This is a genomic window from Thiolinea disciformis DSM 14473, assembly GCF_000371925.1.
GTDB lineage: Bacteria > Pseudomonadota > Gammaproteobacteria > Thiotrichales > Thiotrichaceae > Thiolinea > Thiolinea disciformis.
This window is the reverse complement of the sequence record NZ_AQVE01000003.1, coordinates 1-55242: the sequence shown is the minus strand read 5'-3', so window position 1 is coordinate 55242 and position 55242 is coordinate 1. Positions and strand designations below refer to the sequence as shown.

The window sequence follows — 55242 nt, the reverse complement described above, 5'->3', positions numbered from 1 at the left end:
TTTGCTGTGCCGAAGGATGATACAAGCGATGTACATTTCTATTTTAGTTTGGGACCTGATCTGTGAACAAGTGGTTCAGGTATCTGATTGTTCACCCGCTGATTGCGCTAGTCGTGGTGTTCTTGCTATTGGCAGGGGGGATAGTCGTTTTATCTGTGACACAAACGGGCAGCGGTCTCATTGTGCGAACCGCTGAGCGTGTGGTGCCCGGCTTAACGGTTGAGGGCGTACAAGGTAGTTTGCTAGATTCCATTCAAGCGCAAGGCTTTGTTTGGGAAGATAAAGACAAGGGCATTAAAGTCGCGGCCAATCAGGTCAATGTTAAAGCCAATATTGAAAAACGCTGGCCTGCGCATTTTACGGTCAAAAATCTCGAAATCGAGCAATTAACGATCAATCTGCCCCAAGGTAATGATGGGCCTTTGGTTATTCCCGATATTCATATCCCTAACTTGGCGGTGCAACAAGCTAAGGTTAAGGAGCTGATTATTGTGAAGCAGGATTTGACCTTACATTTCAAAGATGTACTCCTTAATGCTGTTCATGAAAATGGGACATTAAAGCTGAGTGAACTGTCAGGTGAGCTTGTGGATACGGGCGGCAATCTGAAGTTATCCTTTAATGGCGAAATGAAGCTTACTCAGCCCCATCCTTTTAGTTTAAGTGGTAGTGCTAAATCTATTAATGCAGGTATTGGCACGGGGGCATTAGCCCTAAATGCCAATGGCGAGTTGCCTCATTATCAAGTTGAGGTAAAGGGCGATTGGCAGTATCCGACTTATCCGCTCTATCAAATTCAAGCGAAGGGTAAAGGTGACTTTGATAAAATTGCCTTGGATAGTGTTAATTTATTGGGTGCAGCCGGCAATATTGATGCTAGTGGCACTTTAGCGTGGACTCCTACACTTGCGTGGGATATTCAGGCTAAAGGCCAAAATCTTAAACCTGAAATTTTTAGTCCCGAAGCTATCGGCTTACTTAATACAGAGCTAATCACTCAAGGTCGTTTAGAACCTTCTGGTCCCGTCGTTCATCTCCACATTACCGATGTATCAGGCCAAGTACATGACCATCCGATTAAGGCTAGTTTTGAAGGTGATTTAGCCAATCAAGCCTTGGTGGTAAAAGCTTTGGATGCCTTGATCGGTTCGAATCGTTTAAAAGCGACTGGCTCGGTGGAGCAGGATTTAAGTGTTAACTGGGAATTGGATGCGCCCAAGCTTGCAGAGTTAGCACCAGAACTAAAAGGACAGTTGGCAGGCAGAGGTAAGCTATCGGGTAAGATTGATGGCTCACAGTTTGCGCTGTCTATTACTGAGCTAACAGGTAAAGTTCAGAACTATCCTGTTCTGGCGCAAGGTGGATTAAGCCTTAAAGACAACGTGCTAAGTACACAGGCTTTGCAAGTCAATGTGGGCGATAACCGTATTCAATTGGATGGTGTTGCGGATGAAAGCCAAGGGATTAATTGGGTTTTAGAGGCGAAAAATCTTAGCCAATTGGCGCCGGAATTAAAAGGTAATTTGAAAGGCGCGGGCAATGCACAGGGTTTAATGGATGGCTCACGCTTAGCCTTACAAATAAAAGAGCTACAAGGCGCAGTGCAAGGTTATCCTATCAAAGCAACAGGGCAAGTGCGTTTAGCGGATAAATTACTGTCCACACAAGACCTGCAGGTGGATATTGGCGATAACCGTATACAACTCAACGGCGTGGCGGATGAAAAGCAGGGTATCAACTGGCAGCTTGATGCGAAGAATTTAAGTCAATTGCAAGCAGGTTTAACAGGCCATCTCAAAGGCTCTGGAAATGCGCAAGGTTTGCTGGATGGTTCACGTGTTGCTCTCAAAATTGAGCAATTAGAGGGAAAATTTAAAGGTCAAGCACTTAGCGGTACCGGTGAAGTGCGCCTACGCGACAAAGTTATTTCTGCCAAGCAACTGCAATTAAGTTTGGGCGATAATCGTATTCAATTAGATGGCGTGGCCGATGAAGCTAAAGGTTTAGACTGGAAGCTAGATGCTCGTAATTTAAGCCAAGTCAATCCTCAAGTGCGTGGCAAATTAGTGGGCACTGGGAATGCACAATTATTGTTGGATGGCTCACGGGTTAATTTAAAAATCGCCGAATTAGCGGGTAGTTTGCAGGGACGCAGCTTGTCAGCTCAGGGTGAGCTACGTTTGCGCGATCAGGTTATTAGCGCTAAAGACCTAAAGCTTAATGTGGGGAGTAATTTCGTACAGCTTAACGGTGTAGCAGATGAGGCGAAGGGTGTTGATTGGGTCATAGATGCGAAAAATCTGAGTGAGCTTACCCCACAGCTAAAAGGTAGCTTAAAAGGCTCGGGTAATGCACAAGGTTTAGTTGATGGCTCGCGTGGCGCTTTAAGGATTGATACTTTAAGTGGCAGTTTGCAAGGTCATGCGCTGTCAGCACAAGGTGAGCTGCGCTTGCGTGATCAATTGCTGAGTGCGAAAAATCTATTAGTGAATTTTGGTAGCAATACCCTGCAATTGAATGGGGTTGCCGATGAGGCTAAAGGCATTGATTGGGTGATCGATGCGAAGAATTTGAGTGAAATTGACCCTCAATTGCAAGGCAGTGTGAAAGGTTCTGGTAATGCACAAGGTGTCTTGGATGGTTCACGTGTTGCGCTGCGCATTAATGACTTAGCTGGGCAGGTGCAAGGTTATCCACTGGCCGCTACAGGGCAAGTAAAATTACGTGATAAACAAATTTCAGCCCAGAATTTGATCGTTGATGTGGGCCAGAATCGCATTCGCTTGAATGGTAATGCCGGTCAAACGGTAGGTGTAGATTGGGATGTTGATGCGCGTAATTTCACTCAACTCTATCCCTCTCTACGTGGCAGCCTACAAGGTAATGGTCGCTTTAATGGCACGATTGATGGGAAAAATTTTGAACTGGCTATTGCGCGTATAAATGGACAAATTGAGGGGCGGCCACTTAGTGCAACAGGGACGATTCAAGTAGCGGGTCAAAAAATTAATGTGCAAAACTTGTCAGTCATGGCAGGGGATAATCGTCTTGAGGCCAGTGGGCAAGCAAGCGAGCCTTTTAATTTAACGTGGCGCATTAATGCCCCGAATTTAGCTCAAGCTTGGCCAGGACTGGCAGGGAGTTTACAAGGTGAGGGTGTGGTGCGCGGCATTTTATCGCAACCTGATGTGCAAGGGCATTTGCAGGGGGCGAATCTAGCATACCAAGACTTGCGCTTAGGGAAGTTAGATGTACAAGCACGGCAAAATGCAGGGCAATATGATTTGCGTGGCACCGCCTCCAATCTGCAACAGGGTAGTAATCTATTAAATGCGCTGGATTTTGTAGTGCAGGGCAGCTTGCAAAATCATAGTTTGAACTTAGGTTTGACCCACAAAGAAGGTAAAGCGGATTTGCGCGCCACGGGCAGTCTGCAAGGGCAATTATGGCGTGGCTCATTACAGTCTTTGTCCTTGCGGGATACTCCAGCCGGTAATTGGCAGCTGACTAATCCCATTACTCTTAGCCTCTCGCCTAATACTTTCAATAGTTCCGAAGCGTGTTTAGCTAATCAGCAAAATGCACGTCTCTGCGCTAAAACCGATTGGTCAGCTCAAGCTGGATTGCAAGCGAATGGTAGTTTGCAGCAAGTGCCGCTAAATATGGCTAAGCCGTTTATACCATCTAACGTACAAGTGGCAGGTGTGGTCAATGGGACCTATCAAGTCAGCCAGCGGGGTGGGCGTTTAAGTGGACGTGCTGATCTACAATTCCCTGATAGCACAGTAACCTTAGGCAGTAATGGTCGCCTTGAAGTGCTGAATTACACCAATGCGCGTGCCAATGTGCAGCTAAATGACCAGACTGCCGTATTAGATGCGCAATTGGATATTGTTGGGCGAGGGCAGTTGCGTGCTAATGGCCGTATGAACTTGGCGCAGGGTAATCAGCCTGCTCGTGTCGATGGGCAACTGACCTTAAATATTCCCGATATTAAGTGGCTAGAACAATTATCGCCGCAAGTCGATGATTTAAAAGGGCAGATCACGGCTGATGTGCGTGTGAATGGTACGCTCAATAATCCACAGATTATGGGTCAGGCGAACTTGAAGGATGCTTCGTTGTATTTGCCTGAAACCGGTGCGCGTTTTGAGGCGGTTAATTTAGCGGTCGTACCACAAGGCAAGCGTCTAAACCTAAAAGGCTCTTTGCGTGCGGGTGATGGCTTACTTAATGCCACAGGTTTTTTGGATTTAGCACAGTTACCCAATTGGCAGGCGGATGTACGTTTACAAGGTAATCATTTATTGCTAATGAATACCTACGAGGTGCAAGCGCAGGCTTCTCCCGATTTGCGTATTCTCGCAACGCCTAAAGTAGTCGATATTACAGGTACAGTCAAAATTCCTGAAGGCAGCATCAATTTGCGCCAATTGCCCACCAATGCCAAAAAACGCTCAGACGACATCGTTATTGTGCGCAAAGGCCAGCCTATCGATGGAGAAGCGAAAGGTAAACTGGGTACAGGTGGATTAAATAGTAAGGATTCAGGGATTGAAATTCGACCTGAGGTCATTGTCGAATTAGGAGAAAAAGTGCGTCTCAATGCCTTTGGCTTGGATGCGCGTTTAGCAGGACGTATGCGCTTATTAATGAATAAGCAGGATATTGTCGGCGAAGGCTCTTTGAACGTCGTCGAGGGCGTTTATAACTCCTATGGTCAAGATTTGAAAATTGAACGTGGGCGCGTAATCTTTAATGGGCCTTTGGATAATCCGGGTCTGGATGTGCGGGCTACGCGTAAAATTGAAGACGAAAACTTGACCGTCGGTTTAACATTGGGGGGGACGATTCAACAGCCTGAATCGGTGTTATTCTCCAATCCCTCACAAAGTCAAAGCGATACCTTAAGCTATCTGGTAACAGGGCGTGCTTTGTCGGGAGTTTCCTCCGGAAATCAATCTGAGTTATTGATGAAAGCCGTTACAGCACTTGGCGTATCGGGTGGTGAGACCTTGGCTCAGGGCATTGGCAGTAAATTAGGTCTTGATGATGTTAATATAAAAGCGAATAATGGCGACTATAAGCAAAGTGAGTTGGCTTTAGGCAAGCGCTTAGGTCCTAAACTTTACGTCAAATACATGGTGGGCTTATTTGATTCTTTGCAAAAAGCAGCAGTAACTTATGAATTCAATAAACGCTTACGGTTGGAAGCTGCCAGTGGTGCTGAAGACCAAAGCTTTGACTTGATCTATAAAATAGATAGTAATAAAGGTCCATTTGGGAAGTAGTTTTTCGTAAAAAATCTTGTTTAAACCGTTGACTTTAGGTGGCGCTTAAATCAAAATGCACGCCTTTCCAGTCGGAGGGGTTCCCGAGCGGTCAAAGGGGACAGACTGTAAATTTGTTGGCTCTGCCTTCGAAGGTTCGAATCCTTCCCCCTCCACCATTCCTTGAATCGTGGCGTGCGCATAGCGCTAATTGCCTGAGGTTTAAGCGGGTGTAGTTCAATGGTAGAACCTCAGCCTTCCAAGCTGATGGTGTGGGTTCGATTCCCATCACCCGCTCCACTCGTATATATAAAAGGCTGGGTTTATTTAAAAAGTTTAAGCCCATATAGCTCAGGTGGTAGAGCGCATCCTTGGTAAGGATGAGGTCGGCAGTTCGACTCTGCCTATGGGCACCAGTTACTAAGTTAAGTTGAAGCATTAACGGGGTGTTAATCCAATGGCAAAAAGCAAATTTGAGCGTAATAAGCCGCACGTAAACGTAGGTACTATCGGTCACGTTGATCACGGCAAAACGACGCTCACAGCAGCACTGACTGTAGTGCAATCTCGTAAATTTGGCGGTGAAGCAAAAGCTTACGACCAAATTGACGCGGCTCCAGAAGAGAAAGCGCGTGGTATTACTATTTCAACTGCACACGTAGAATACGAGTCAGAAGCTCGTCACTATGCGCACGTTGACTGCCCAGGTCATGCTGACTATGTCAAGAACATGATTACGGGTGCTGCACAGATGGACGGCGCTATTCTGGTTTGCTCAGCTGCCGACGGCCCGATGCCACAAACGCGTGAACACATTCTATTGTCTCGTCAAGTAGGTGTTCCTTACATCGTTGTATTCATGAACAAATGTGACATGGTTGACGATGAAGAGTTGTTAGAATTAGTTGAAATGGAAATTCGTGAGCTGTTGTCTAGCTATGAATTCCCAGGCGATGACACACCAATTATTAAAGGCTCTGCCTTAAAAGCATTAGAAGGTGACCAATCACCTATTGGCGAACCAGCCATTGGTGAGTTGATTAAAGCACTGGATACTTATATTCCTGAACCAGAGCGTGCGATTGATGGTGCATTCTTAATGCCCGTTGAAGACGTATTCTCTATCTCTGGTCGTGGAACCGTTGTAACCGGTCGTATCGAACGTGGTGTAATCAAGGTTGGTGAGACGGTTGAGATTGTTGGTATTCGTGATACCCAAAGCACTACAGTAACTGGCGTTGAAATGTTCCGTAAGTTATTGGATCAAGGTCAAGCAGGCGACAACGTGGGTTTATTGTTACGTGGTACTAAGCGTGACGACGTTGAGCGTGGTCAAGTACTGTGCAAGCCAGGTACCATTAAGCCACACAATAAATTTGAAGCAGAAGTTTACGTTTTGTCAAAAGAAGAAGGTGGTCGCCATACTCCATTCTTTAATGGTTATCGTCCACAGTTCTACTTCCGTACTACTGACGTAACTGGTGCTTGTGAATTACCATCTGGTGTTGAAATGGTAATGCCAGGTGACAACGTAAAAATGACTATTACCTTAATCAATCCAATTGCGATGGAAGAAGGTTTGCGTTTTGCGATTCGTGAAGGCGGTCGTACAGTTGGCGCGGGCGTTGTAGCTAAGATTGTTGCTTAATCTATAAGCAATCTGCTTGGGAGTGAAATTCACTCCCATGGCATCGTTTTACAGGGCAATAGCTCAATTGGTAGAGTTACGGTTTCCAAAACCGTCGGTTGGGGGTTCGAGTCCCTCTTGCCCTGCCATCTCTTTGAGATGGTTTTGCACAAAAGCTACTTCTTCATTAATTCATTTTGTGCAAAGTCATTTCGGCTATGCAGGTTGTATCCAAATATTATGTCTTCAAAAGTCGATCAGCAGCAAGCAACACCCTCATCTAGCTTAGATACTATTAAATTAGTCATTGCAGTACTATTATTACTCGGTGGTATCGTTGGCTTTTATTTCTTTGAAACGTGGCAGGGTGAGCCAGTCTCCGTCTTTTTCCGAGTGCTGGGGCTCTTGGCTGTGGTTGGAATTGCTGGATTTATTGCCCTGCAAACCGCTAAAGGTGTCCAGCTTCTTGGATTCTTAAAAGACTCTCGCAACGAAGTCCGCAAAATGGTTTGGCCTACGCGTGCTGAAACCTTGCAAACTACCTTAATGGTTATGGTAATTGTTACCATCCTATCTATTTTCCTCTGGCTAGTTGATATGCTACTAGGTTGGGGTATTAAGACATTACTAGGGAGCTAACATGGCCAAGCGTTGGTATGTAGTCCAGGCCTTCTCTGGTTTTGAAGGGCAGGTTCAGCGCTCCCTCAAAGAGCGCGTTAAGCGCTTCGGGATGGAAGACCAATTCGGTGACATTCTGGTTCCTACCGAAGAAGTCGTTGAAATGCGTGAAGGTCAGAAGCGTCGTAGTGAGCGGAAATTCTTCCCGGGTTATGTATTAGTCGAGATGGAAATGAACGACGATACTTGGCACATGGTGAAAGATACCAATCGCGTATTAGGCTTCATTGGTGGCTCTAACGATAAACCAGCACCCATTACTCAAAAAGAAGTGGATAATATTTTACGCCGCGTTGAAGAGGGTGTGGATAAGCCACGTCCTAAAGTGTTATTTGATGCAGGCGAAGTAGTACGCGTTAATGATGGGCCATTTAAAGATTTTAATGGTGTTGTTGAAGAAGTTAATTACGAAAAAAGTCGTTTATTAGTCGCGGTACAAATCTTCGGGCGTTCAACACCGGTTGAGTTGGAATTCTATCAAGTCGAAAAGACCTGATTCTTTCACACGGGGAGCCGTAAGGCGTTTGCACCCATATAGGTAGTTTATCATGGCAAAAAAAGTTACGGGTTATATCAAGCTGCAAGTCGCAGCGGGTAAAGCTAATCCAAGTCCACCAGTTGGTCCTGCATTAGGCCAAAAAGGTGTGAATATTATGGAGTTTTGCAAAGCTTTCAACGCTGCTACACAAAGCATGGAAGTGGGATTGCCAATTCCTGTTGTTATTACTGTGTATAGTGATAAAAGTTTTACCTTCATCACTAAAACACCACCAGCCTCAGTCTTGTTGAAAAAGGCTTTAGGTCTAAAATCAGGTAGTAAGCGTCCTAACACTGAAAAAGTGGGTAAGGTAACACGCCAACAATTAGAAGATATCGCTAAAGCAAAAGAGCCAGATTTGAGTGCAGCCAGTTTAGAAGCTGCTGTTCGTACTATCGCAGGTACTGCGCGTAGTATGGGCTTAGACGTGGAGGGCGTATAATGGCTAAATTAACTAAGCGCCAAAAAGCTGTCAGTGAAAAATTAGATAGCACTAAATCTTACGGTATCAGCGAAGCTTTTGATTTATTGAAATCTTTGCCTGCTGCTAAATTCGTCGAAAGTGTTGACGTCTCTATTAATTTAGGTGTTGACCCCCGTAAATCAGACCAAGTTGTGCGTGGTTCTACCGTATTGCCAAATGGTAATGGGAAAACTGTGCGTGTGGCTGTTTTCACCCAAGGCCCGAATGCGGAAGCTGCTAAGGCGGCTGGTGCGGATATCGTGGGTATGGACGATTTAGCAGCGCAAATTAAAGGCGGCTTCATGGATTTTGACCGCGTTATCGCAAGCCCAGATGCGATGCGTGTGGTCGGCCAATTAGGTCAAATCTTAGGCCCACGCGGTTTAATGCCTAACCCAAAAGTGGGCACTGTAACCCCTAACGTGGCTGAAGCCGTAAAGAATGCTAAATCAGGTCAAGCCGTTTATCGTACTGATAAAGCAGGCATTATTCATTGCTCTATCGGCAATGTCAGTTTTGGTACAGATGCATTAGTACAGAACTTAACTGCTGTATTGACCGATCTTGTTAAGATTAAGCCATCAACCGCTAAGGGTATCTACATGAAGAGCATCGCGGTTTCTACCACGATGGGCCCTGGCATCAAGGTTGATCAAAACAGCTTGTCTTATTAATCCTTTTGGGCTTAAGCCCGAATCTCAGCTCACAAGGATGTGAGTTGCCGCAAGGCACATAGATATACAAGGTTGTATGTCGTCAAAGACCGCAGGCGTCTTAAGAGACTTAATGGTTCTGCATGATTCATGTAGAGAACCTGCGCAGATGGCGTTTCCCGAGTCAGTAACTGGTTTGGGGCGCTGTTTCCTTCTTAAGTTAGCAAGCTAACTTGGGATTGATAAATGGTGGTTCATCCGCCAAACCAGGAGTAGATAACGTGGCATTAACACTAGAAGAGAAAAAAGAGATTGTCTCTGAAGTGGCCGCTGTTGCTGCAAGTGCTCATTCTGCGGTTGCTGCAGAGTACCGTGGATTGACAGTGGCACAACTCACCACACTGCGTAAAAACGCACGTAAAGGTGGGGTGTATCTGCGTGTAGTGAAGAATAATCTGGCACGTATTGCCGTTAAAGGTACTGCTTTCGAGTGTATCGAAGACGGTTTGACCGGTCCGTTAGTATTGGCGTTTTCGCAAGAAGACCCCGGTTCTGCGGCGCGCTTGATTAAAGACTTCCTTAAAGACAAAGCCAACGACAAGTTGGAAGTAAAGTTCGTTGCAATTGACGGAAAAATGCTTCCTGCTGCGGAATTGGATCGTCTGGCGAAATTGCCAACTCGCTCACAAGCAATCGCTACTTTGGCGGCTGCAATTCGTGCGCCTCTTGACAAATTCGCTCGCACACTTGCTGCAGTGCGTGACCAAAAAGCTGAAGCCGCTGGCGTTAGCGTAGAGTAATTACTGACTAAGGTTTTGGAGATTCAAATGGCCTGTACAAAAGATGATATGTTGGATGCAATTGCCAACATGACTGTAACTGAAATCGTTGATTTGATTTCAGCCATCGAAGAAAAATTTGGCGTCACTGCGGCGGTTGCAGTTGCTGCTGGTCCTGTGGGTGGTGGTGAAGCGGCTGCTCCTGTCGAAGAGCAAACTGAATTCAACGTCGTGATGACTAGCTTCGGTGAGAAGAAGATCGACGTTATTAAGGTTATCCGCGCTATTACAGGTCTTGGCTTGAAAGAAGCCAAAGACATGGTAGAAGGTGTACCTTCAGTCGTTAAAGAAGCGGCTTCTAAAGAAGATGCTGCGAAGATTAAGAAAGACTTGGAAGACGTGGGCGCGAAGGTCGAACTCAAGTAATCTTGGGATTAGGATGCGCTTAGTATACTTCTAAGAGTTGCAAAAGAATAAGGCTGGCAGTGTTTAGGCACTGTCGGCCTTTTGTCGCTTGTCAGACATTAAACGACAAAGCAGTTTTTGATTCCAGTTGAGGAAGCACAATGGGACTAAGTTACACTGAGAAAAAACGAATTCGCAAAGATTTTGGCAAACGCGAGCAAATTTTGGAAGTGCCCGATCTGTTAACCATCCAGCTGGAGTCCTACAGGCAATTCCTGCAATTGGAAAAGTTGGTGAAAGATCGTTCTGCAACTGGCCTACACGCAGCGTTTTCATCAGTTTTCCCTATTATTAGTTATAATAACTATGTTTCGCTAGAATATGTCGATTATCGGTTGGCTGATCCGGTATTCGATGTCTACGAATGTCAATTACGTGGATTGACCTATGCGGCTTCCTTACGCGTGAAATTACGTCTCGTGATTCATGATAAAGAAGCGCCAGTGGATGCAAAAGTCGTTAAGTCGATTAAAGAGCAAGATGTCTACCTCGGTGAACTGCCTTTAATGACCGACAAGGGTACCTTTATTATTAATGGTACTGAGCGTGTTATCGTTTCTCAGTTGCACCGTTCGCCGGGCGTATTCTTCGAGCACGATAAAGGCAAATCTAATACCGCAGGTAAGTTGCTACATAGCGCAAGAATTATTCCTTATCGTGGTTCATGGTTAGATTTTGAATTTGACCCGAAAGACAGCATTTATGTGCGTATCGACCGTCGTCGTAAATTGGCTTCGACGATTCTGTTACGCGCTTTAGGAATGGATAACGAACAAATTCTAGATTATTTCTTTGAAACCGTTCGTGTTTATCTGTTCGATAAAGGCGTTGAAATTGATTTAGTGCCTGAGCGTTTACGCGGCGAATTAGCCTCATTTGACATCCTGCTAGACGGCAAGCCTTTGGTAGAAATCGGGCGTCGTATTACCGCCAAGCATATTAAGCAACTGGAAAAAAGTGGCGTCAGTAAGTTGACCGTTCCAGAGGATTATATGTATGGCAAAGTGTTAGCGAAAAACATCATCGATACCGCTACCGGCGAAGTGATTGCTGAAGCGAATGCCGAATTGACGGAAGATTTAATCAATAAGCTACGCGATAATGGCGTTAAGCATTTTGATATTCTATATACCAACGAATTGGATCGCGGCCCATTCATTTCCAATACGCTAAATATTGATCCAACCCGTAGCAAGTTAGAAGCGCAAATCGAAATTTATCGCATGATGCGCCCCGGTGAGCCACCTACAAAAGAGTCCGCCGAAGGTTTGTTTAATAACCTATTTTTCACTGATGACCGTTATGATTTATCAGCCGTAGGTCGGATGAAGTTCAATCGTCGTTTAGGTCGTGAAGAGTCGACTGGTAGCGGTGTTTTGGATCAGGAAGATATTTTAGCGGTTCTGAAAAAGCTGATTGATATTCGTGATGGTCGTGACGATGTAGACGATATTGACCACTTGGGTAATCGTCGTATTCGTAGCGTGGGTGAAATGGCAGAAAATGCCTTCCGCGTCGGCTTAGTGCGGGTTGAACGTGCGGTTAAAGAACGTTTAACCATGGCGGAAAGCGAAGGCTTAATGCCACAAGAGTTGGTGAATTCAAAACCGGTATCCGCAGCGATCAAAGAATTCTTTGGTTCAAGTCAACTATCTCAGTTCATGGATCAAAATAATCCATTATCTGAAGTCACGCATAAGCGTCGTATTTCTGCCTTAGGCCCAGGTGGTTTGACGCGTGAACGTGCAGGCTTCGAGGTGCGCGACGTACATCCCACCCACTATGGTCGTGTGTGCCCGATTGAAACGCCGGAAGGTCCAAACATCGGTTTGATTAACTCTTTGTCGGTGTATGCGCGTACGAACGAATATGGTTTCTTGGAGACGCCTTATCGTCGTGTCGTTGATGGCAAAGTGACCCGTGAGATTGATTATTTATCAGCCATTGAGGAATCGCAGTTTGTTATCGCCCAGGCGAACGCTGATTTAGATGAAAATGGTGCATTCTTAGATGAATTCGTGAATTGTCGTTATCGTAATGAATTCACGACGATGACGTCTGATCGTATGCAATATATGGACGTTTCGCCGAAACAGATCGTATCGGTGGCGGCCTCTTTGATTCCATTCTTGGAGCACGATGACGCGAACCGTGCTTTGATGGGTTCAAACATGCAACGTCAGGCAGTGCCTTGTTTACGTGCCGAAACCCCACTATCAGGTACCGGTATGGAACGTGCGGTTGCGGTTGACTCAGGTTCAACGGTAGCAGCGCGTCGTGGTGGTGTCATTGATTCGGTGGATGCTGGTCGTATTGTGGTTCGTGTCAATGATGCAGAAGCGAATCAGCAACGCGGTGGTGTTGATATTTACAACTTGATCAAATACACGCGCTCCAACCAAAACACCTGTATAAACCAACGCCCGATCGTCAAAGTCGGCGATGTGGTAGCACGGGGTGACGTATTAGCCGATGGTTCTTCCACTGACTTAGGTGAATTGGCCTTAGGTCAGAATATGTTCATTGCCTTTATGCCATGGAATGGTTACAACTTCGAAGACTCGATTTTGTTATCCGAGCGCGTGGTCGATGAGGATCGTTATACCACGATTCACATTGAGGAAATGTCCTGTTTAGCACGTGATACGAAGTTAGGCCCTGAAGAAATCACCGCCGATATTCCAAACGTTAGTGAAAGTTTATTAGCCAAGCTAGACGAGTCCGGCATTATCCACGTCGGCGCCGAAGTAAAGCCCAATGACATTCTGGTTGGCAAGGTGACACCAAAAGGTGAGAGCCAATTAACACCAGAAGATAAATTATTGCGGGCGATTTTCGGTGAAAAAGCCTCTGACGTTAAAGACAGTTCCTTACGCGTACCAACAGGTATGACTGGCACAGTTATTAGCGTGCGAGTCTTCACGCGCGATGGTGTTGAGCGTGATGCGCGTGCCTTAGCGATTCAAGAAGAAGACCTGAAGCAAGTACGTAAAGACTTGTTGGATGAGTTGCGTATCTATGAATCAGACGTATTTGCACGTGTGGCCAAGTTAGTTGTGGGTCAAGTTGCCGATGGTGGATTGAGACTAAAAGCTGGCACGAAAGTGACGCAAGAGCACTTGGATGCGGCACAACGTCATGAGTGGTTGGGTTTACGCTTACAAGATGAGCAGTTAAATGCACAATTGGAAGCTTTAAGTACTCAGCTAACGGACAAGAAAAAGGAATACGAAATCCGCTTACAGAAACAGCGTGATAAGTTGACCGCGGGCGATGATTTGGCGCCGGGTGTGATGAAAATGGTCAAAGTGTATGTGGCCGTAAAACGCCGTATGCAGCCCGGTGATAAGATGGCAGGTCGTCACGGTAACAAGGGTGTGGTTTCACGCATTGTTCCGGTTGAAGATATGCCTTACTTAGAAAATGGCCAAACGGTTGACATCGTTCTGAATCCGTTAGGGGTTCCATCGCGGATGAACGTGGGTCAGGTACTTGAAACCCATCTCGGTTGGGCGGCCAAGGGGTTGGGTCAAAAAATTGGGCGCATGATCGATTCGAAAGCCAAAGTGGATGAGGTGCGTAAGTTTTTAACTGAAATTTACACCACGGGTGGAAACCCGCGCCAAGGCGATTTGTCCGAAATGAATGATCAAGAAATCATGGAAATGGCGGGCAATTTGCGTAAAGGCGTGCCCATGGCAACGCAAGTTTTCGATGGTGCGGATGAAGCCGAAATCAAGGCAATGTTGCGGTTAGCGGATCTGCCAGAAAGCGGTCAGACCATTCTATACGACGGTCGTACTGGTGATGCCTTCGAGCGTCCTGTGACGGTTGGCTACATGCATATGCTGAAATTGAACCACTTGGTCGATGACAAGATGCACGCGCGCTCAACCGGACCCTATAGCTTAGTCACCCAACAGCCTTTAGGTGGTAAAGCACAGTTTGGTGGTCAACGCTTCGGTGAGATGGAAGTCTGGGCACTAGAAGCTTATGGTGCTGCCTATACCTTGCAAGAAATGCTCACGGTGAAGTCTGACGATGTGAATGGTCGTAACAAGATGTATAAAAACATCGTGGATGGCGATCACACCATGGATGCCAGTATGCCAGAGTCGTTTAACGTCTTAATGAAGGAAATCCGTTCTTTAGGTTTGAACATTGAACTTGAAAGCGAATAACTTGACCGATTAGCAGGCGGAATAGATAGATGAAAGATTTACTTAACCTATACAAGCAGCAGCAGGAAAACAAAGAATTTGATGGTATTCGGATTGGCCTTGCCTCACCCGAAATCATCCGTTCTTGGTCCTACGGTGAAGTTAAAAAGCCTGAAACCATTAACTACCGCACCTTCAAACCAGAACGTGACGGCTTGTTCTGTGCCAAAATCTTTGGCCCCGTGAAAGACTATGAATGCTTATGCGGTAAATATAAGCGCTTAAAACATCGCGGCGTAGTCTGCGAAAAATGCGGTGTTGAAGTAACGCAAACTAAAGTGCGTCGTGAGCGTATGGGGCATATTGATTTAGCCAGCCCTGTGGCGCACATTTGGTTCTTGAAGTCATTACCTTCCCGTATCGGCTTAATGCTGGATATGACTTTGCGTGATATTGAGCGCATTCTGTACTTCGAAATCTTCGTGGTGACCGAGCCAGGCATGACCACACTGGAGCGCGGTACTTTATTGTCTGACGAAGCTTATTTGGAAGCGGTGGAAGAGTTCGGTGATGAATTCGAAGCCAAAATGGGCGCTGAAGCGATTCATGATTTATTAGCAGGCATCGACTTGAAAGAAGAAATCAAGAAGATGCGCGAAGAAATCGGTGAAACCGGTTCTGAGACTAAATTGAAGCGCTTAGGTAAGCGTTTGAAAGTTATGGAGTCCTTCACTACTTCCGGCAATAAACCAGAGTGGATGATCCTGAATGTTTTACCAGTATTACCACCGGATTTACGTCCTTTAGTGCCTTTGGATGGCGGTCGTTTTGCGACTTCAGATTTGAACGACTTGTATCGTCGCGTTATTAACCGTAATAACCGTTTGAAGCGCTTATTAGAGTTGAATGCGCCAGACATTATCGTGCGCAATGAAAAGCGTATGCTACAAGAAGCGGTTGACGCATTACTCGATAATGGTCGTCGTGGTCGTGCGATTACCGGTTCTAATAAACGTCCATTGAAATCTTTGTCCGATATGATCAAAGGGAAACAAGGTCGTTTCCGTCAGAACTTATTAGGTAAGCGTGTCGACTATTCTGGTCGTTCGGTGATTGTGGTCGGCCCTACACTGCGCTTACATCAGTGCGGTTTGCCTAAGAAAATGGCCTTGGAATTATTCAAACCCTTTATCTTCGGTAAGTTACAGCGTCGTGGTTTAGCCACCACGATCAAAGCTGCTAAGAAGTTAGTGGAACGCGAAACCGCCGAAGTGTGGGATATCCTCGCAGAGGTGATTCGTGAGCATCCGGTATTATTGAACCGCGCACCAACACTACACCGTTTGGGTATTCAAGCGTTTGAACCAGTATTGATCGAAGGTAAGGCGATTCAATTACATCCTCTGGTGTGTGCGGCATTCAATGCGGACTTCGACGGTGACCAGATGGCGGTACACGTACCGTTATCCTTGGAAGCACAGCTTGAAGCGCGCAGCCTCATGATGTCTACCAATAACGTGTTATCGCCTGCTAACGGTGATCCCATTATCGTACCGTCACAAGACATCGTCTTGGGTTTGTACTACATGAGCCGCGAGCTGATTGGTGCAAAAGGTGAGGGGATGGTTTTTGCCGATCCTCAAGAAGCACAACGTGCTTATGAGACTGGCAATGCTTCTTTGCATGCGAAAGTCAAAGTACGTATTACCGACTACATCAAAAATGATGACGGTAAAATGCAAAGCCGTACTCGCTTAATTGATACCACTGTGGGTCGTTCTATTTTAACGACGATTATGCCAAAGGGCTTGCCATTCGATATCTTCAATAATGTATTGAAGAAAAAAGCCATTTCGCGCCTCTTGGATGAGGCGTATCGTCATGTGGGTATGAAAGAAGCGGTTATCTTCGCCGACCAGTTGATGTATACCGGTTATCGCTATGCCACCCGTTCGGGTATGTCGTTCTGTGCGGATGACATGATTATTCCTGAGAAGAAAGCTGACTTGTTGGCAGAAGCGGATGCCGACGTTAAAGCGATTGAATACCAATTTGCTAGTGGTTTAGTGACTCAAGGCGAGCGCTATAACAAAGTGGTCGATATCTGGGCGCGTACCAATGAAAAAGTCGCGAAAGCGATGATGGAAAAAATTGGTAAGCAGGAAGTGACTGACGCTGAAGGCAAAAAGGTTATCCAAGACTCCTTCAACTCGATCTATATGATGGCCGACTCAGGGGCGCGGGGTTCTGCGGCTCAGATTCGTCAGTTAGCAGGTATGCGTGGTCTGATGGCAAAACCCGATGGTTCTATCATCGAAACCCCGATCACTTCTAACTTCCGTGAAGGTTTGACCGTATTACAATACTTCATCTCCACTCACGGTGCGCGTAAAGGTTTGGCGGATACCGCGCTCAAGACAGCGAACTCCGGTTACTTGACACGTCGTTTAGTCGACGTGGCGCAAGACATGGCGGTCATTATGGATGACTGTGGTACTGAGAAAGGCATGTTAATGCGTCCTATCATCGAAGGTGGTGACGTTGTTGAAGGTTTAGCAGAGCGCGTCTTAGGCCGTGTCGTAGCACAGGATGTCGTGCGTAATGACGAAGTGGTCTTGCCTGCAGGCACATTAATTGATGAAGCTTGGGTTGATGAAATTGATCGCCTTGGTATTGATGAGATTCTGGTGCGTTCAGCGATTACCTGTGAATCACGTTATGGGGTATGCCGTCAGTGTTATGGTCGTGATCTTGCACGCGGTATCCTTGTGGGTAAAGGTGAGTCAGTCGGTGTTATCGCAGCGCAATCTATCGGTGAACCTGGTACACAGTTAACCATGCGGACGTTCCACATCGGTGGTGCAGCGAGCCGAGCGGCAGCAGAAAGTGGTATTGCGGTTAAATCACCAGGTCGCGTGAACTTAATTAATATTAAGACTGTAACCAATAAGTCGGGTGAGCTGATTGCGGTTTCACGTTCTGGTGAAGTAGGTATCGTGGATGATACCGGTCGCGATAAAGAACGCTATAAACTGCCTTATGGTGCGACCTTGCGTGTGGCGAATGGTGATCGTGTTACAGCCGGTCAAGTGGTTGCACAATGGGATCCGCATACGCATCCTATTATTTCGGAAGTATCCGGTCGCGTCGAATTTATCGACTTCAATGATAACGGTACGGTGCAGACCAAGGTTGATGAAATCACTGGTCTTTCATCTGTCGAGGTTATGGATCCGAAGATGCGCCCTAGTGCAGGTCGCGACTTGCGCCCCACCTTGCGTTTATTAGATGAGCGTGGCGATAGTATTTACTTCGAAGGGACTAAAATTCCGGTGCAATACCCATTGCCCGCAGGTGCGATTGTTACCATTACCAATGGTGCAAACGTAGAAGTCGGCGAGGTGTTAGCACGCTTGCCACAAGCTTCTTCTAAGACCCGTGATATTACGGGTGGTTTGCCACGGGTTGCCGACTTATTCGAAGCGCGTCGTCCAAAAGATGGTGCAATTTTGGCTGAGAAGACCGGTACGATCTCCTTTGGTAAGGAAACGAAAGGTAAGCAACGGATTATCATCACCGATGAAGATGGCGATCAATACGAAGAGTTGATTCCAAAATGGCGTAGCCTTGACGTATTCGAGGGTGAAAAGGTGGCGCGTGGTGAGATCATCGCAGAAGGTGAACCAAATCCACATGACATTTTACGTTTACGGGGTGCAACCGCGTTGGCGGAGTACTTGGTAAAAGAAATCCAAGACGTTTACCGTCTACAAGGTGTTGGCATCAACGATAAGCATATTGAAGTTATCGTGCGTCAGATGATGCGTAAAGTCGATGTGATCGATCCAGGTGATAGCCAATTCCTGCGTGGCGAACAAACAGACTACTGGCGTGTCGTTGAGACGAATAAGAAGCTCATGGAAGAGGGTAAGTTACCGATTAAGTATGATCGTGTATTAATGGGTATTACCAAGGCCTCATTAGTGACTGATTCGTTTGTATCGGCTGCCTCGTTCCAAGAAACCACACGTGTCTTAACGGATGCAGCAGTGCGTGGTGCGCGTGATGAGTTACGGGGTCTGAAAGAAAACGTTATCGTTGGTCGTCTGATTCCAGCCGGTACTGGCTTGGCCTATCACGAAAGTCGTCGCCGCCAACGCGATCCGTTAGCGGAGGATGCGTTTTCCAGTGCGAATAGAACCATGAGTTCTAGCCTGAGTGATGCGGAAGACGAATACGAGATGGAAGACTAGAGCTACACAAGCTGTGATATATCGCAATATATCGCAGCTAACACAATGAAATTGGTAAACATTGCTTGACAGATACTAGGGTCTTCCCTAGAATCTTGCGACCTTAAGCAGACCGTTTGCACGGTCTGTTGTTTTTATGGGGTATCGCAAACTAAGCATATCCTCATGTGGTTAGGAGAAGTTTTTTTAATGGCAACGATTAATCAGTTGGTGCGCAAGCCGCGCAAAAGTAAAGTTGATAAAAGCAACGTGCCCGCACTTGAGGCTTGCCCCCAACGTCGTGGCGTGTGTACACGTGTTTATACAACAACCCCTAAGAAGCCTAACTCGGCTTTGCGTAAAGTAGCACGTGTGCGTTTAACCAATGGCTTTGAGGTCGCAAGCTATATCGGCGGCGAAGGTCATAACCTCCAAGAGCACTCCGTTGTTCTGATTCGTGGTGGTCGTGTTAAGGATTTGCCCGGTGTTCGTTATCATACCGTTCGCGGAAGCCTTGATACCCAAGGTGTAAAAGACCGTAAACAAGCTCGCTCCAAGTATGGCGCGAAGCGTCCGAAAAAGAAGTAATTGAGGCGAGATAAGTAGTATGCCACGCAGAAGAGAAGTTCCCAAACGCGAAGTCCTGCCAGATCCTAAGTTCGGAAGTGAGCTATTAAGTAAGTTCATGAACGCCGTTATGAAAGACGGCAAGAAAGCAGTCGCTGAAAAAATTATTTATGGCGCACTCGATGAAATCGCCCAGAAAAAGGGTGGCGATGGAATGAATGTATTGAGTGATGCATTAGATAATGCTCGTCCAGCCGTTGAAGTAAAAGCACGCCGTGTGGGCGGTGCCACTTACCAAGTGCCGGTTGAAGTTCGTGCCTCACGTCAAAATGCTTTGGCGATGCGCTGGTTGATTGATGCTGCACGTAAGCGCGGTGAGAAATCAATGGCGCGTAAGTTAGCTGGCGAATTAATGGATGCAGCTGAAAAGCGCGGCTCTGCGGTGAAAAAGCGTGAAGATACGCACCGTATGGCTGAAGCCAATAAAGCTTTCGCTCATTTCCGCTGGTAATTTCTAGCAGGATTATGCGCAATGGCTCGCAAAACACCTATCGAACGTTATCGCAATATCGGCATCATGGCGCACATCGATGCTGGCAAAACGACAACGACTGAGCGTGTTTTGTTTTACACCGGCATCTCGCACAAAATTGGCGAAGTGCATGACGGTGCCGCCACCATGGACTGGATGGAGCAAGAACAAGAGCGCGGTATTACGATTACTTCCGCAGCGACAACTTGCTTCTGGTCTGGGATGGATCAGCAATTTGAACAGCATCGTATCAATATTATCGATACGCCAGGGCATGTTGACTTCACGATTGAGGTTGAGCGTTCTTTACGTGTTTTAGACGGTGCAGTTGCAGTATTTTGTGCGGTCGGTGGGGTTGAGCCTCAATCTGAAACGGTTTGGCGTCAGGCTAATAAATATCATGTGCCGCGCGTTGCCTTCGTCAATAAGATGGATCGCTCGGGCGCAGATTTTTTGCGGGTAGTGGAGCAAATTGAGCAGCGTCTAGGCTCAAAAGCGGTTCCTGTGCAATTGCCTATTGGTGCTGAAGAGTCCTTTAAAGGATTGGTCGATTTGGTACGTATGCAGGCTTTGTATTGGAACGAAGCTGATCAAGGAATGACCTATACCGCTACAGACGTTCCCGCTGCAATGCAGGCGCAATGCCAAGAATGGCGTGAAAAAATGATTGAAGCTGCTGCTGAGGCAGATGATGCATTGATGACACGCTATTTGGAAGAGGGTGAGTTAAGCGCTGATGAAATATACAGTGGTTTGCGTACACGCTCTTTGGCAGGTGAGTTAGTGCCTGTGTTATGTGGCTCTGCTTTTAAGAATAAAGGCGTGCAAGCCATGTTAGACGCGGTTGTGCGTTATCTGCCCTCACCGGTGGATGTGCCTGCCATCAAAGGTGTCTTGCCGGGTGATGAAGAAAAAACTGCTGAGCGTCATGCGTCTGATATTGAGCCGTTTGCTGGCTTGGCTTTCAAAATTGCAACTGATCCTTTCGTGGGCTCATTAACCTTTTTCCGCGTGTATTCTGGCAAGCTAGAAACCGGTGATGTGGTTTTTAATCCCATTAAGGGTAAACGTGAGCGTATTGGGCGCATTATGCAAATGCACGCCAATTCACGCGAAGAGATTAAAGAAGTATTAGCAGGTGATATTGCTGCTGCGGTTGGTCTAAAAGAAGTCACCACTGGCGATACTTTATGTGATCAGCATCATCAAATTATCTTGGAAAAGATGGATTTTCCAGAGCCTGTGATTTCTGTGGCGGTTGAGCCAAAATCACAAGCTGATCAAGAGAAAATGGGGTTGGCTTTATCGCGCTTAGCACAAGAAGATCCATCCTTTAAGGTGCATACCGATCCGGATTCGGGGCAGACCATCATTTCAGGGATGGGCGAGCTGCATCTTGAAATTATCGTCGATCGGATGAAGCGCGAATTCAAGGTGGAGTGTAATGTGGGCGAGCCACAGGTAGCTTACCGTGAAACCATTCGTCAAATTGCTGAAGCTGAAGGTAAGTTTGTCCGTCAAACCGGTGGCAAGGGTCAGTATGGGCATGTGTGGATTCGTTTAGAACCACTGCCAGAAGGTTCTGGTTATCAGTTTGAAAATGCCATTCAAGGCGGCGTAATTCCAAAAGAATTTATTCCAGCTGTTGATAAAGGTATTCGCGAGCAACTGGGTAATGGTGTCTATTTAAATTACCCCTTGGTCGATTTGAAGGTAACCTTATTCGATGGCTCTTATCATGATGTAGATTCGAATGAGTTGGCGTTCAAGATTGCTGGCTCTATCGCTTTGCGTGAAGGTGTGTTGAAGGCTAGTCCGGCGTTATTAGAACCTATCATGCGTGTTGAGGTCTCCACACCCGAAGATTACATGGGTGACGTAGTGGGTGATTTGAATCGACGTCGCGGTGTGATTGAGGGGCTTAATGACTCCCATATGGGCAAGGTCATCAAAGCTGAAGTGCCTTTAAGCACTATGTTCGGATATGCCACTGCTTTGCGTTCAGCAACGCAAGGGCGGGCGTCTTATAGTATGGAGTTTGCGCACTATGCGGAGGCCCCTGCTCAAGTAACTCAGGCAGTTCTTAAGAAAGTTAAGGGCGAATGAGTTTCTAGCTGTTGATTGCTGCATGATACTAAAGCGACTGGAATAGGTCGTCCGTAGAGTTTTGATTGTGCGTTCGGGTGGCCATGATTCGCTGCCGGTGTTGTGTCTAAGATTTATTACTGAGTGAATAGTTATGTCAGATCAAAGAATTCGTATCCGTTTGAAAGCGTTTGACCATCGTCTAATCGACCGTTCGGCTATGGAGATTGTTGAAACTGCTAAGCGCACTGGCGCTCGTGTTAAAGGGCCTGTGCCTTTGCCAACACGTACTGAGCGTCATACGATTTTGATTTCGCCACATGCTGACAAAGATGCGCGTGATCAGTATGAGATTCGCACGCACAAGCGTTTGATGGATATTATTGATCCAACCGATAAAACAGTTGATGCCTTAATGAAGTTGGATTTAGCGGCAGGCGTCGATGTTCAGATAAAATTGAACTAAATTGCAATAAACACTTAACGTACGTTAATTTTCTGTTATAATGCGCGCCTTTCTTCGGCTCGACCTTTGTCGAGCTAATTTTTTCTAAAGATAAGAAGTGCGGATTTACTCGAAAAGAGTATTAAAGAGGTAAGCAAATGGCTATCAGTCTATTGGGTCGTAAAATAGGAATGACCCGCATTTTCGGTGAGTCCGGGGATGCAGTCCCAGTCACCGTTTTGGAGATTGCGCCAAACCGTGTGTCCCAAGTTAAAACCGCTGCAACTGACGGTTATGAAGCCATTCAGTTGTCAACTGGTGAACAAAAGGCTTCGCGTGTCACAAAAGCTGAGGCTGGCCATTTTGCTAAATCCGGCGTTCCTGCTGGTACACATGTTCGTGAATCACGTGTTGATTCAGCAGCTGAGTATTCAGTCGGTGGCGAATTAAGTGTGGCGTTCTTTGAAGCGGGTCAGTTCGTTGATGTGGCTGGCGTGAGCAAAGGTAAAGGTTACGCTGGTACGATCAAGCGTCACAACTTCGCTGGTAAAGATGCAACGCATGGTAACTCGGTTTCACATCGTACCCCAGGTTCTATCGGTCAAAACCAAACACCAGGCCGTGTGTTCCCTGGTAAAAAAATGTCAGGTCACTTAGGTAATGTGAACGTCACTGTGCAAAACCTCGAAGTGGTTCGTGTAGATGCAGAACGTAATTTGTTGCTGGTGAAAGGTGCCGTTCCTGGTGCGACTGGTGGCAAGATTTCCGTCAAGCACTCTGTAAAGGCGTAAGGAATCATTATGGAATTACAAGTAGCTAATGGCGGCGCTGTCACGGTAAATGACGAGATTTTTGGCCGCGATTTTAATGAAGGTTTAGTGCATCAAGCGATAGTTGCCTATATGGCAGGTGCTCGCGCTGGTACAAAAGCACAAAAAAATCGCTCTGATGTGAGTGGTGGCGGTCAAAAGCCTTTTAAACAGAAAGGTTCTGGTCGTGCTCGTGCAGGTACCACCCGTGGTCCCTTATGGCGTACCGGTGGTGTAACCTTTGCAGCGCGCCCACGCAGTTACGAGCAAAAATTAAATAAGAAAATGTATCGTGCTGCTATTCGCTCTATTCTTTCTGAGTTAGTGCGTCAAGAGCGCTTGGTGGTAGTGAGCTCTTTATCGTTAGCTGACTCCAAGACTAAGTCTATGGTTGCCAAGTTAAAAGACTTCGGCACTAACGATGTTTTATTGGTTTCTGATGTCGACGACGTCAATGTCTTATTAGCTTCACGCAATATTCCTTATTGCGAAGTGGCTAACACTACTGAGCTGAATCCAGTGAGCTTGGTAGGTCATGAAAAAGTAGTAATGACTCAGTCGGCCATTGCAAAAGTTCAGGAGTGGTTGGCATGAGCCAGAATATTTATCAAGTCTTGTTGGCTCCCCGCATGACAGAAAAAACTGTTGCTGCTTCTGAGTCTTCAAATCAATACGTTTTTAAGGTCGCTAAAACTGCTACTAAAAACGATATTAAAGCCGCAGTACAAGAGCTATTCGAAGTTAAAGTTGATCAAGTTCGTACTGTGAATGTGAAAGGCAAGCAAAAGAATTTTGGCCGTCGCGCGGGTAAACGTAGCGACTGGAAAAAGGCGTATATTCGTCTGGCTGAAGGTCAATCGCTTGATGCTGCTTCAGCTGAATAAGGTAAGGTGAGTTATGGCAGTCGTTAAGTCAAAACCAACATCTCCAGGGCGTCGTTTTCAAGTTCGTGTTACTACGCCAGATTTGCATAAAGGTGCTCCAGAAAAGAGCCTATTAGATCGCAAATCTAAAACCGGTGGTCGTAATAATACTGGTCGTATTACAACACGTCACGTGGGTGGTGGTCATCGTCAACATTATCGTTTAGTTGACTTTAAACGTCGTAAAGATGATATTCCAGCGCGCGTTGAACATATTGAATACGATCCTAATCGTAGTGCGCATATTGCATTATTAGTCTATGCAGATGGCGAACGTCGTTACATTATTGCGCCAAAGAATTTAAAAGCAGGTGATTCAGTTATTTCTGGTCAACATGCTCCTATCGCAACCGGTAACTCTTTGCCGATGCGAAATATCCCTATCGGTTCAGTGATCCACTGTTTAGAAATGCGTCCTGGTAAAGGTGCTCAATTGGCGCGTAGTGCAGGTGCAGCAGTTCAGTTGATCGCAAAAGAAGGGGCTTATGCTACCGTGCGTTTGCGTTCCGGTGAAATGCGTAAAGTGCCGGTTGATTGCCGCGCTACTATCGGTGAAGTCGGTAATAATGAACACGGTTTGACCAAGTTAGGTAAAGCGGGCGCAAAGCGCTGGCGTGGTGTTCGTCCTACGGTACGTGGTGTAGCTATGAACCCAGTTGATCACCCACATGGTGGTGGTGAAGGTCGTACATCAGGTGGTCGTCACCCTGTATCACCTTGGGGTACGCCAACTAAGGGTTATAAAACACGTAGCAACAAACGCACTGACAAGATGATTGTGCGTCGTCGCAATAAGTAAGAGGATTAGACAGTGCCACGCTCATTGAAAAAAGGTCCATTCATTGACCATCATTTAATGCATAAAGTTGAGGTTGCGGTTGCTAAAAATGACCGTCGCCCTATCAAAACTTGGTCACGTCGTTCGATGATCGTACCAGAAATGGTGGGTCTGACTCTTGCTGTGCATAACGGCAAGCAACACGTGCCTGTGTTAGTAAATGAAAACATGGTTGGCCACAAGTTAGGTGAGTTCTCGGCAACTCGTGCTTACCGTGGTCATGCCGCTGATAAAAAAGCGAAGAAATAAGGGGTAATGCAATGGAAGTAGCAGCTCGTTTGCGCTTTGCGCGTATTTCACCTCAAAAAGGTCGCTTAGTTGCAGATCAAATTCGTGGCTTACCTGTGGGTAAAGCCTTAGAAGTATTGTCCTTCAGCCCTAAGAAGGGCGCCGCCATCATGAAGAAAGTATTGGAATCAGCCATTGCAAACGCTGAGAACAATGAAGGCGCTGATGTGGATGATTTATCTGTGACAACCGTATTTGTCGACCAAGGGCCAACTATGAAGCGGATCATGCCGCGTGCCAAAGGTCGGGCAAACCGCATTTTAAAACGTACCAGTCATATCACTGTTGCGGTTGGTGATTAAAGGTCTGAGGTAAAACATGGGTCAAAAAGTACATCCAACTGGCATGCGTCTCGGTATCGCTACTGACTGGCGTTCTAAGTGGTATGCCGAAGGTAAAGACTACGCCGATTTCCTGTATAAGGATTTGGAAGTACGTTCTTTCCTGAAAAAGAAATTGAAAGAAGCTTCTGTTAGCCGTATTCAAATCGAACGCCCAGCAAAGTCCGCTTTTATTACCATTCATACTGCTCGTCCTGGAGTGGTTATTGGTAAAAAAGGTGAGGATATTGAACGTTTACGCGCCGATGTAGCTGGCATCATGGGTTTACACGTTAACAACGTGAAGCTGAATATCGAAGAGATTCGTAAGCCAGAATTGGATGCGCAATTGGTTGCTGAAGGTATTGCAAGCCAGTTAGAGCGTCGTATTATGTTCCGCCGTGCGATGAAGCGTGCCGTTAGTAATGCTATGCGCTTAGGTGCTTTAGGCATCAAGGTAAGCGTTGCTGGTCGTTTGAATGGTGCAGAGATCGCACGTACGGAGTGGTATCGTGAAGGTCGTGTGCCATTACATACACTGCGTGCTGATATCGATTACGCAACAGCCGAAGCTTTAACTACCTATGGTATCATTGGTGTCAAAGTTTGGATCTTCAAGGGTGAGGTCTTTGACCTTGAACAGAAACAATCTAACTCTGGGAATGCAAATAACCAGCAGGCTAGAAAGAAGAAGTGATAGAGGTTTGAGATGTTACAGCCTAAAAGAACCAAATTCCGCAAAATGCATAAAGGCCGCAACCGTGGTCTTGCACAAGCAGGTAATGAAGTAAGCTTCGGTGAGTATGGCCTGAAATCACTTGAGCGTGGTCGTATGACAGCGCGTCAAATTGAGTCAGCACGCCGTGCGATTAATCGTGAAGTACGTCGTGGTGGTAAGTTGTGGATTCGTGTATTCCCTGACAAGCCAATTAGTAAAAAACCTTTAGAAGTGCGGATGGGTAAAGGTAAAGGTAACGTTGAATATTGGGTAGCCTTAATTCAACCGGGTAAAGTCCTTTACGAAATCCAAGGCATCAGTGAAGAGTCAGCACGCCAAGCATTTAAGCTAGCTGCTGCTAAACTGCCCTTTAAAACCGCCTTTGTTTCCCGTCAGGTGATGTGATGAAAGCAGCCGATTTACGTAATAAGTCAGAAGCTGAATTAGCGACTGAATTGACTGAAAACTATAAGGAGCAGTTTAAGTTGCGTATGCAGCAAGCTGCTGGCCAGTTATCACGCCCTTCGGAAGTGAAACGTGTACGTCGCGAGATCGCACGTATTAAAACCGTGTTGTCTGAAAAGCAAGTCGCAGGTAAGTAAAGATGAGCGAAGAAGTTAAAGTCGAACGTAGTTTGATGGGACGCGTCGTCAGCGACAAAATGGACAAAACGGTTGTAGTTTTGTTAGAGCGTCAAGTGCAACATCCTGTCTATGGGAAGTTCATTAAGAGTTCTAAAAAATACCATGTGCATGACGAAAACAATGAAGGCAAGGTAGGCGATACCGTTACTTTCAAGGAATGTCGTCCTCTGTCCAAAAGCAAGCACTGGACATTGATTAAAGTTGTTGAGCGTGCAGCCAGCTAATCCTGGAGACGGAGACTGATTTATGATCCAGATGCAATCTGTTCTGCAAGTTGCAGATAATAGTGGTGCACGTAAAGTTATGTGTATCAAGGTTTTAGGCGGTTCGCACCGTCGTTATGCCAGTATTGGTGATGTCATTAAGGTAAGTATCCGTGATGCGATTCCTCGTGGCAAAGTTAAGAAAGGCGATGTTTATAACGCGGTAATCGTGCGTACTGCAAAAGGTATTCGTCGTGGTGATGGTTCTGTGATTCGTTTTGATACGAATGCTGCCGTATTGCTCAACAACAAGTTAGAGCCTATCGGTACACGTATCTTCGGGCCAGTAACTCGTGAACTGCGCGGCGATCGTTTTATGAAAATCATTTCTCTAGCACCTGAAGTGCTTTAAAACTTACAGCGATTAAAGTAGGTAAATAGCAATGCGTAAGATTCGTAAAAACGATGAAGTTGTCCTCATCACCGGTAAAGACAAAGGTCGTCGTGGCACGGTTATGCAGGTTCTAGCGAATGGAAAAGTTTTGGTTAAAGGTGTGAATGTTGTTAAGAAACACCAAAAGCCAAATCCAACAGCAGGGATTCAAGGTGGCGTGATTGAAAAAGAAATGCCATTAGATGTATCCAATGTAATGTTGGTCAACCGTACCACCGGCAAAGGTGATCGGGTTGGATTCAAGCTCCTGGAAGACGGCAAGAAGGTCCGTGTCTTTAAATCCAACGGTGAGCGCGTAGACGCTTAATAGGTATTATTATTCATGGCAAGGTTACAGAAATATTACCGTGAAACTGTTGTAAAAGAATTACAACAAAAGCTCGGTCTAAAAAATGTGATGGAAATCCCGCGCATCACAAAAATCACGCTAAACATGGGTTTAGGTGAAGCGGTTGGCGACAAAAAAATTATTGAGCACGCTGTCAATGATATGACCAAAATTGCAGGTCAGAAGCCAGTAGTGACGCTAAGCCGCAAATCGATTGCAGGCTTTAAAATTCGTGATAACTGGCCCATTGGTTGCATGGTAACCTTGCGTCGTGAACATATGTATGAGTTTTTGGATAAGTTAATTAACATCTCCATTCCTCGTATCCGTGACTTTCGCGGTTTAAATCCGAGAGCATTTGATGGTAGTGGTAACTACAACATGGGTGTTAAAGAGCAAATCATTTTCCCAGAAATTGATTATGACAAAATTGATACCTTACGCGGTATGAATATCACCATTACCACTACAGCTAAAACTGATGAAGAGGGACGTGCGCTTCTAGAAGCGTTTAAGTTCCCTTTCAGACAGTAACGAGGAATTTTTCATGGCAAAAACTTCCATGATCGCACGTGAAACTAAGCGTGCAGAAGCAGCAGAAAAGTATGCAGCAAAGCGTGCTGAGCTGAAAAAAATTATTGCTAGTCCAGCAAGTTCTTATGAGCAAGTGATGGCTGCAAGCACAGCATTACAAAAATTGCCACGTGATAGTAGTCCAGTGCGTAGACAACGTCGCTGCAATTTAACAGGCCGCCCACATGGCGTTTATCGCAAATTCGGTTTATCACGTAATAAGCTACGTGAAGCAGCAATGCGCGGTGACGTTCCGGGTTTAACGAAGTCTAGCTGGTAAAAAGGAAATTAAATCATGAGTATGAGTGATCCTATTGCCGATATGCTGACTCGTATCCGCAATGGCCAAAATGCAAGTAAAGCAAAAGTATCTTTTCCTGCCTCTAAGCAGAAGAAAGCTATTTTAGACGTACTGGCAGCGGAAGGTTTTATTCAAGGCTACGAAGTTGATGATAATGCTGGTAAACCAGTTATCAACGTAATCCTGAAATATTTCCAAGGCAAGCCAGTTATTAGCCGTATTTCACGCACGAGCCGTCCCGGTTTACGTGTATTCCGTGGCAAAGATGAGCTACCGAGTGTGATGGGTGGTTATGGTGTTGCTATCGTCTCGACTTCTGCGGGTGTCATGAGTGATCGTGCCGCGCGTGCAGCAGGTCAGGGCGGTGAAGTCCTCTGTACGGTCGAGTAAGGTAGGCGATTGTTATGTCACGTATTGCAAAAAAAGGCCTGCATCTCCCTAAGGGGGTTGAGGTAAAACTGGACGGTCAACAGTTGCAAGTTAAGGGTAGTAAAGGCTCACTAAGCTATACCCTAAACAAATCTGTTGAAGTCGCTCAAGAAGACAATGTTATCTACTTCCGTCCTGCTGAAAATGCAGAAGATGGTTGGGCGCAAGCCGGTACTACCCAAGCTACCTTGTTGAACATGGTAAAAGGGGTATCCGAAGGTTTCGAGAAAAAATTACAGCTAGTTGGTGTTGGTTATCGTGCGCAAGCACAAGGTGCCAAATTAAACCTATCGCTCGGTTTTTCTCACCCAGTCGTTTACGACGTGCCAGCCGGTATTACGGTAGAAACACCAAGCCAAACTGAAATTATTGTGCGTGGTGTTGATAAGCACCGTGTTGGTCAAGTTGCAGCAGACATCCGTTCTTATCGTCCGCCCGAGCCTTACAAAGGTAAGGGTGTGAAGTATTCGGATGAAACTATCCTGCGCAAAGAAGCCAAGAAGAAGTAAGGTGGCAGAAATGGACAAAAATACCAGTCGTCTTCGCCGTAGCACTCGCTCACGTGCTAAGATGCGCGAATTGAAAGTGACACGTCTGACTGTACATCGCACTCCACGTCATATGTATGCTCAGATTATATCTCCAGAAGGCAATACTGTTATTGCTTCAGCCTCTACGGTTGAGAAAGCAGTACGTGATAGCCTGAAATATTCAGGTAATGTTGAAGCGGCTGCTGCGATTGGCAAGTTAGTTGCCGAACGTGCTCGTGAAAAGGGTGTAGAAACAGTAGCATTTGATCGTTCTGGTTTTAAATATCATGGCCGTATCAAGGCGTTAGCTGATGCTGCGCGTGAAGCAGGCCTGCAATTCTAACGGTTAAGGTTTTAAGTAATGGCAAAAGCAGAAAATACATCAACACCTACCGATGGTATGCAGGAAAAGCTGGTTCATGTAAACCGCGTTTCTAAAGTCGTGAAAGGTGGCCGGATTTTTAGCTTTACCGCATTAACAGTGGTTGGTGATGGTAAAGGTAAAGTAGGTTTCGGTTATGGTAAGGCGCGCGAAGTCCCAGCGGCTATTCAAAAAGCTATGGAACAAGCCCGCAAAAGCATGGTGAAAATCGCCTTAGTCGATGGCACTTTGCAATACCCAATTCAGCACTCTACCGGTGCTGCACGTGTTTATATGCGTCCTGCTTCTGAAGGTACTGGTGTTATTGCAGGTGGTGCAATGCGTGCAGTATTAGAAGTAGCGGGTGTACGTAACGTTTTGTCTAAGTGCATTGGTACCCGTAACCCCGGCAACGTGGTTCGTGCAACTATTGAAGGTTTAGCAAAAATGCAAGATCCTGAGATGATTGCAGCTAAGCGCGGCAAGACGGTTGAAGAAATTAAGGGGTAATCCATGGCTGGCGCTAAACAAGTTAAACTGACCCTCGTGCGTAGTTTAAATGGTCGCTTAAGAGGTCATAAAGCATGTGCAAGTGGTCTCGGTATTCGTCGTATGCATAGCCCAGTAGTTGTGAACGACACACCTGAAAATCGTGGCATGATTAATAAGATTTCTTACATGCTGAAAGTAGAGGAAGCTTAATATGAAATTGAATACTCTACAGCCTGCGATTGGTAGTCGTAAAGCAGCAACTCGTGTTGGTCGTGGTATTGGCTCAGGCTTAGGCAAAACAGCAGGCCGTGGTCATAAAGGTCAACATTCACGCGCTGGCGGCTTCCATAAAGTGGGTTTCGAAGGCGGTCAGATGCCGATGCAACGTCGTTTGCCGAAAATGGGTTTTAGCTCACGTATCGGTCGTCGTACTGCAGAAGTGCGTTTAGATGAGTTAGCAAAAGTTGAAGGTACCATTACATTGGCTGCTTTAAAAGAAGCGGGTGTCATTGATGCTCGTACTTTACAAGCTAAAATTATTTTGTCTGGCAAAGTCAGCAAAGCTGTTACTGTTCAGGGCTTAGGCGTTACTAAAGGTGCGCGTGAAGCGATTGAAGCCGCTGGTGGCAAAATCGAGGCGTAATAATTAGCCATGGCAAAATCCCCTTCAGCCTCAGCATCATTTGGTAATTTCGGCAATATTGCCGAGATTCGGAATCGTTTGCTGTTTGTGCTATTAGCTTTGGTGGTCTATCGGGTTGGGAGTTATATTCCTGTTCCCGGGGTAAACCCAGTGGTTATGAATGAATTTTTCAAACAGAACACTGGAACCATATTAGGCGTTTTTAACATGTTTTCTGGTGGCGCTTTAGAGCGCTTCAGTGTGTTTGCGCTTGGCATCATGCCTTATATTTCGGCGTCGATTATTGTTCAGTTAATGACCACCATCGTTCCGGCTTTAGAGCAGTTAAAGAAAGATGGTGAGGCAGGTCGCCGTAAGATCACTCAATACACGCGTTATGGCACAGTGGCTTTGGCCATTTTTCAAGGGGTGGGTATTGCAGTTGCTTTGGGTAGCCAAAATTATGGTGGCCAGACAGTCGCATTACAACCCGGTTATGGCTTTGTACTAACCACGGTGATTACTTTGGTGACTGGCACATTATTCTTAATGTGGCTGGGTGAACAAATCACCGAGCGCGGTATCGGTAATGGTATTTCTGTTCTGATTTTTGCGGGTATTGTGGCTGGTTTGCCCGCAGCGATTGGTGGTACCTTAGAATTAGTCAATACAGGTGCTTTGTCACCGGCGATTGTGCTGCTGATTGCGGTGTTAATTTTTGCAGTGACGGCATTTGTTATCTTTGTCGAAAGAGGTCAACGCCGTATCACTGTTAATTATGCCAATCGGCAACAAGGCCGCAAAATGTATGCAGGGCAGTCTAGCCATTTGCCTTTGAAGCTCAATATGGCTGGTGTTATTCCGCCGATTTTTGCTTCCAGTATTATTATGTTCCCAGCGACTTTGGGGCACTGGTTCAGTGGCCAAGATAACTCTGGTGTTATTAAAAACTTTTTTAATATGCTACAACCCGGTCAGCCTGTGTATGTCATTTTATATACCATTGCGATTATTTTCTTCTGCTTTTTCTATACTGCTTTGGTGTTTAACTCGCGTGAGACAGCTGACAATTTGAAAAAAGCAGGTGCGTTTATCCCAGGCATTCGTCCAGGTGAACAAACAGGAAAATATATTGATGGTGTGATGACACGCCTGACCGCTGTTGGGGCGATCTACATCACTCTAGTATGTTTATTACCTGAGTTTTTAATTCTGGTATGGCATGTGCCTTTCGCATTTGGCGGTACTTCATTGCTGATTATTGTAGTTGTGGTAATGGATTTTCTAGCCCAATTACAAGCGCACATGATGTCGCATCAGTATGAAGGGCTTATGAAGAAAGCCAATTTCAAAACGTCTCGCTCTGATGCGACGCGTTGACCGATAAATTGAAGAGGTTGTCATGAAGGTTAGAGCTTCAGTTAAAAAATTATGCCGTCACTGCCGGGTTATCCGTCGTAATGGTATTGTTCGTGTTATCTGTACTGACCCACGTCATAAACAACGTCAGGGTTAATGCTAGAAAACAGATTGTTTCTTACTTGGTTAGGTAAGAGACCTTAAATAACCTCTGCATTGTCAGAGGTTATTTGTTGATAAATAAACGAAAGGTAGGCATAATCGCCGACTTTTCCGAGAATCTGGAGAAATTATTAATGGCTCGTATTGCGGGTATCAATCTTCCTGTAAACAAGCATGTGGTTATTGGCTTAACATCCATTTATGGTATTGGGCGCCCACGTTCTAGTGACATTTGCAAAGCGGCTGGTATTCAGCCCCAAACCAAAATTCGTGATCTATCTGAAGACGAAGTTGAGCGTATTCGCACAGAAGTCGCTAAGTTTTTAGTTGAAGGCGATTTGCGTCGTGAAGTTTCCATGAACATCAAGCGTTTGATGGATATGGGCTGCTATCGTGGTATCCGCCACAGACGTGGATTACCAGTGCGCGGTCAACGCAGTAAAACTAACGCTCGTACCCGTAAAGGTCCGCGTCGTCCAATTCGTAAATAATTCAGGTAGTTAATTTATGGCAAAGCAGCCTACGACTAAAAAAGGCGCCTCTGTTGTCCGTAAAAAAGTCAGAAAAACGGTTACTGACGGCGTTGCACACATCAATGCTTCTTTTAATAACACCATCGTCACCATCACGGATCGCCAAGGTAATGCTTTAGCATGGGCGACTTCAGGTGGCTCTGGTTTTCGCGGCTCTCGTAAAAGTACACCTTTTGCTGCGCAAGTAGCAGCAGAGCGTGCTGGCACCGCTGCGAAAGAATATGGTTTGAAGAACTTGGACGTGGAAGTAAAAGGTCCTGGTCCTGGTCGAGAATCTGCCATTCGTGCTTTGCACAATGCAGGTTATAAGATCACCAATATTACCGATGTGACGCCCATTCCACATAATGGTTGCCGTCCGCCGAAAAAGCGTCGTGTGTAGGAGCAGTTAATCATGGCAAGATATGTTGGACCTACCTGCAAACTAAGCAGACGTGAAGGTACAGACCTTTTTCTAAAGAGCCGCGGTCGCTCTATTGAGAAAAAATGTAAGTTAGATAAAAAACCCGGTCAGCATGGTGAAGGTCGTGGTCGTTTATCTGACTATGGCGTTCAGTTACGTGAAAAGCAAAAAGCACGCCGTATTTATGGTGTGTTAGAACGCCAATTCCGTAACTATTTCAAGAAAGCGGCACAAGCTAAAGGCTCAACCGGTGAGAACTTGTTGCGTTTATTGGAAAACCGTTTAGATAACGTTGTTTATCGTATGGGTTTTGCGGCAACGCGCGCGGAAGCACGTCAGCTCGTAAGCCATAAAGCGATTTTGGTCAACGGTCAAAGCGTTAATATTCCTTCTTATCAAGTGAAGGCTGGCGATTTGATTTCAGTACGTGAAAAAGCCAAGAAACAAGCGCGTATTCAAGATGCTATGGCGGTTGCCGAGCAAATGGGGCTGCCGTCTTGGGTATCGGTGGATTCTAAAAAGTTAGAAGGCACGTACAAAGCTGTACCAGACCGTTCTGATTTACCGGCTGAAATTAATGAATCGTTGATTGTGGAATTGTATTCTAAGTAATCATTGGTCTGATTCATAAACGATTACAGGGACGAGCATGACCTCAAAAATGAATGATTTATTGAAGCCTCGCAATGTGCAGGTGCAGGAGCTGGGATTAAATACATCTCGGATTACTCTTGAGCCACTTGAGCGCGGTTTCGGACATACGCTGGGTAATGCGTTGCGCCGTATTCTGTTGTCTTCTATTGCAGGCAGTGCCATCACTGAAGTTCAGATTGCTGGCGTTGTGCATGAGTACACTTCTATTGAAGGTGTACAAGAAGATGTAGTAGAAATTCTGCTGAATCTGAAAAAGTTAGCAGTGCGTTTAAATGCACGTGACGAAGCGACTGTAACCTTGAAGAAAAAAGGTAAGGGTGTTGTCACGGCGGCTGACATTGAATTGGATCATGATGTCGAAATCATTAATCCAAACTATGTTATCGCGCATCTAACCAAAGATGATGCTGAGTTAGAAATGAGCTTAACCATTACGAGTGGCCGTGGTTATCAACCAGCTGCTACTCGTCGTGGCCCTGATTCACCAGAGTTACCATTAGGTACTTTGGTATTAGATGCAAGCTATAGCCCTATCATTCGTGTTGCTTATAACGTAGACAGTGCGCGTGTTGAACAACGTACTGACATGGATAAGCTAATTGTTGAAATTGAAACGAATGGCTCGGTAGATGCTGAAAATGCTATTAGCATGGCAGCTCAGATTCTACAACAACAGCTCGCGGTATTCTTTGATCTGCGCATTGAAGAGCCGGTGAAATACGTTGATAACCAGCCTGAAGTTGATCCAGTGCTGCTGCGTCCGGTGGATGATTTAGAGTTGACGGTTCGTTCTGCTAACTGCTTGAAAGCTGAGAATTTATTCTATATTGGCGATCTGGTACAACGCACCGAAACCGAGCTTCTAAAAACCCCGAACCTAGGCAAGAAGTCTTTGACCGAGATCAAAGATGTACTGGCTTCTCATGGCTTGACACTTGGTACCAAGCTGGAAAACTGGCCGCCTGCCGGTCTCGATCATAAAGACAGTAAAGTAGGCTAACCTCTGGTTATCCTAGTTTGGAAGGATTTTTAACATGCGTCATCGTAATATTGGTCGTCAATTAAGTCGTAATAGCAGCCATCGTAAGGCGCTGTTGCAGAGTCTGACCAACTCACTACTCCGCTATGAAGCGATTAAAACCACTTTGCCAAAAGCAAAAGAGTTACGCCGTGTAGCTGAGCCATTAATTACTCGTGCTAAACAAGATTCTGTGCACAATCGCCGTATCGCTTTTGCTCGTTTACGTGACGATGAAGTGGTTGCGAAATTGTTCACCGATTTAGGTCCGCGCTATCAATCGCGTCCGGGCGGTTATTTGCGCATTATTAAGTGTGGATTCCGTGCAGGCGATAACGCGCCTATGGCCTATGTGTCATTGGTCGGCGGTAAAGGCGAACACCAAGAAGAAGCTCCAGCAGCTAAGTAATTCATTCTTGTCGTATTGCTTATTAAAAAAGCCGGTTTTAATCCGGCTTTTTTATTGTGGTATGATTTGATGAAACGCATTGACAGTCAGCGTTGTGCTATTAGACTGACAGGTTGTTTTTAACTGGGCAATCCTATGACCACGGAAGCTTCTTCGAATACCGGCGTTATTCCTGCAGCTAGCTCTCGCAAGGCCGCAAAAATCTTTTACTACGGCAATATTGCAGCGGTATTAATACCTTTTCCGCTATTTATTCTGTGGTTTGGTGCATCTATGTTTGTTTATGCTATGTTGCGCCATCACCCGAATGCAAGGGTGGGCTATTATACTCAAGTTGGTGCTTACCAGTATTATGCCTTAGCAGGCCTATTGATTCCGGTGTTGACCTTTGCGCCAGGGGACTTCTTCCTGAATCACTGGCTGGCGACTTGGATTGTTTGTGCCGTTTTTATTATTCCTTTCGCAGTCATGCAAATTTTGAAAGTGAATCGCGAAACCTGGCTCGATGTTGAACCCCACAAATGAGGTTGCCTGTGACTGAATTACGCCATGACTGGCAGGTATCTGAAATTAATACGCTGCTAGCTTTACCTTTTAACGATCTATTATTTCAAGCACAGCAAGTTCATCGCGCTAATTTTCCTGCTAACCAAGTCCAAATCAGTACCTTACTGAGTATTAAAACGGGCGCTTGCCCTGAGGACTGTGGCTATTGCTCACAAAGTTCGAAATATGATACCGCGCTAGAGCGTGAGCGTTTATTGCCCTTGTCAGAGGTGATAGAGGCCGCTAAAACGGCGCAAGGCCAAGGCGCGACCCGCTTTTGTATGGGGGCCGCATGGCGCAATCCTACCGATAAAAATTTAGACCGTGTCGTGGAAATGGTTCAAGCTGTCAAAGGTCTCGGCATGGAAACCTGTGTGACCTTAGGCATGTTAACCGACAAGCAGGCGGAACGTCTACGCGAAGCGGGTTTGGATTACTACAACCATAATTTGGATACCTCGCCTGAATTTTATGGCAATGTGATTAGCACGCGCACTTATCAAGATCGTTTAGATACCATTGAGCATGTCCGCAATGCAGGGATCAATGTTTGTTCCGGTGGCATTTTAGGTTTAGGCGAATCGCGTCAGGATCGTGCGCGGCTCTTACAACAACTTGCTAATATGAAGCATCACCCTGAATCTGTGCCCATTAATGATCTGGTGCGGATTGAGGGAACGCCTTTAGCCGGTACGGACAAACTGGATCCTTTAGAATTTGTGCGCACGGTCGCGGTTGCCCGTATTTTAATGCCTAAATCCTATGTGCGTTTATCAGCGGGACGTACCGAGATGAGCGATGAAATGCAGGCATTGTGTTTTTTCGCAGGTGCTAATTCGATGTTCTATGGTGATCGCTTATTGACTACCGATAATCCTAGCGAAAACCACGATATGCAATTATTTGCGCGTTTAGGCATTCAAGCTGAAGCTGCTAAACCCAGCGCATCAGTGCATTTCTAAGTCCTCAACCAAGCTGCTGTAATAATCTGTACGGCAGCTTAGGCAAAGCTGGTTAAATTTTAAATGCTTCACTAAGCGTGCTACACTTGCGCTTAGTTAGAATTGATACTAATAACAGTCTAATATGAAGCCAAAAACACACAACTGTCCGCAATGCGGTAACTTGCTTCCTGTCCATTTCCGTTTTAGCAAATTAACGGTTTGTGCACACTGCGGCTCTACGATTTTCCTCGAAGATGAAGCGGTACGCTTAGCGGGAAAGGCTTCTGTATTAGCGGATATGCCCAGCCTTTTGCAATTACGCACGCCTTTTACTTATCAAAAATTGACGTATACCCCTGTTGGTCAGGTGCGTTATACCTACAAAGGTGGCTTTTGGGATGAATGGTGGGTGATCGATAGCACAGGGATGGGGCGTTGGTTGAGTGTGGATGAAGGGGATTTTGCTTTTGAGTCGCCTATGGAGTGGATTGATCCTTTTCCTAATCTACGCGAAGTGCAAGTAGGACAAACGATTAAACAACGCCAGCAAGAATGGGAAATAACCGAAAAGAATATCGCGCGCTGTGAGGGGATTAAGGGCGAGTTGCCAGAAGCTATTTTTCCAGACGATAAAATGATTTATTTGCATTTGTCTGGCAATAACAGCGCCTTAGTGACACTTGAATATCCAATGGAAGGCAAACCTAGTGCTTATCAAGGCTCTTGGATTGATCCTTTTGAAATTAAGGCTGCTTTATGAGTGAAAAGCCTAAACTGCGCAGTATTCGTTGTACCGCTTGCGGTGCTCCTCTGCAATTGCATGGCGGCGGGCACAAAATTCTCACCCTAAATTGTCAGTACTGCGGCACAATTATGGATGTGCAGCAAGAATATGCCGTCTTGGCTCAATTTAAGAATCAACAAAAGCCGACTTGTCCTCTTGAGATCGGTATGCAAGGGCGACTGAAAGAGGTTGACTTTACTATTATTGGTATGGTCGGGCGCTTTGCGGAAACCTATTGGGTCGATTTACTATTGTTTTCGCCAACGCATGGTTATGCTTGGCTTACTTATGATCATGGTCATTTTACCTTTGCACGTCGGACCCGCGCTTATTTGCCGCATCAGTTACAAGCTAAATCGATCAAAGACTTGGTGCAGGGCAAGGATCAGCAAGTTTTTCGTATTTATGAATATTACGAAGCAACCATCACTTATGTGGCTGGCGAGCTGACGTGGAAGGCTAAAGTAGGTGATAAGAATCGTATAGCCGAAGCGATTGCACCCCCATTATTTCTGAGCGCAGAGTTTAGTGCGGAAGAAAGCGAGGTTTATGTGGGGGAGTATCTAGAGCCTGAGTTGGTCTATAAGAGTTTTAAACTCACGGATCAGACGATTGATCAACCTAGTGATATTCATCCGGCTCAGCCATTTCATGCACCTTGGCTACAAGCACTGAGTAAAGTCAGTACGCCGTTTGCACTCTTAGCATTGATGGTGGTGTTGGTCATTTGGCTTTTGTTTAGTGGGCGCGAGGTTTATCACGGTAGTTTTGATCTTGCTGAATTAAAAAATACGCCTCAAACCACAACCTTCACGATTAACAATGCTAATCGCTTGGTGGCGCTTAATCTAGATACCACTTTACGCAATGCGTGGATGTTCTTTGAAGTGACTTTGCTGAAAGGTAATACAGAGATTTATTCGATTGGTAAAGAAGTCTCGTATTACGAAGGCTATGAAGATGGCGAGAGCTGGTCAGAGGGCAGTCGCGAGGCAAGAGCTTTATTTAAAGTCCCGGAAGCAGGGCAATATACCCTAATAATCGAAGCTCCTGAGGGCGGTGTTAATGAGTCTAGCACGCGTCCTACCGGTGTAGTCAGTGTGAAAGTTTATGAAGGGTTTGTGGGCAAACGTTATTTCTTCGCCCTATTAATATTGGCTTTACTCGGTATCTTGCTTTACCCATGGCGTCGTTGGCGATTTGAGACAAAGCGCTGGAATGCTGTAATGGATGATTAATAAAAGGTCATAAGGCTAACTATAATGGCACGTTACATGGCTATATGCTTCACCATTCTCACGATAGGGGCGGCTTATTTAACCTATCGAAATGTCGGAATGCAGGACACGGAGTTTGAGCGTGCTAGTAGTGTTCGATCGGGCAGTAATGGTGGTAGTAGTAGCTCTGGTGGTTACAATTCAGGTAAATAATTTCAAGATTCATGAAGGAAAATAAAGATGGCAGATTTATCCATGAGCAGTATTGTTTCAAGCCTTGTGTATGGCGCAATTGGGATGGGATTATTTGTCTTTACCATTTTTTTATTGGAATGGATTCGTCCTTTTCCTTTAGAAAAGAAAATTGTTGAGGAAAATAATACCGCCGTCGCTATTGTAGTAGCAGCGGTTATAATTGCCTTAGGGATGATCTACTCCTCAGCGATTCGTTAGGTGCTATTGATTATTTATGTCTAGCCCTGTGGAAAGTGAAGGCGCGTCAGTAGGGAGTCGTCTACAACGCCAACAGCAATTAGCGTTATTAATGGCTGCTTTTGTTATTGCGATATGTGGCCTGATTTATGAGTTATTAGCCGGTACGCTATCAAGCTATTTGCTGGGTGATTCAGTTTATCAGTTTTCTTTAGTCATCGGTTTATTCATGAGCTCCATGGGCGTAGGTGCATGGTGGTCGCGTTTTTTTGAAAATGAATTGCCACGCTTATTTGTTACCTTGCAATTGCTGATTGCAGTATTGGGAGGTTTTTCTGCGCCAGTTTTATTTTTTGCCTTTGCTATTCTAGATAATTATTCACCCTTATTATTTGTTTTGGTTTTTCTACAAGGAGCTCTACTAGGTATTGAGATCCCCTTAATTATCCGTATTTTGCAAGAGCACTTTTCCCTAAAGCTGAATGTGTCGAATGTATTCACAGCCGATTATATCGGTGCGCTATTAGCCGCATTATTATTTCCTTTGGTGCTAGTGCCACAATTAGGATTGTTAGAAACTGGATTTTTTACGGCACTCTTGAATGTTGGTGTGGCCTTATTGGCTTTATATGTCTTTCGAGGTGAAATTCGCTCAGGGCAATGGCTCAGCCTAGGCGCCTTAGTGTTGACTGCATTATTGTTAGTAGGGATGGCTCAATCCTCACGCTTTACCTCGCAACTTGAGCATAAACTTTATCAAGATGAAATTATTTATGCTCAAGATACTCATTTTCATCAGCGTTTAATTCTCACACGCCGAGGAGAGCGTTTAAGGTTTTATATTAATGGTGCTTTGCAGTTTGATAGTTTTGATGAATATCGCTACCACGAAACTTTAATTCATCCTGTCATGGGCTTACTGCGTCAGCCAGAAAATATCTTAATTTTAGGGGGGGGTGATGGTTTGGCTGCTCGGGAGTTATTGCGCTACGCGAGTGTAAAGCAGATTACAATTGTTGACCTTGATCCTACGGTCACTGAGCTCTTTAAAAATAATGCTTTATTGCGACCTCTTAATCAAAATGCTCTCCGCAATCCACGGGTTCAGATTGTGAATCAAGATGCATGGAAGTTTTTGGAGACTAATAACCAGCTTTATGATGCCATTTTTATTGATTTGCCTGACCCCAATAATATTAGTTTGTCGCGCCTTTATAGCGTGCCATTTTATAGTCTGATCAAACAGCATTTATCGCAGCAAGGTATTATGGCGGCGCAAGCTACCTCACCTTTATATTCACGCGAAGCTTTCTGGTGTGTTGCCGCTACGATGCAGGCGGCTGGAAAAAATGACTCGATTCCTGAGTCTTGGTTTAGTGTGCCTTATCATGTGCATGTGCCAAGTTTTGGAGAGTGGGGTTTTGTGATGGCCTCACGCCAACAACTTAATACTAGCGCTATCCAACTAGCTGCTTTGGATTATCGCTTCTTGAATCAGGCTATGCTTCCACAATTATTTGATTTTCCATCAGATATGAGCGCAGTGCCCGTGAATATCAATCAATTGGCGACACATCCCATTTTGCAATATTACGAAAAAGGCTGGGAGCGTTGGTATAATTGAGTGAATTTTTTCTAAAAAAGTACTTGTCATTAGAATATTTAAACATAAATAGTCCTTAAGTTAATTCTATTTAAACAGATTCGGATATTTTTTCATCCATTGGATGAAGTTTTTTCTGGAAGATCATAATCCATTTCATTTGGACAATCTGCATTGATAAAAGCAAGTTGTTTTTGATAGCGGTAACGTTGTTGTCTAGTATCAAAAGACCACTTTTGTATTGCCGACCCACAAGCTAGAATAGGGTGAGGAGGAACTACGCTACTAAGGTAGTAGGTTATTTTAAGGTCTGGATAGGATTTTGATCCATTGATGTCCATTAAAATGCTTTCGCCTTCAGCTAAAATAATATAGTTATTTTTTTGTTTTTGTAATAGCCAAATATGTTGATTATTGTTAGTGGTAGAGTATTGCCCTGCAATGCAGCCTGTTACAGGTGAGATAATAAACCATTCTTGAGTTATTGGGTTTTTATCTATATCTAGACTTATTTGCCGATAAGGGCATTTGTCGCGATACTTCATATTTTTAATATTATAAAAGTCAGAGTAGATTTCTCTAAACGGATTTTTAGTATTTTTCGAAAAAATAATTTTCTTCAGCTTGGTTGAAATTGGAGGCATTAGAGTGCGGCTTAGTTGTTTATAATTATTCTTTTTATCCTCAGTAAAAGTTATTAAGAATGACTCATAATTTGGGGGTGGAGTGATAGGGTCTTTTTTGCTGAGAATCTCGGACATGTTATAAATGAGATGTGGTGATTGATTTGATATCCAATTTTTTCCTCATGCCATATTTTTTGAGATAATGCTGTTGTGTTAAAAAAGCACAATAAGGCTAAGATAATTGTTCGACTAATAAGAGAGTTTTTCATAAAAGCATCAAAAATAAGTTAATTTTAGAAGCATTAATAGAATACTACAGTTAAAGCGTTGAAACGCTATTTACTTGTTAATTTTCTAATCTCATTACACAAGCTTAGCAAACAGCGAAATATAGGTGGTTCACCTTATTTAAGGTACTACTCAACTCATCTAAAGCACGACCAAATCAAGTAATCGATGATTGACTACGTAACCAAGCTGCCAAATCTTGTTCATCACGTTTGCTTTGAGCAACCTCAATAATCCAATCCGCCGCTTGAATCACGTCAAATTCAGGTTCAATATCATTTAGCACTAAGCAAATATTCATGGTAGTAAATGCAGTGCGTTTATTACCATCATTGAATACATGTCCTGCCGTTAAAACCGTCGCGTAAGTAGCTGCTAGTTCGTACACATCTTTAATCAGACCATAAGTTAGACGGTTTTCAACCCGTGCCAAAACACTCACTAGCGATTTATCACCCGCGAAACCGACGAGTTCCCCCTCATACAAAACTTGCTGATGTAAATATTCAATATCTTCGGAACTGAGCAAGACAAAGGCCATTACTTATCCCGTAAATAGTGTAATGCGGGTGCAAGCCTGTGTTTTTGAGAACTAAAGGCTTGTTTGACTGCATCTAGACTAGCGGGGCGAGTTTGAACCGTTTCAACCGCGCTGATGGGGACAAAATAGCCTACCACTTGGTTGCGGTTTAAAATCGCAATCGGTGTATCACCTGCTTGGCTAAAGACTTTGGCAGGTTCGCGTAATTCAGTCATAGAGATAGTTTTAGTCGTGAGTAAGGTCTGCATAATGTATAGTTAACTATGTAATTAAATATGATCTTAGTGGTTTTTTACAAAAATTCATAGTGAGCCTAAAAGCATTCCATACTACAATACTCCACTTTTAAAATTTCTAAGCTTTTTCAAGCACGAGCGAATTTCATGCGTTACCCCCATTCTTATGATGTGATTGTCGTTGGCGGCGGTCACGCTGGTACGGAAGCGGCTTTAGCAGCCGCGCGTACTGGTTGTAAAACCTTATTGCTGACTCACAATATCGAAACGGTGGGGCAGATGAGTTGCAATCCGGCGATTGGTGGGATTGGTAAGGGGCATTTGGTCAAGGAAATCGATGCCTTGGGTGGTGCTATGGCGCATGCTGCCGACCGTGGTGGTATTCAGTTTCGCATTTTGAATTCCAGCAAGGGTGCTGCGGTACGTGCCACGCGAGCGCAAGCGGATCGGATTCGTTATAAAGCGGCGGTGCGAGCCATTGTCGAAGCCCAACCTAATTTAGATATCTTCCAACAAGCGGCGGATGATTTAGTGCTAGAAGGTGATCGGGTGGTAGGAGTCACCACACAAACCCAAATCACCTTCATGACCAAAACCGTGGTATTGACGGCGGGCACATTCTTGGCGGGTAAAATCCATGTTGGTCTAGAAAACTACGGTGGTGGGCGTATGGGCGATCCGCCTTCCATTGCCTTGGCGCAACGTTTACGCGAAATGCCATTGCGTGTGGGGCGCTTGAAAACCGGTACACCGCCGCGTGTTGATGCGCGTTCCGTCGATTTCACTAAGCTGGAAGAACAGGCAGGTGATATGCCAACGCCTGTCTTCTCTTTCTTAGGTTCAGCCGCTGAGCATCCGCGTCAAATCTCCTGCTACATTGCGCACACCAATCAGCAAACCCATGACATTATTCATAGTGGTATGGATCGTTCCCCACTGTATACAGGCAAAATCGAAGGCATAGGCCCGCGTTACTGCCCGTCGATTGAAGATAAGGTAGTGCGCTTTGCGGATAAGGAGCGCCATCAGATTTTCATAGAACCAGAAGGCTTAGACACCTACGAGCTTTACCCGAATGGGATTTCCACTAGTTTACCCTTTGATGTGCAATTGGCCTTAGTACGCTCGATGGAAGGCTTTGAAAATGCCTATATCACGCGCCCTGGCTATGCGATTGAGTATGATTTCTTTGATCCACGCGATCTGCGTCCGACCTTAGAAACCAAAGCGATTAATGGTTTGTTCTTTGCAGGCCAAATCAATGGCACCACAGGTTATGAAGAAGCAGCGGCACAAGGCTTATTAGCAGGTGTGAATGCCGCGCTGCAAGCACAGGATAAAGAAGGCTGGTGTCCACGGCGTGATCAAGCTTATATGGGTGTATTAGTCGATGATTTAATCACCAATGGCACAAAAGAACCCTATCGCATGTTCACCAGTCGTGCGGAACATCGCCTATTGCTGCGTGAAGATAATGCCGATTTACGTCTAACTGAAATCGGGCGCACATTAGGTTTAGTGGATGATGTGCGTTGGGCAGCGTTTTGCACCAAACGTGAAGCGATTGAGCGCGAAGTGCAGCGTATGCGCGATCTGTCTCTAAGCCCACAGCATGTCAGCGAAGCAGATACGCAGCGTGTGTTTGGTGATGTACTCAGTCGCGGTTATAAATTGGCAGAATTACTGCGCCGCCCTAATGTGACCTATGATTCCTTAACCAGTATTCCTGCTGTGGGTGGGCGTGTGGAGGATGATAGGGTTGCCGAGCAGGTCGAAATCCAATTCAAGTATGCAGGCTATATTGATCGCCAACAGGATGAAATTGAGCGTCAACGTCGCCACGAAGAAACGCTATTGCCGGAACAGTTGGACTATAACCAAGTGAGTGGTTTATCCAATGAAGTGCGCCAAAAGTTATTGGATCAACGACCAGTAAGTATTGGTCAAGCCGCTCGGATTCAAGGCGTTACGCCCGCTGCTATTTCGCTGCTCTTAGTGCATTTGAAAAAACAATCGTTAATGGCGCAAAGTTTGCGTAAACAAGCCTAATGCAAATTCCAATCCTGTGGCAATCCGCCTTAGCGGCGCTTGGGCTAAACTTGTCCGAGCGTCAATTACAGCAATTAGCACAGTATTTGCAATTATTGCAGCGTTGGAATCAGGTTTATAATCTGACAGCCGTACGCGATCCTACACAAATGCTGCCTGTGCATCTTTGGGATAGTTTGAGCGTTGCGCCATTTATTCAGCATGACCGTTGTTTGGATGTGGGTAGTGGTGCTGGATTGCCCGGTATTCCTTTAGCCATTGTCCAAGCGGATCATCAGTTTACTTTGTTGGATACCAATGGTAAAAAAACGCGCTTTATCCAACAGGCAGCCTTAGAGCTGGGTTTGAAAAATATCACAGTAGTGCAAGCTCGCGTAGAGCAATGGCGACCCGAACAAGCCTTTCCGGCTATTGTCAGTCGTGCCTTTGCTTCACTGGCTGATTTTGTTACTTTTACCGCACTTCATTTACAAGCAGATGGCGTGTTATATGCGATGAAAGGGCGTGTCCCTAACGATGAGTTAGCTGAGCTACCACCAGGCTGGCAGTTAACCCGAACTCACCGTTTGCATGTTCCCAGCTTGGATGCAGAGCGTCACTTACTCGAATTGCAGCGTATTGCTTAGCAATACATACACGGAATTGTTCATGACCAAGCTTATTGCAGTCGCTAATCAAAAGGGCGGCGTTGGTAAAACGACGACAACAGTGAATTTGGCAGCCTCCTTAGCGACAATGCGGCGTCATGTGCTTTTGGTTGATATGGATCCACAAGGCAATGCCACGACAGGGGTAGGTATTGATAAGCATCATCAAGCGATTTCACTGAATGATGTGCTCTTGGGAAATGCACAAGCCGAAGCAATTGTGCGTCTATTGCCCGATGGATTTTTGTCCGTAATGCCCGGAACGCCCGATTTGACGGTTGCCGAAGTGGCATTAATGCAGCAAGATCGGCGCGAATACCGTTTACGAGATGCTTTGCAAAGCATTCGCCAAAACTATGATTTTATCCTAGTGGATTGCCCGCCTTCCTTGAATATGCTCACCGTTAATGCCTTAGTCGCAGCAGATAGTGTATTGATTCCCATGCAGTGTGAATATTACGCCATGGAAGGCCTAAGTGCTTTGGTCAATACCATCGAAGAAATTGCCAGTAGCGCTAATGCCAGCCTGAAAATTGAAGGGATTGTGCGCACCATGTTTGACCCGCGTAGTAATTTAGCGCGCGAAGTCTCGGATCAATTGCAAAACTATTTCGGCAATAAGGTTTATCACACCGCTATTCCACGCAATGTGCGCCTTGCAGAAGCGCCTAGTCATGGCCAGCCGGTTTTAGGCTATGATAAAAGCTCGCGAGGTGCCTTAGCCTATCTTGCGCTAGCAGCGGAGATGCTGCGTCACGATTATCCTGATGAGCATGTGGAAACAATAGCATGGTAAAGAAACCCGGTTTAGGGCGCGGTTTAGATGTATTGCTCAGCTCAGCGAAGCTCGTCTCCCAAGCGAATACCGAAGAGACGACGCTAAAAAACCTGCCGATTGAACGTATTCAACCCGGTGTTTATCAACCCCGTAGCCACATGGATCCAGACGCCTTACAAGCTTTGGCAGACTCCATTAAAGCGCAAGGCTTGGTACAACCTATTGTGGTGCGTCGCTTGGCGGTCGGTGGGTATGAAATCATTGCCGGTGAGCGACGCTGGCGCGCTTCGCAGCTAGCGGGTTTAAGCACCATTCCTTGTGTCATTCGCAATATTCCCGATCAAGCTGCTGCGGCTATGGCCTTGATTGAAAATATTCAGCGTGAAGATTTAAATGCCTTGGAGCAGGCGCAAGCGCTAAAGCGTTTAATCACGGAATTTGGTCTCACGCATCAACAACTTGCGGAAGCGATTGGTCGTTCGCGTGCTTCGGTGACAAATGCCTTGCGTTTGCTGGAATTGACACCTGAAGTGAAGCATATGTTGGAGCAGCGCTTATTAGAAATGGGTCATGCACGCGCTTTGTTAGCACTCACTCAAAGTAAGCTGCAAATTGCAAGCGCCCAAAAAGTGATTGAACGCCAATTATCGGTGCGTGAAACCGAGCGTTTAGTCAAAACCTTGTTAGCAGGGCAGCCAGAAAAGCCGCTGATAAAAACGTCGCCCGATGTCTTAAAACTGCAGCAGCAATTGGGCGATCAATTGGGTGCACGGGTGGCGATTCGGCATAGTCCACAAGGGCGTGGTAAGCTCATTATTGAATACAATAGTCTGGATGAGCTGGATGGGATTTTGAAACATATTCAGTAAAACACTTATTTTGGTGACTTTTCACAATAAAAAGTTGAAGCGCCGAGTGAATATCTGCATAATACGCGCCTCAGTTTTAGATCGGTTTTGCGGAGAAACACTTTGCCTAATATAACCTCAGCGAAAAAGCGCGTTCGTCAATCCGAAAAGCGTCGTATGCATAATAAAAACCTGCGTTCACGCCTGCGCACGCAAATCAAAGGTGTATTGAAGGCGGTTGAAGCGAAAGACCGTGATGCTGCGGTTGCTGCCTATCAAACAGCGGTTTCTGTGATTGATTCGACAGCAGACAAAGGCATCATTCATAAGAATAAAGCAGCTCGCCATAAAAGCCGCTTAAATGCTCATATTCGCGCATTAGCACAAACTGCTTAATTCTAAGCATTAGTGGTATTGCTTTTTATTTAAGGCTGGTTTGGACTGCAAACCGGCCTTTTATTATTTCATTGATCATGTGCTCATGTTAAAAGTTGGCATTACGGGTGGCATTGGCTGCGGGAAAAGTCAGGCAGTTGCAGTATTTGCGCGGCTTGGTGTGCCCATTGTGGATGCGGATCGCATCGCCCGTGAAGTGGTCCTGCCCGGCCAACCTGCCTTGCAATATATTGCGCAAATGTTTGGCGATGAGGCCCTTAATCCTGATCAATCCTTAAATCGTGCTTGGATGCGCGCCCATATTTTTCAACATGCCGAGGCACGTGAACGCCTTGAGTCGATTCTGCATCCTGCCATTCGTCGTCGCATCACTATCGAAGTTGAACAGATAGCCAAAAATCATCCGCCTTATGTGATGGTGGATATTCCCTTGTTGGTAGAGAAGGGTTATCAGCCTTTGTTTGATCGGATTATTGTGGTGGATTGCTTGCCTGAACAGCAAATTCAGCGCGTTATGGCACGAGATGGTAGTGACGCTGAGCAGATAAAAGGTATAATCGCGGTGCAAGCTGAACGATCAGAGCGTTTACAATACGCCACTGATGTATTGGACAATACAACCTCAATGGAGCAGCTTGAGTCTCAAATCTTGTTATTACATGAAAAATTAGTCAGTCTAGCAACACCCTAACCTTACTCTAATAGGGTTGGTTTCTGTTTGCAGATTAGATTTTTCTTAACCCTACGAGTTTTTTTATGATCACATACGAACAACCGCTGAATGAAAAGATTAGGCTTTTCCTGCGGCTGGAGTTACTGGTCAGGCGCTTCAATTATCACACAAGTCAGCCCGATCAATCGGATACCTTGGCGGCCTTGCATGTCATTTTAGAGCTTTATAATCTTGCCGCCCGTATTGACCTGAAAGGCGATGTTATTAAAGAAATTGACCGCATCGTACAGTCAGCACGCCGTTCTATTGAAACTGAAGTCGAACAACAAAATACTCTAGACAATTTACAAAATCATTTGGATCGTCTTTATAAAATACGTGGTTCCCTTGGCCAACATTTGCACGCCAATATGCTATTTAGCCAGCTACGCCAGCGCACGACTCTGCCAGGTGGCTTAAATGGTTTTGATATTCCTTTGTTGAATCATTGGCTGGGACAAGAAGCAAGTATACGAACAGCCGATTTACTGAGCTGGGGCGAGCCTTTTGTCGTGACGGCTAATGGCGTGGGCTATATTCTAGAGCTAATTCGCACGTATTGCGAAGGTACTGATCAGGTCGCCAAAGCTGGTTTTTATCAAGCTTCTTTAAGCTCCACCAAAAACTATCAAATGCTACAAATTGAAATGGATAAGCCGACCAATGTTTATCCTGAAATTAGTGCTGGTAAACAGCGTTTTTCCTTGCGCTTTGTCGAGCTGGACTTGTTGTCAGAACGCGGCAAACAGTGGCAGGATAATGTAGACTTTCGTTTAAAGCTTTGTGCGTTTTAGGGGATAAATAATATGGACGAGCAAACTCAGTTAGCGATTGAAGCGGCGGCATGGCGTAAATTAGTGGAGCATTTCCAAAAGCGTACGGACGTACAAAATATCGATTTAATGAATATGGCGGGTTTTTGCCGTAATTGTATGTCGAAATGGTATCACGGTGCCGCACAAGCCCAAGGGCTAACGATGGATTATGAGCAAGCACGCGAAGTCATCTATGGTATGCCATATAACGCGTTTAAGGATAAATTTCAAAAGCCAGCCACGCCCGAGCAATTGGCTACTTATGATGCTATTCGCCCTGATCAGAAAACCGAATAGAGCAGTGCGGAGTGTTTAGAATTGGCTAAGAAAACCACTACCCCAACGCCAGCTCTTGATTTTGAAGCAGCACTTGCTGAATTAGAAGGCTTGGTACAGCGCATGGAGCGCGGTGAGTTAGCCTTGGACGAGTCTTTGAAGGAATTTGAGCGTGGTGTGCAGTTAACACGCCTTTGCCAAGAGATGTTAAAAAACGCTGAGCAACGCGTACGTTTGCTGAGTGCCGATGGAACTGAAACGGATTTCCCTGCTTTGGATGCATCCGTGGAATGAATTTAAGCGCTACTTTACAATCCTACCAACAGCGCATTGAAGTAGTTTTAGAGCGCATTTTACCTGCTGAAGCACTACTTCCTGAACGTTTACACCGTGCGATGCGTTATTCGATGTTAAATGGTGGCAAGCGTATGCGTCCTTTATTGGTTTATGCTACTGGTGAGGCCTTAGGTGTGTCTTTGGATTGTCTTGATATTCCTGCCGCCGCGCTTGAATGTATTCACGTTTATTCGTTGATCCATGATGATTTGCCCGCCATGGATGACGATACCTTGCGCCGTGGTAAACCCACTTGTCATTGTGCTTTTGACGAAGCAACTGCTATTTTGGCTGGCGATGCACTGCAAGCTTTAGCATTTCATCTCCTCGCAGCATCACCTGAGTTAACGACTGAGCCTGCACGACGTTTGCAAATGATTATGCAATTATCACGCGCAGCAGGTTCGCAGGGTATGGTCGGTGGACAAATGCTTGATTTACAAGCCGTTGGCCATATTTTATCTGAGCCTGAATTGGAAAATATGCACATCCATAAAACCGGCGCCTTAATTCGTGCTAGTGTTTTATTAGGTGCTTATTGTGCCCCTGCGATCAGCCCTGAGCAGTTGGAACGCTTGGATCATTATGCAAAATGCTTAGGTCTCGCTTTTCAAGTGCAAGACGATATTCTGGATGTGGAAAGTGAAACGCAGGTCTTAGGCAAAACCCGTGGCGCGGATGCGGCAGCGAATAAACCAACTTATCCATCGATTATTGGTATGAAAGCAGCCAAAGAAAAATTGCAAATGCTACACCAAGAAGCACTTTCTGCTTTACAGGATCTCGCTTTACCGACGCAAGAATTACGGGAAATAGCAGATTTTACCGTCAAGCGTATCTTTTAACTGTAAACAGTCATGTAGCCCAATGGATGGCGCATAACATTAGACAAAAGGCAACAATATAGAGGTTGACGCTTATGCTCGAAACGATCCAATCCCCCGCTGATTTGCGTCAATTACCTCCTGAAGCCCTAGCTGAATTATGCACTGAGATTCGTGATTTTTTGCTTAAAAGCGTCTCCAAAGGTGGTGGCCATTTTTCTTCGAATTTGGGGACTGTCGAGCTGACGGTGGCCTTGCATTATGTCTTCGATACGCCGAAAGATCGTTTAGTATGGGATGTGGGGCATCAAGCCTATGCGCATAAAATTCTTACTGGCCGCCGTGACGAAATGCACACGATTCGTCAGCAGGATGGTTTAGCCGGATTCCCCAAGCGTTGTGAAAGTCCTTACGACACCTTTGGCGTGGGGCATTCAAGTACTTCGATTGGCGCTGCTTTAGGCATGGCGCTGGCAGCACGCCAAAAGCAAGAAGATTATCAAGCCATTGCTGTCATCGGGGATGGGGCCTTAACGGCTGGCATGGCTTATGAAGCTTTAAATCATGCGGGTGATTTGGATGCTGATTTGCTTGTGGTATTAAATGATAATGAAATGTCGATTTCGCCCAATGTCGGCGCACTGCATAAATATTTGACCCGCTTATTATCAGGCCGCATGTATTCGACGATGCGTGAAAGTGGCAAAAAAGTACTGTCGAGTAGTCGTTCTCTATCCAAACTTGCCAAACTTACCGAAGAACACATGAAGGGCATGGTTCTGCCGGGCACTTTATTTGAGGAAATGGGTTTTCATTACTACGGGCCGATTGATGGTCATGATGTGAATGAAATGGTGAATGTCCTAAGTAATTTGCGCCAGATGAAAGGCCCACGTTTACTGCATGTAGTCACGCAAAAAGGTAAAGGCTACGAGCCAGCCGAAGAAGATCCTTGCATGTATCACGGAGTCAGTCCTTTTGATTTGCAAAAAGGCGTCGTAGCAGCCGTTCGTAAATCTTCTCCTACTTATACCGAAGTCTTCAGCGATTGGCTTTGCGATATGGCAGCCCAAGATCAGCGTTTGATTGGTATCACGCCAGCGATGCGTGAAGGTTCTGGTTTAGTGAAGTTTTCGGAACAATTTCCTGAACGTTATTTTGACGTGGCGATTGCTGAGCAACATGCGGTTACGCTAGCGGCTGGTTTTGCCTGTGAGGGTTTGAAACCCGTAGTAGCCATTTATTCCACGTTCTTGCAACGTGCCTATGATCAACTGATTCACGATGTGGCGATTCAGAATTTACCGGTGTTATTTGCCATTGATCGGGCTGGTTTAGTAGGTTCCGATGGCCCAACGCATTCGGGGAATTATGATTTGTCGTATCTACGTTGTATTCCCAATATGGTCGTCATGGCGCCAGCCCATGAGGATGAGTGCCGCCAAATGCTTTATACCGGCTTTTTACATGATGGTCCTGCGGCAGTGCGTTACCCACGCGGTAAAGGCATTGGCACCCTCCCTGAAACGGCCATGCGTGCGTTAGAGATTGGCAAAGCTCAAGTATTGCGTCATGGTAAGACGGGTATTGCTATTTTGTTATTTGGATCGCTATTAGAGTCCGCCCAGAAAGCTGCTGATGTATTAGATGCTAGCTTGATCAATATGCGTTTTGTAAAACCCTTGGATGAAACCTTGCTCTGTACACTCAGCAAAGACCACGAACTGTTTGTGACCTTAGAAGACAATGCCGTACAAGGTGGTGCGGGCAGTGCAGTCAATGAATTTTTTCACGCTGAATCCTTAGAGGTTTCTGTCTTAAATATCGGTATCCCCGACACTTATATCGAACACGCCCTACGCGAACAACAACTGATTATGTGTGGACTAGATGCGGATTCGGTCATTCAACAAATTCGTAGCCATGCGTTTTTGAAAACAAAGGCTTATACCCGTCCTGCCTTAGTGTCTTCCGCGTAATCAGCGCACTTTCGCGTTAAATATTGATACAGGTAACGGACACCTCTCCGTACAGCGTATATAATTCCTTCTACTGAATACGTATGGATTGCGTGTTTTTCTGTTTTATAACGCTTTTACCCCGATAATTTTAGGAGTTGTCATGAAATTTTTGCTCGGGTTCTTTAGCCTGCAGTGGATGCGGGTTTTTGATTTCTTAGCACCACTTGCCATTCGTTTATTTCTTGCCCCCATTTTTTGGGTGTCTGGTGTCAAACATTTAGGCTTGTTTTCGGCGGCGAATTTCGTTTGGTATAACCCTATGACCTGGATTGATCCGGTCACTTTTCAAGCCAGCGTCGATGCGCTCAGTAATTCATTCGTGTTCGGCATGGGTGCACAAACCATCGTTTTGACCATTGGCTTGATTGAAGTGATTGGTGCTACCTTATTAATCTTTGGTTTTGCGGTACGTTGGGCTGTCTTAGCCATGCTATTTGGCATGGTGGTCACCGCCATGCTATCACTAGGCGGCGTACCCTTAGTTGATACTGCTAAGCAATTTGTGATGCAGCATGGCTATCCTTCCCTGCAGGGGACGCCAGTTGAATTATATGTGACTTATTTTGTGCTGTTATTATCGCTATTTTTTATGGGGGCAGGGCGTTGGTTTAGTTTGGACTGGTATATTTATCGTCACTTTGCACGCAGTATTGAACAAGCAGAGTTGGGGCAGGATGATCCTTTTGAAATTGACGCTACCGACCAACCAGGCATTCGTAAAGCAGTTCGCTAATTAGAAATAGAAATACATTCGAGCTATAAAAAGGCTGCTAATGCGGCCTTTTTTTATGGAATTTACCCGTTGTTAGCGGAACAAACAGAGTCTGAAGCTTTTAAAGCAGATCAAGTTTTAGCTGGCTTGGGCGACTTCATTGGCAATTTTTGCTACTTTAGCTCGATGCTCAGCAGCGACTAAGCTATGTTCAGCTAATTCTAAGGCGGTACTAGACATCGCTTTAGCTGCTGCGGTTAATTCAGGGCTGCCCAAACGAGTCAGTGCTTGTAGTACTTTTTGCAAGCGAATTCCAACCTCCACAATACCCGCTCCATCTCGTGCAATTGGATTAAAGCAGTCACTGACTAAATCAGCAGCACTTAAGGTAGGTAAGCTCAAGCGATCATAGTGAACCTCATAGCAGTCTTGTTGGTAATAGACTCTAGCCCACTGAATAAGCAAACTCATTTGAATATTCATAATGTGAATAGCTGTTCCCGGGTCATTAATACCAGGTGAGAGTGCACGATCAGCGGTTTCTGTTAGGTTCAGCAAATTATGCCGTATATCACGTAGTGGTTGGCGCCGAGTATCTGTTGCAATCGCTTCCTGAATAGCCTGTTCTAAGTTCTCATCAGCATGCTCCGCAGGGGTGATATAGGCAATAGGTGAGGTAATTTCTACAATTTCTCCGGGGCGGGTATTAATAATTAACTGTGTATTAGTCCGCTCAGCTTGTTTTTGTAAACGTGGCATATCCAAATCAGTGACATAGCCAAACTGTTGTGGATAAAGCGCTACGCTATTTGCAGGTACATCACCTTGCCAACGTTGCGCACCAAAGGTACCAATAACCGCAGGATCGATGCTAGCTACTGTGGCTTCCGTTAGTTTATTGACAATAGTGGATTGTCGACCTAAGCGTATAGCATGATCAATCCAGTTGATCAGCGCGATCAGCACTAATACAACAATGAAAATTAACCCAAGAAATAAGACAAAGCGCCCTGCTGAGCCATAGTGCAAGACTTTTAGAGAGAAAATACCAACAATTGAGTAGATAAAAGCGGCAATAAAAGTGGATAGAACGAATTGTGCGACACCATCATTGAGCACGTACTGCGATGCACGTGGCGTGGTTGAGTTAGAGGCGGATGATGCAGCAGTGACAATGGCAGAGACGGTAAAAGTGGCTACCGATAACATGCTTGAAGTAAAGATACCTAGCAACATCAGAAGCGTGTCTTCACTAATATTAAAATCTAATATTGAGTCAAAATTCTGACCAAACCAGTAGGCAAACGCCGCCATAAAAATAGCAAAAGCACTAGACAGCGTAGGTCGCAGCCATAATTTGCCGGAGAGCTTTTGCCAATAACGTTTTAGTGAAAACATAAGTATGTCCTAAGGTAACTAAAAAGCAAAATAGAATAAAATGGCTTTTATGAAAGTGGTCTGGTCATGATTTAAAGGAGTTGAAGAAGCGTCTTTCGATACAGGTTCCAATGACTTTGTCATGAATCTCGATAGACTTAGAAAAACAGATCGTCTTGCGTGCTAGACGTTTAATCCAAATCCTCAAATTCAGGTTTTGCCGTTCAATGCTTTGTGTGTAGCGCTTAGTGATTAAATGCTTATCTTCAGGCAATAAACGCTCATAAGCGCCCCAATCATCCGTGCAATACAATGCCAGTTTGAAAGGTGTCAACCGTTCCAAGAGTTGCTTCAAGGTGCTATCGGCTC

The 55242-nt window shown here is 45.4% G+C and carries 66 protein-coding genes and 4 tRNA genes (1 of these 70 only partly in view); 65 read left to right on the top strand and 5 right to left on the bottom strand.

Annotated elements, in window-relative coordinates:
• From A3IE_RS0103155 to A3IE_RS19740, 53 genes are all read left to right on the top strand, one after another.
• Positions 1 to 66, top strand: partial view of an autotransporter assembly complex protein TamA gene (locus tag A3IE_RS0103155; protein ID WP_020394132.1) — the end only. The gene continues 1722 nt to the left of window position 1, outside the view; the window shows 66 of its 1788 coding nt (coding positions 1723–1788); the start codon falls outside the window, past its left edge; it ends in the stop codon at positions 64 to 66.
• The gene (locus A3IE_RS0103150; protein WP_026154752.1) at positions 63 to 5291 is read left to right on the top strand and encodes a translocation/assembly module TamB domain-containing protein; all 5229 of its coding nucleotides are present in this window, start codon (positions 63 to 65) and stop codon (positions 5289 to 5291) included. The genes A3IE_RS0103155 and A3IE_RS0103150 overlap by 4 nt, the downstream gene beginning before the upstream one ends.
• Positions 5292 to 5364: 73 nt before the next feature.
• Positions 5365 to 5449 (top strand) — tRNA-Tyr (locus A3IE_RS0103145).
• Positions 5450 to 5496: 47 nt separating this feature from the next.
• A tRNA-Gly gene (locus tag A3IE_RS0103140) sits at positions 5497 to 5570 on the top strand.
• A 40-nt stretch (positions 5571 to 5610) separates the two neighbouring features.
• Positions 5611 to 5686: transfer RNA gene (locus A3IE_RS0103135), tRNA-Thr, on the top strand.
• A gap of 41 nt (positions 5687 to 5727) precedes the next feature.
• Positions 5728 to 6918 (top strand): elongation factor Tu, encoded by a 1191-nt coding sequence (gene tuf / locus A3IE_RS0103130; protein WP_020394130.1) that lies wholly within the window; start codon positions 5728 to 5730, stop codon positions 6916 to 6918.
• Between the two features lie 52 nt (positions 6919 to 6970).
• Positions 6971 to 7046, top strand: a tRNA-Trp gene (locus A3IE_RS0103125).
• A 91-nt stretch (positions 7047 to 7137) separates the two neighbouring features.
• Positions 7138 to 7536 (top strand): preprotein translocase subunit SecE, encoded by a 399-nt coding sequence (secE, locus tag A3IE_RS0103120; protein WP_020394129.1) that lies wholly within the window; start codon positions 7138 to 7140, stop codon positions 7534 to 7536.
• A 1-nt stretch (position 7537) separates the two neighbouring features.
• Positions 7538 to 8071 (top strand): transcription termination/antitermination protein NusG, encoded by a 534-nt coding sequence (gene nusG / locus A3IE_RS0103115; RefSeq protein ID WP_020394128.1) that lies wholly within the window; start codon positions 7538 to 7540, stop codon positions 8069 to 8071.
• Positions 8072 to 8123: 52 nt separating this feature from the next.
• The gene (gene rplK, locus A3IE_RS0103110; RefSeq protein ID WP_020394127.1) at positions 8124 to 8555 is read left to right on the top strand and encodes a 50S ribosomal protein L11; all 432 of its coding nucleotides are present in this window, start codon (positions 8124 to 8126) and stop codon (positions 8553 to 8555) included.
• Positions 8555 to 9250, top strand: coding sequence for a 50S ribosomal protein L1 (rplA, locus tag A3IE_RS0103105; RefSeq protein ID WP_020394126.1), 696 nt, complete (start codon positions 8555 to 8557; stop codon positions 9248 to 9250). Before rplK ends, rplA begins: the two co-directional genes overlap by 1 nt.
• A gap of 260 nt (positions 9251 to 9510) precedes the next feature.
• On the top strand, positions 9511 to 10029 hold the full coding sequence (rplJ, locus tag A3IE_RS0103100) for a 50S ribosomal protein L10 (protein WP_020394125.1): 519 nt from the start codon (positions 9511 to 9513) through the stop codon (positions 10027 to 10029).
• Positions 10030 to 10056: 27 nt separating this feature from the next.
• On the top strand, positions 10057 to 10434 hold the full coding sequence (rplL, locus tag A3IE_RS0103095; protein WP_020394124.1) for a 50S ribosomal protein L7/L12: 378 nt from the start codon (positions 10057 to 10059) through the stop codon (positions 10432 to 10434).
• 140 nt (positions 10435 to 10574) lie between these two features.
• Positions 10575 to 14654 carry a DNA-directed RNA polymerase subunit beta gene (rpoB, locus tag A3IE_RS0103090; protein ID WP_020394123.1) on the top strand — a complete coding sequence of 1360 codons (4080 nt, stop codon included), beginning with the start codon at positions 10575 to 10577 and terminating at the stop codon, positions 14652 to 14654.
• A 29-nt stretch (positions 14655 to 14683) separates the two neighbouring features.
• Positions 14684 to 18886, top strand: coding sequence for a DNA-directed RNA polymerase subunit beta' (rpoC, locus tag A3IE_RS0103085; protein WP_020394122.1), 4203 nt, complete (start codon positions 14684 to 14686; stop codon positions 18884 to 18886).
• A 189-nt stretch (positions 18887 to 19075) separates the two neighbouring features.
• Complete coding sequence (gene rpsL, locus A3IE_RS0103080; RefSeq protein ID WP_026154751.1) at positions 19076 to 19453, top strand: 30S ribosomal protein S12; 378 nt, start codon at positions 19076 to 19078, stop codon at positions 19451 to 19453.
• A 19-nt stretch (positions 19454 to 19472) separates the two neighbouring features.
• The gene (gene rpsG / locus A3IE_RS0103075) at positions 19473 to 19943 is read left to right on the top strand and encodes a 30S ribosomal protein S7 (RefSeq protein ID WP_020394120.1); all 471 of its coding nucleotides are present in this window, start codon (positions 19473 to 19475) and stop codon (positions 19941 to 19943) included.
• A 21-nt stretch (positions 19944 to 19964) separates the two neighbouring features.
• On the top strand, positions 19965 to 22070 hold the full coding sequence (fusA, locus tag A3IE_RS0103070; protein ID WP_020394119.1) for an elongation factor G: 2106 nt from the start codon (positions 19965 to 19967) through the stop codon (positions 22068 to 22070).
• A 133-nt stretch (positions 22071 to 22203) separates the two neighbouring features.
• Entirely contained in the window at positions 22204 to 22515 is a 312-nt protein-coding gene (rpsJ, locus tag A3IE_RS0103065; protein ID WP_020394118.1) for a 30S ribosomal protein S10, read from the top strand.
• Between the two features lie 137 nt (positions 22516 to 22652).
• On the top strand, positions 22653 to 23285 hold the full coding sequence (rplC, locus tag A3IE_RS0103060) for a 50S ribosomal protein L3 (RefSeq protein ID WP_020394117.1): 633 nt from the start codon (positions 22653 to 22655) through the stop codon (positions 23283 to 23285).
• 9 nt (positions 23286 to 23294) lie between these two features.
• Entirely contained in the window at positions 23295 to 23897 is a 603-nt protein-coding gene (gene rplD, locus A3IE_RS0103055; RefSeq protein WP_020394116.1) for a 50S ribosomal protein L4, read from the top strand.
• The gene (gene rplW, locus A3IE_RS0103050) at positions 23894 to 24187 is read left to right on the top strand and encodes a 50S ribosomal protein L23 (protein WP_020394115.1); all 294 of its coding nucleotides are present in this window, start codon (positions 23894 to 23896) and stop codon (positions 24185 to 24187) included. The genes rplD and rplW overlap by 4 nt, the downstream gene beginning before the upstream one ends.
• A 13-nt stretch (positions 24188 to 24200) precedes the next feature.
• The gene (gene rplB, locus A3IE_RS0103045; RefSeq protein ID WP_020394114.1) at positions 24201 to 25025 is read left to right on the top strand and encodes a 50S ribosomal protein L2; all 825 of its coding nucleotides are present in this window, start codon (positions 24201 to 24203) and stop codon (positions 25023 to 25025) included.
• 12 nt (positions 25026 to 25037) lie between these two features.
• Positions 25038 to 25313 carry a 30S ribosomal protein S19 gene (gene rpsS / locus A3IE_RS0103040; protein WP_020394113.1) on the top strand — a complete coding sequence of 92 codons (276 nt, stop codon included), beginning with the start codon at positions 25038 to 25040 and terminating at the stop codon, positions 25311 to 25313.
• 11 nt (positions 25314 to 25324) lie between these two features.
• Positions 25325 to 25654, top strand: a complete 330-nt coding sequence (gene rplV, locus A3IE_RS0103035; RefSeq protein WP_020394112.1) for a 50S ribosomal protein L22 — start codon at positions 25325 to 25327, stop codon at positions 25652 to 25654.
• Positions 25655 to 25670: 16 nt separating this feature from the next.
• Positions 25671 to 26369 (top strand): 30S ribosomal protein S3, encoded by a 699-nt coding sequence (gene rpsC, locus A3IE_RS0103030; protein WP_020394111.1) that lies wholly within the window; start codon positions 25671 to 25673, stop codon positions 26367 to 26369.
• A 12-nt stretch (positions 26370 to 26381) separates the two neighbouring features.
• Entirely contained in the window at positions 26382 to 26795 is a 414-nt protein-coding gene (gene rplP, locus A3IE_RS0103025; RefSeq protein ID WP_020394110.1) for a 50S ribosomal protein L16, read from the top strand.
• Positions 26795 to 26992, top strand: coding sequence for a 50S ribosomal protein L29 (gene rpmC / locus A3IE_RS0103020; RefSeq protein ID WP_020394109.1), 198 nt, complete (start codon positions 26795 to 26797; stop codon positions 26990 to 26992). The genes rplP and rpmC overlap by 1 nt, the downstream gene beginning before the upstream one ends.
• Before the next feature lie 2 nt (positions 26993 to 26994).
• The gene (rpsQ, locus tag A3IE_RS0103015) at positions 26995 to 27258 is read left to right on the top strand and encodes a 30S ribosomal protein S17 (protein WP_020394108.1); all 264 of its coding nucleotides are present in this window, start codon (positions 26995 to 26997) and stop codon (positions 27256 to 27258) included.
• Between the two features lie 22 nt (positions 27259 to 27280).
• Positions 27281 to 27649: a 50S ribosomal protein L14 gene (gene rplN, locus A3IE_RS0103010; RefSeq protein ID WP_020394107.1), complete on the top strand. Its 369-nt coding sequence runs from the start codon at positions 27281 to 27283 to the stop codon at positions 27647 to 27649.
• Positions 27650 to 27680: 31 nt separating this feature from the next.
• The gene (rplX, locus tag A3IE_RS0103005; RefSeq protein WP_020394106.1) at positions 27681 to 27998 is read left to right on the top strand and encodes a 50S ribosomal protein L24; all 318 of its coding nucleotides are present in this window, start codon (positions 27681 to 27683) and stop codon (positions 27996 to 27998) included.
• A gap of 15 nt (positions 27999 to 28013) precedes the next feature.
• Complete coding sequence (gene rplE / locus A3IE_RS0103000) at positions 28014 to 28553, top strand: 50S ribosomal protein L5 (RefSeq protein ID WP_020394105.1); 540 nt, start codon at positions 28014 to 28016, stop codon at positions 28551 to 28553.
• 13 nt (positions 28554 to 28566) lie between these two features.
• On the top strand, positions 28567 to 28872 hold the full coding sequence (gene rpsN / locus A3IE_RS0102995) for a 30S ribosomal protein S14 (RefSeq protein ID WP_020394104.1): 306 nt from the start codon (positions 28567 to 28569) through the stop codon (positions 28870 to 28872).
• Positions 28873 to 28887: 15 nt separating this feature from the next.
• On the top strand, positions 28888 to 29283 hold the full coding sequence (gene rpsH / locus A3IE_RS0102990; protein ID WP_020394103.1) for a 30S ribosomal protein S8: 396 nt from the start codon (positions 28888 to 28890) through the stop codon (positions 29281 to 29283).
• A 14-nt stretch (positions 29284 to 29297) separates the two neighbouring features.
• On the top strand, positions 29298 to 29831 hold the full coding sequence (rplF, locus tag A3IE_RS0102985) for a 50S ribosomal protein L6 (RefSeq protein WP_020394102.1): 534 nt from the start codon (positions 29298 to 29300) through the stop codon (positions 29829 to 29831).
• A 10-nt stretch (positions 29832 to 29841) separates the two neighbouring features.
• The gene (gene rplR, locus A3IE_RS0102980) at positions 29842 to 30195 is read left to right on the top strand and encodes a 50S ribosomal protein L18 (RefSeq protein ID WP_020394101.1); all 354 of its coding nucleotides are present in this window, start codon (positions 29842 to 29844) and stop codon (positions 30193 to 30195) included.
• A gap of 18 nt (positions 30196 to 30213) precedes the next feature.
• A complete protein-coding gene (gene rpsE / locus A3IE_RS0102975) occupies positions 30214 to 30723 on the top strand; it encodes a 30S ribosomal protein S5 (protein ID WP_020394100.1) in 510 nt (169 codons plus the stop codon).
• 3 nt (positions 30724 to 30726) lie between these two features.
• Complete coding sequence (gene rpmD / locus A3IE_RS0102970) at positions 30727 to 30915, top strand: 50S ribosomal protein L30 (protein WP_020394099.1); 189 nt, start codon at positions 30727 to 30729, stop codon at positions 30913 to 30915.
• 1 nt (position 30916) lies between these two features.
• Entirely contained in the window at positions 30917 to 31348 is a 432-nt protein-coding gene (gene rplO, locus A3IE_RS0102965; RefSeq protein WP_020394098.1) for a 50S ribosomal protein L15, read from the top strand.
• A gap of 9 nt (positions 31349 to 31357) precedes the next feature.
• Complete coding sequence (gene secY, locus A3IE_RS0102960) at positions 31358 to 32707, top strand: preprotein translocase subunit SecY (RefSeq protein WP_020394097.1); 1350 nt, start codon at positions 31358 to 31360, stop codon at positions 32705 to 32707.
• 22 nt (positions 32708 to 32729) lie between these two features.
• A complete protein-coding gene (gene rpmJ / locus A3IE_RS22400; RefSeq protein WP_083900567.1) occupies positions 32730 to 32843 on the top strand; it encodes a 50S ribosomal protein L36 in 114 nt (37 codons plus the stop codon).
• Positions 32844 to 32982: 139 nt separating this feature from the next.
• Positions 32983 to 33339 carry a 30S ribosomal protein S13 gene (gene rpsM / locus A3IE_RS0102955; protein ID WP_020394096.1) on the top strand — a complete coding sequence of 119 codons (357 nt, stop codon included), beginning with the start codon at positions 32983 to 32985 and terminating at the stop codon, positions 33337 to 33339.
• Between the two features lie 16 nt (positions 33340 to 33355).
• Positions 33356 to 33763: a 30S ribosomal protein S11 gene (gene rpsK, locus A3IE_RS0102950; protein WP_020394095.1), complete on the top strand. Its 408-nt coding sequence runs from the start codon at positions 33356 to 33358 to the stop codon at positions 33761 to 33763.
• Positions 33764 to 33775: 12 nt separating this feature from the next.
• Positions 33776 to 34396 (top strand): 30S ribosomal protein S4, encoded by a 621-nt coding sequence (gene rpsD / locus A3IE_RS0102945; protein ID WP_020394094.1) that lies wholly within the window; start codon positions 33776 to 33778, stop codon positions 34394 to 34396.
• Between the two features lie 37 nt (positions 34397 to 34433).
• Positions 34434 to 35438, top strand: coding sequence for a DNA-directed RNA polymerase subunit alpha (locus tag A3IE_RS0102940; RefSeq protein ID WP_026154750.1), 1005 nt, complete (start codon positions 34434 to 34436; stop codon positions 35436 to 35438).
• Between the two features lie 34 nt (positions 35439 to 35472).
• Positions 35473 to 35865 (top strand): 50S ribosomal protein L17, encoded by a 393-nt coding sequence (gene rplQ / locus A3IE_RS0102935; protein WP_020394092.1) that lies wholly within the window; start codon positions 35473 to 35475, stop codon positions 35863 to 35865.
• 135 nt (positions 35866 to 36000) lie between these two features.
• Positions 36001 to 36390, top strand: a complete 390-nt coding sequence (locus A3IE_RS0102930) for a hypothetical protein (protein WP_020394091.1) — start codon at positions 36001 to 36003, stop codon at positions 36388 to 36390.
• A gap of 8 nt (positions 36391 to 36398) precedes the next feature.
• The gene (gene bioB, locus A3IE_RS0102925; protein ID WP_020394090.1) at positions 36399 to 37373 is read left to right on the top strand and encodes a biotin synthase BioB; all 975 of its coding nucleotides are present in this window, start codon (positions 36399 to 36401) and stop codon (positions 37371 to 37373) included.
• 124 nt (positions 37374 to 37497) lie between these two features.
• Positions 37498 to 38115, top strand: coding sequence for a DUF4178 domain-containing protein (locus A3IE_RS0102920; RefSeq protein WP_020394089.1), 618 nt, complete (start codon positions 37498 to 37500; stop codon positions 38113 to 38115).
• Positions 38112 to 39377, top strand: coding sequence for a DUF4178 domain-containing protein (locus A3IE_RS0102915; protein ID WP_020394088.1), 1266 nt, complete (start codon positions 38112 to 38114; stop codon positions 39375 to 39377). Before A3IE_RS0102920 ends, A3IE_RS0102915 begins: the two co-directional genes overlap by 4 nt.
• Positions 39378 to 39413: 36 nt before the next feature.
• Entirely contained in the window at positions 39414 to 39569 is a 156-nt protein-coding gene (locus tag A3IE_RS22810) for a hypothetical protein (RefSeq protein ID WP_169333047.1), read from the top strand.
• 27 nt (positions 39570 to 39596) lie between these two features.
• A complete protein-coding gene (locus tag A3IE_RS0102905) occupies positions 39597 to 39809 on the top strand; it encodes a DUF350 domain-containing protein (protein ID WP_020394086.1) in 213 nt (70 codons plus the stop codon).
• 16 nt (positions 39810 to 39825) lie between these two features.
• Positions 39826 to 41412, top strand: a complete 1587-nt coding sequence (locus A3IE_RS19740; protein ID WP_020394085.1) for a polyamine aminopropyltransferase — start codon at positions 39826 to 39828, stop codon at positions 41410 to 41412.
• 92 nt (positions 41413 to 41504) lie between these two features.
• Here the strand turns inward: A3IE_RS19740 and A3IE_RS0102895 are convergent, their stop codons facing one another.
• The 3 genes from A3IE_RS0102895 to A3IE_RS0102885 all read right to left on the bottom strand — a co-directional run bounded on the left by A3IE_RS0102895 (position 41505) and on the right by A3IE_RS0102885 (position 43094).
• The gene (locus tag A3IE_RS0102895; RefSeq protein ID WP_020394084.1) at positions 41505 to 42152 is read right to left on the bottom strand and encodes a hypothetical protein; all 648 of its coding nucleotides are present in this window, start codon (positions 42150 to 42152) and stop codon (positions 41505 to 41507) included.
• 310 nt (positions 42153 to 42462) lie between these two features.
• Entirely contained in the window at positions 42463 to 42846 is a 384-nt protein-coding gene (locus A3IE_RS0102890) for a type II toxin-antitoxin system death-on-curing family toxin (protein WP_020394083.1), read from the bottom strand.
• Positions 42846 to 43094, bottom strand: coding sequence for a type II toxin-antitoxin system Phd/YefM family antitoxin (locus tag A3IE_RS0102885; protein WP_026154749.1), 249 nt, complete (start codon positions 43092 to 43094; stop codon positions 42846 to 42848). The genes A3IE_RS0102890 and A3IE_RS0102885 overlap by 1 nt, the downstream gene beginning before the upstream one ends.
• Before the next feature lie 135 nt (positions 43095 to 43229).
• Between A3IE_RS0102885 and mnmG the strand changes: the two genes are divergently transcribed.
• The 12 genes from mnmG to A3IE_RS0102825 all read left to right on the top strand — a co-directional run bounded on the left by mnmG (position 43230) and on the right by A3IE_RS0102825 (position 53517).
• Entirely contained in the window at positions 43230 to 45131 is a 1902-nt protein-coding gene (gene mnmG / locus A3IE_RS0102880; RefSeq protein WP_020394081.1) for a tRNA uridine-5-carboxymethylaminomethyl(34) synthesis enzyme MnmG, read from the top strand.
• Positions 45131 to 45757 (top strand): 16S rRNA (guanine(527)-N(7))-methyltransferase RsmG, encoded by a 627-nt coding sequence (gene rsmG / locus A3IE_RS0102875; RefSeq protein ID WP_020394080.1) that lies wholly within the window; start codon positions 45131 to 45133, stop codon positions 45755 to 45757. The genes mnmG and rsmG overlap by 1 nt, the downstream gene beginning before the upstream one ends.
• 22 nt (positions 45758 to 45779) lie before the next feature.
• A complete protein-coding gene (locus tag A3IE_RS0102870) occupies positions 45780 to 46574 on the top strand; it encodes a ParA family protein (protein ID WP_020394079.1) in 795 nt (264 codons plus the stop codon).
• Positions 46568 to 47425 (top strand): ParB/RepB/Spo0J family partition protein, encoded by an 858-nt coding sequence (locus tag A3IE_RS0102865; RefSeq protein ID WP_020394078.1) that lies wholly within the window; start codon positions 46568 to 46570, stop codon positions 47423 to 47425. Before A3IE_RS0102870 ends, A3IE_RS0102865 begins: the two co-directional genes overlap by 7 nt.
• Before the next feature lie 102 nt (positions 47426 to 47527).
• Positions 47528 to 47800: a 30S ribosomal protein S20 gene (gene rpsT, locus A3IE_RS0102860; protein ID WP_020394077.1), complete on the top strand. Its 273-nt coding sequence runs from the start codon at positions 47528 to 47530 to the stop codon at positions 47798 to 47800.
• Positions 47801 to 47885: 85 nt separating this feature from the next.
• Entirely contained in the window at positions 47886 to 48491 is a 606-nt protein-coding gene (gene coaE / locus A3IE_RS0102855) for a dephospho-CoA kinase (protein WP_026154747.1), read from the top strand.
• Positions 48492 to 48556: 65 nt separating this feature from the next.
• Positions 48557 to 49306 (top strand): cell division protein ZapD, encoded by a 750-nt coding sequence (gene zapD / locus A3IE_RS0102850; protein ID WP_020394075.1) that lies wholly within the window; start codon positions 48557 to 48559, stop codon positions 49304 to 49306.
• Positions 49307 to 49318: 12 nt separating this feature from the next.
• Positions 49319 to 49624 carry a DUF1244 domain-containing protein gene (locus A3IE_RS0102845; protein ID WP_020394074.1) on the top strand — a complete coding sequence of 102 codons (306 nt, stop codon included), beginning with the start codon at positions 49319 to 49321 and terminating at the stop codon, positions 49622 to 49624.
• Positions 49625 to 49645: 21 nt separating this feature from the next.
• Positions 49646 to 49897, top strand: coding sequence for an exodeoxyribonuclease VII small subunit (locus A3IE_RS0102840; protein WP_020394073.1), 252 nt, complete (start codon positions 49646 to 49648; stop codon positions 49895 to 49897).
• The gene (gene ispA / locus A3IE_RS0102835) at positions 49894 to 50784 is read left to right on the top strand and encodes a (2E,6E)-farnesyl diphosphate synthase (RefSeq protein WP_020394072.1); all 891 of its coding nucleotides are present in this window, start codon (positions 49894 to 49896) and stop codon (positions 50782 to 50784) included. Before A3IE_RS0102840 ends, ispA begins: the two co-directional genes overlap by 4 nt.
• Positions 50785 to 50858: 74 nt before the next feature.
• Positions 50859 to 52742, top strand: a complete 1884-nt coding sequence (dxs, locus tag A3IE_RS0102830; protein WP_020394071.1) for a 1-deoxy-D-xylulose-5-phosphate synthase — start codon at positions 50859 to 50861, stop codon at positions 52740 to 52742.
• A gap of 142 nt (positions 52743 to 52884) precedes the next feature.
• Positions 52885 to 53517 carry a DoxX family protein gene (locus A3IE_RS0102825; protein WP_020394070.1) on the top strand — a complete coding sequence of 211 codons (633 nt, stop codon included), beginning with the start codon at positions 52885 to 52887 and terminating at the stop codon, positions 53515 to 53517.
• Positions 53518 to 53634: 117 nt separating this feature from the next.
• Here the strand turns inward: A3IE_RS0102825 and A3IE_RS0102820 are convergent, their stop codons facing one another.
• Entirely contained in the window at positions 53635 to 54894 is a 1260-nt protein-coding gene (locus tag A3IE_RS0102820) for a DUF2254 domain-containing protein (RefSeq protein ID WP_020394069.1), read from the bottom strand.
• Positions 54895 to 54958: 64 nt separating this feature from the next.
• The coding region (locus A3IE_RS0102815; RefSeq protein ID WP_020394068.1) for an IS1 family transposase at positions 54959 to 55242 on the bottom strand (284 nt) is incomplete at its 5' end.

What these genes read in the sequence shown, in the direction of transcription:
- A3IE_RS0102930 (WP_020394091.1), top strand. Translation starts at nt 36,001, where the DNA reads ATGACCACGGAAGCTTCTTCGAATACCGGCGTTATTCCTGCAGCTAGC.
- A3IE_RS0102920 (WP_020394089.1), top strand. Translation starts at nt 37,498, where the DNA reads ATGAAGCCAAAAACACACAACTGTCCGCAATGCGGTAACTTGCTTCCT.
- A3IE_RS0102940 (WP_026154750.1), top strand. Translation starts at nt 34,434, where the DNA reads ATGACCTCAAAAATGAATGATTTATTGAAGCCTCGCAATGTGCAGGTG.
- ispA (WP_020394072.1), top strand. Translation starts at nt 49,894, where the DNA reads ATGAATTTAAGCGCTACTTTACAATCCTACCAACAGCGCATTGAAGTA.
- rplQ (WP_020394092.1), top strand. Translation starts at nt 35,473, where the DNA reads ATGCGTCATCGTAATATTGGTCGTCAATTAAGTCGTAATAGCAGCCAT.
- rpsN (WP_020394104.1), top strand. Translation starts at nt 28,567, where the DNA reads ATGGCAAAAACTTCCATGATCGCACGTGAAACTAAGCGTGCAGAAGCA.
- rplO (WP_020394098.1), top strand. Translation starts at nt 30,917, where the DNA reads ATGAAATTGAATACTCTACAGCCTGCGATTGGTAGTCGTAAAGCAGCA.
- secE (WP_020394129.1), top strand. Translation starts at nt 7,138, where the DNA reads ATGTCTTCAAAAGTCGATCAGCAGCAAGCAACACCCTCATCTAGCTTA.
- rplB (WP_020394114.1), top strand. Translation starts at nt 24,201, where the DNA reads ATGGCAGTCGTTAAGTCAAAACCAACATCTCCAGGGCGTCGTTTTCAA.
- rplF (WP_020394102.1), top strand. Translation starts at nt 29,298, where the DNA reads ATGTCACGTATTGCAAAAAAAGGCCTGCATCTCCCTAAGGGGGTTGAG.
- A3IE_RS0102905 (WP_020394086.1), top strand. Translation starts at nt 39,597, where the DNA reads ATGGCAGATTTATCCATGAGCAGTATTGTTTCAAGCCTTGTGTATGGC.
- A3IE_RS0102915 (WP_020394088.1), top strand. Translation starts at nt 38,112, where the DNA reads ATGAGTGAAAAGCCTAAACTGCGCAGTATTCGTTGTACCGCTTGCGGT.
- rpsL (WP_026154751.1), top strand. Translation starts at nt 19,076, where the DNA reads ATGGCAACGATTAATCAGTTGGTGCGCAAGCCGCGCAAAAGTAAAGTT.
- rpoB (WP_020394123.1), top strand. Translation starts at nt 10,575, where the DNA reads ATGGGACTAAGTTACACTGAGAAAAAACGAATTCGCAAAGATTTTGGC.
- rplE (WP_020394105.1), top strand. Translation starts at nt 28,014, where the DNA reads ATGGCAAGGTTACAGAAATATTACCGTGAAACTGTTGTAAAAGAATTA.
- rplX (WP_020394106.1), top strand. Translation starts at nt 27,681, where the DNA reads ATGCGTAAGATTCGTAAAAACGATGAAGTTGTCCTCATCACCGGTAAA.
- rpmJ (WP_083900567.1), top strand. Translation starts at nt 32,730, where the DNA reads ATGAAGGTTAGAGCTTCAGTTAAAAAATTATGCCGTCACTGCCGGGTT.
- zapD (WP_020394075.1), top strand. Translation starts at nt 48,557, where the DNA reads ATGATCACATACGAACAACCGCTGAATGAAAAGATTAGGCTTTTCCTG.
- rplC (WP_020394117.1), top strand. Translation starts at nt 22,653, where the DNA reads ATGGCTATCAGTCTATTGGGTCGTAAAATAGGAATGACCCGCATTTTC.
- A3IE_RS0102885 (WP_026154749.1), bottom strand. Translation starts at nt 43,094, where the DNA reads ATGCAGACCTTACTCACGACTAAAACTATCTCTATGACTGAATTACGC.
- rplN (WP_020394107.1), top strand. Translation starts at nt 27,281, where the DNA reads ATGATCCAGATGCAATCTGTTCTGCAAGTTGCAGATAATAGTGGTGCA.
- fusA (WP_020394119.1), top strand. Translation starts at nt 19,965, where the DNA reads ATGGCTCGCAAAACACCTATCGAACGTTATCGCAATATCGGCATCATG.
- rpsK (WP_020394095.1), top strand. Translation starts at nt 33,356, where the DNA reads ATGGCAAAGCAGCCTACGACTAAAAAAGGCGCCTCTGTTGTCCGTAAA.
- rplK (WP_020394127.1), top strand. Translation starts at nt 8,124, where the DNA reads ATGGCAAAAAAAGTTACGGGTTATATCAAGCTGCAAGTCGCAGCGGGT.
- rpmD (WP_020394099.1), top strand. Translation starts at nt 30,727, where the DNA reads ATGGCTGGCGCTAAACAAGTTAAACTGACCCTCGTGCGTAGTTTAAAT.
- secY (WP_020394097.1), top strand. Translation starts at nt 31,358, where the DNA reads ATGGCAAAATCCCCTTCAGCCTCAGCATCATTTGGTAATTTCGGCAAT.
- rplR (WP_020394101.1), top strand. Translation starts at nt 29,842, where the DNA reads ATGGACAAAAATACCAGTCGTCTTCGCCGTAGCACTCGCTCACGTGCT.
- rpsD (WP_020394094.1), top strand. Translation starts at nt 33,776, where the DNA reads ATGGCAAGATATGTTGGACCTACCTGCAAACTAAGCAGACGTGAAGGT.
- rpmC (WP_020394109.1), top strand. Translation starts at nt 26,795, where the DNA reads ATGAAAGCAGCCGATTTACGTAATAAGTCAGAAGCTGAATTAGCGACT.
- rpsH (WP_020394103.1), top strand. Translation starts at nt 28,888, where the DNA reads ATGAGTATGAGTGATCCTATTGCCGATATGCTGACTCGTATCCGCAAT.
- A3IE_RS0102820 (WP_020394069.1), bottom strand. Translation starts at nt 54,894, where the DNA reads ATGTTTTCACTAAAACGTTATTGGCAAAAGCTCTCCGGCAAATTATGG.
- mnmG (WP_020394081.1), top strand. Translation starts at nt 43,230, where the DNA reads ATGCGTTACCCCCATTCTTATGATGTGATTGTCGTTGGCGGCGGTCAC.
- rpsM (WP_020394096.1), top strand. Translation starts at nt 32,983, where the DNA reads ATGGCTCGTATTGCGGGTATCAATCTTCCTGTAAACAAGCATGTGGTT.
- rpsG (WP_020394120.1), top strand. Translation starts at nt 19,473, where the DNA reads ATGCCACGCAGAAGAGAAGTTCCCAAACGCGAAGTCCTGCCAGATCCT.
- A3IE_RS0102825 (WP_020394070.1), top strand. Translation starts at nt 52,885, where the DNA reads ATGAAATTTTTGCTCGGGTTCTTTAGCCTGCAGTGGATGCGGGTTTTT.
- A3IE_RS19740 (WP_020394085.1), top strand. Translation starts at nt 39,826, where the DNA reads ATGTCTAGCCCTGTGGAAAGTGAAGGCGCGTCAGTAGGGAGTCGTCTA.
- rplP (WP_020394110.1), top strand. Translation starts at nt 26,382, where the DNA reads ATGTTACAGCCTAAAAGAACCAAATTCCGCAAAATGCATAAAGGCCGC.
- A3IE_RS22810 (WP_169333047.1), top strand. Translation starts at nt 39,414, where the DNA reads ATGGCTATATGCTTCACCATTCTCACGATAGGGGCGGCTTATTTAACC.
- rpsQ (WP_020394108.1), top strand. Translation starts at nt 26,995, where the DNA reads ATGAGCGAAGAAGTTAAAGTCGAACGTAGTTTGATGGGACGCGTCGTC.
- rplV (WP_020394112.1), top strand. Translation starts at nt 25,325, where the DNA reads ATGGAAGTAGCAGCTCGTTTGCGCTTTGCGCGTATTTCACCTCAAAAA.
- rpoC (WP_020394122.1), top strand. Translation starts at nt 14,684, where the DNA reads ATGAAAGATTTACTTAACCTATACAAGCAGCAGCAGGAAAACAAAGAA.
- rplL (WP_020394124.1), top strand. Translation starts at nt 10,057, where the DNA reads ATGGCCTGTACAAAAGATGATATGTTGGATGCAATTGCCAACATGACT.
- A3IE_RS0102895 (WP_020394084.1), bottom strand. Translation starts at nt 42,152, where the DNA reads ATGTCCGAGATTCTCAGCAAAAAAGACCCTATCACTCCACCCCCAAAT.
- A3IE_RS0102865 (WP_020394078.1), top strand. Translation starts at nt 46,568, where the DNA reads ATGGTAAAGAAACCCGGTTTAGGGCGCGGTTTAGATGTATTGCTCAGC.
- dxs (WP_020394071.1), top strand. Translation starts at nt 50,859, where the DNA reads ATGCTCGAAACGATCCAATCCCCCGCTGATTTGCGTCAATTACCTCCT.
- A3IE_RS0102845 (WP_020394074.1), top strand. Translation starts at nt 49,319, where the DNA reads ATGGACGAGCAAACTCAGTTAGCGATTGAAGCGGCGGCATGGCGTAAA.
- rplW (WP_020394115.1), top strand. Translation starts at nt 23,894, where the DNA reads ATGAGCCAGAATATTTATCAAGTCTTGTTGGCTCCCCGCATGACAGAA.
- rpsC (WP_020394111.1), top strand. Translation starts at nt 25,671, where the DNA reads ATGGGTCAAAAAGTACATCCAACTGGCATGCGTCTCGGTATCGCTACT.
- nusG (WP_020394128.1), top strand. Translation starts at nt 7,538, where the DNA reads ATGGCCAAGCGTTGGTATGTAGTCCAGGCCTTCTCTGGTTTTGAAGGG.
- rpsJ (WP_020394118.1), top strand. Translation starts at nt 22,204, where the DNA reads ATGTCAGATCAAAGAATTCGTATCCGTTTGAAAGCGTTTGACCATCGT.
- tuf (WP_020394130.1), top strand. Translation starts at nt 5,728, where the DNA reads ATGGCAAAAAGCAAATTTGAGCGTAATAAGCCGCACGTAAACGTAGGT.
- rpsE (WP_020394100.1), top strand. Translation starts at nt 30,214, where the DNA reads ATGGCAAAAGCAGAAAATACATCAACACCTACCGATGGTATGCAGGAA.
- coaE (WP_026154747.1), top strand. Translation starts at nt 47,886, where the DNA reads ATGTTAAAAGTTGGCATTACGGGTGGCATTGGCTGCGGGAAAAGTCAG.
- rplD (WP_020394116.1), top strand. Translation starts at nt 23,295, where the DNA reads ATGGAATTACAAGTAGCTAATGGCGGCGCTGTCACGGTAAATGACGAG.
- A3IE_RS0102890 (WP_020394083.1), bottom strand. Translation starts at nt 42,846, where the DNA reads ATGGCCTTTGTCTTGCTCAGTTCCGAAGATATTGAATATTTACATCAG.
- A3IE_RS0102870 (WP_020394079.1), top strand. Translation starts at nt 45,780, where the DNA reads ATGACCAAGCTTATTGCAGTCGCTAATCAAAAGGGCGGCGTTGGTAAA.
- rsmG (WP_020394080.1), top strand. Translation starts at nt 45,131, where the DNA reads ATGCAAATTCCAATCCTGTGGCAATCCGCCTTAGCGGCGCTTGGGCTA.
- rplA (WP_020394126.1), top strand. Translation starts at nt 8,555, where the DNA reads ATGGCTAAATTAACTAAGCGCCAAAAAGCTGTCAGTGAAAAATTAGAT.